This window comes from Sporosarcina sp. D27 (assembly GCF_000586555.1).
Taxonomy (GTDB): Bacteria; Bacillota; Bacilli; order Bacillales_A; family Planococcaceae; genus Sporosarcina.
Window position 1 is genome coordinate 1 of record NZ_AZUC01000043.1, and the last position, 57,356, is coordinate 57,356.

61 protein-coding genes and 1 pseudogene are annotated in these 57,356 nt (G+C 41.7%); 47 read left to right on the forward strand and 15 right to left on the reverse strand.

The annotated features are described in order from the left end of the window. Positions 1-127 precede the first annotated feature (127 nt). Positions 128-294 (forward strand): annotated as a pseudogene (locus N693_RS20560) (IS5/IS1182 family transposase); the annotation flags it as partial. Between the two features lie 574 nt (positions 295-868). On the opposite strand, the gene N693_RS0106260 reads toward N693_RS20560, so the two are convergent. Beyond that, positions 869-2,290 carry an MDR family MFS transporter gene (locus N693_RS0106260; RefSeq protein WP_037592878.1) on the reverse strand — a complete coding sequence of 474 codons (1,422 nt, stop codon included), beginning with the start codon at positions 2,288-2,290 and terminating at the stop codon, positions 869-871. 280 nt (positions 2,291-2,570) lie between these two features. On the opposite strand from N693_RS0106260, the gene N693_RS0106265 reads away from it, so the two are divergent. From N693_RS0106265 to N693_RS0106290, 6 genes are all read left to right on the forward strand, one after another. Continuing rightward, entirely contained in the window at positions 2,571-3,626 is a 1,056-nt protein-coding gene (locus N693_RS0106265; RefSeq protein ID WP_025783947.1) for a hypothetical protein, read from the forward strand. Between the two features lie 194 nt (positions 3,627-3,820). Continuing rightward, entirely contained in the window at positions 3,821-4,972 is a 1,152-nt protein-coding gene (locus N693_RS0106270; RefSeq protein ID WP_025783948.1) for a Gfo/Idh/MocA family protein, read from the forward strand. Between the two features lie 161 nt (positions 4,973-5,133). Further along, entirely contained in the window at positions 5,134-6,072 is a 939-nt protein-coding gene (locus tag N693_RS20750) for a methyl-accepting chemotaxis protein (protein ID WP_025783949.1), read from the forward strand. A 186-nt stretch (positions 6,073-6,258) separates the two neighbouring features. Next, positions 6,259-7,239, forward strand: coding sequence for an NAD-dependent epimerase/dehydratase family protein (locus tag N693_RS0106280; RefSeq protein ID WP_025783950.1), 981 nt, complete (start codon positions 6,259-6,261; stop codon positions 7,237-7,239). Between the two features lie 151 nt (positions 7,240-7,390). Then, the gene (locus N693_RS0106285; protein ID WP_025783951.1) at positions 7,391-7,804 is read left to right on the forward strand and encodes a universal stress protein; all 414 of its coding nucleotides are present in this window, start codon (positions 7,391-7,393) and stop codon (positions 7,802-7,804) included. A gap of 238 nt (positions 7,805-8,042) precedes the next feature. Beyond that, a complete protein-coding gene (locus tag N693_RS0106290; RefSeq protein WP_037592884.1) occupies positions 8,043-9,143 on the forward strand; it encodes an NAD(P)/FAD-dependent oxidoreductase in 1,101 nt (366 codons plus the stop codon). Positions 9,144-9,231: 88 nt separating this feature from the next. Here the strand turns inward: N693_RS0106290 and N693_RS0106295 are convergent, their stop codons facing one another. Both N693_RS0106295 and N693_RS18955 read right to left on the reverse strand, forming a co-directional pair. After that, positions 9,232-10,116, reverse strand: coding sequence for a fructose bisphosphate aldolase (locus N693_RS0106295; protein ID WP_025783953.1), 885 nt, complete (start codon positions 10,114-10,116; stop codon positions 9,232-9,234). Positions 10,117-10,264: 148 nt separating this feature from the next. After that, the gene (locus N693_RS18955; RefSeq protein WP_025783954.1) at positions 10,265-10,933 is read right to left on the reverse strand and encodes a YoaK family protein; all 669 of its coding nucleotides are present in this window, start codon (positions 10,931-10,933) and stop codon (positions 10,265-10,267) included. Between the two features lie 272 nt (positions 10,934-11,205). On the opposite strand from N693_RS18955, the gene N693_RS0106305 reads away from it, so the two are divergent. From N693_RS0106305 to N693_RS0106325, 5 genes are all read left to right on the forward strand, one after another. Further along, a complete protein-coding gene (locus N693_RS0106305; protein WP_025783955.1) occupies positions 11,206-12,009 on the forward strand; it encodes a gluconate 2-dehydrogenase subunit 3 family protein in 804 nt (267 codons plus the stop codon). A 26-nt stretch (positions 12,010-12,035) separates the two neighbouring features. Then, complete coding sequence (locus tag N693_RS0106310) at positions 12,036-13,790, forward strand: GMC family oxidoreductase (protein WP_025783956.1); 1,755 nt, start codon at positions 12,036-12,038, stop codon at positions 13,788-13,790. Positions 13,791-14,018: 228 nt separating this feature from the next. After that, a complete protein-coding gene (locus tag N693_RS0106315; protein WP_025783957.1) occupies positions 14,019-14,381 on the forward strand; it encodes a hypothetical protein in 363 nt (120 codons plus the stop codon). A 260-nt stretch (positions 14,382-14,641) separates the two neighbouring features. After that, on the forward strand, positions 14,642-15,010 hold the full coding sequence (locus N693_RS0106320) for a hypothetical protein (protein WP_025783958.1): 369 nt from the start codon (positions 14,642-14,644) through the stop codon (positions 15,008-15,010). A 92-nt stretch (positions 15,011-15,102) separates the two neighbouring features. Then, positions 15,103-15,720 carry a nitroreductase family protein gene (locus N693_RS0106325; RefSeq protein WP_025783959.1) on the forward strand — a complete coding sequence of 206 codons (618 nt, stop codon included), beginning with the start codon at positions 15,103-15,105 and terminating at the stop codon, positions 15,718-15,720. 155 nt (positions 15,721-15,875) lie between these two features. Here N693_RS0106325 and N693_RS0106330 read toward each other — a convergent pair whose 3' ends face one another. Together N693_RS0106330 and N693_RS19625 are read right to left on the reverse strand one after the other, a co-directional pair. Next, on the reverse strand, positions 15,876-16,169 hold the full coding sequence (locus N693_RS0106330) for a hypothetical protein (RefSeq protein WP_025783960.1): 294 nt from the start codon (positions 16,167-16,169) through the stop codon (positions 15,876-15,878). Positions 16,170-16,560: 391 nt separating this feature from the next. Further along, entirely contained in the window at positions 16,561-16,884 is a 324-nt protein-coding gene (locus N693_RS19625) for a GRAM domain-containing protein (protein ID WP_025783961.1), read from the reverse strand. Positions 16,885-17,093: 209 nt separating this feature from the next. Here N693_RS19625 and N693_RS0106340 point away from each other — a divergent pair, with 209 nt between their 5' ends. Continuing rightward, positions 17,094-18,170, forward strand: coding sequence for a hypothetical protein (locus tag N693_RS0106340; protein WP_025783962.1), 1,077 nt, complete (start codon positions 17,094-17,096; stop codon positions 18,168-18,170). A 46-nt stretch (positions 18,171-18,216) separates the two neighbouring features. On the opposite strand, the gene N693_RS0106345 is transcribed toward N693_RS0106340, so the two are convergent. Next, a complete protein-coding gene (locus N693_RS0106345) occupies positions 18,217-18,873 on the reverse strand; it encodes an SDR family oxidoreductase (protein ID WP_025783963.1) in 657 nt (218 codons plus the stop codon). Between the two features lie 209 nt (positions 18,874-19,082). Between N693_RS0106345 and N693_RS0106350 the strand changes: the two genes are divergently transcribed. The 12 genes from N693_RS0106350 to N693_RS0106405 all read left to right on the forward strand — a co-directional run bounded on the left by N693_RS0106350 (position 19,083) and on the right by N693_RS0106405 (position 26,628). Next, complete coding sequence (locus tag N693_RS0106350; RefSeq protein ID WP_025783964.1) at positions 19,083-19,808, forward strand: DsbA family oxidoreductase; 726 nt, start codon at positions 19,083-19,085, stop codon at positions 19,806-19,808. Between the two features lie 85 nt (positions 19,809-19,893). Continuing rightward, a complete protein-coding gene (locus N693_RS0106355; protein ID WP_025783965.1) occupies positions 19,894-20,529 on the forward strand; it encodes a hypothetical protein in 636 nt (211 codons plus the stop codon). A gap of 102 nt (positions 20,530-20,631) precedes the next feature. Then, complete coding sequence (locus N693_RS0106360; RefSeq protein WP_025783966.1) at positions 20,632-21,027, forward strand: SET domain-containing protein; 396 nt, start codon at positions 20,632-20,634, stop codon at positions 21,025-21,027. Between the two features lie 364 nt (positions 21,028-21,391). Beyond that, a complete protein-coding gene (locus N693_RS0106365) occupies positions 21,392-21,934 on the forward strand; it encodes a hypothetical protein (protein ID WP_156028875.1) in 543 nt (180 codons plus the stop codon). Continuing rightward, positions 21,931-22,680 carry a hypothetical protein gene (locus N693_RS0106370; protein ID WP_025783968.1) on the forward strand — a complete coding sequence of 250 codons (750 nt, stop codon included), beginning with the start codon at positions 21,931-21,933 and terminating at the stop codon, positions 22,678-22,680. The genes N693_RS0106365 and N693_RS0106370 overlap by 4 nt, the downstream gene beginning before the upstream one ends. 10 nt (positions 22,681-22,690) lie before the next feature. Further along, positions 22,691-23,680, forward strand: coding sequence for a hypothetical protein (locus N693_RS0106375; RefSeq protein WP_025783969.1), 990 nt, complete (start codon positions 22,691-22,693; stop codon positions 23,678-23,680). Next, positions 23,680-23,991, forward strand: coding sequence for a hypothetical protein (locus tag N693_RS0106380; RefSeq protein WP_025783970.1), 312 nt, complete (start codon positions 23,680-23,682; stop codon positions 23,989-23,991). Before N693_RS0106375 ends, N693_RS0106380 begins: the two co-directional genes overlap by 1 nt. Positions 23,992-23,994: 3 nt before the next feature. Beyond that, a complete protein-coding gene (locus N693_RS0106385; RefSeq protein WP_025783971.1) occupies positions 23,995-24,483 on the forward strand; it encodes a hypothetical protein in 489 nt (162 codons plus the stop codon). 48 nt (positions 24,484-24,531) lie between these two features. Next, a complete protein-coding gene (locus N693_RS0106390; RefSeq protein ID WP_025783972.1) occupies positions 24,532-25,020 on the forward strand; it encodes a hypothetical protein in 489 nt (162 codons plus the stop codon). A gap of 423 nt (positions 25,021-25,443) precedes the next feature. Next, positions 25,444-25,797, forward strand: a complete 354-nt coding sequence (locus tag N693_RS0106395; protein ID WP_025783973.1) for a hypothetical protein — start codon at positions 25,444-25,446, stop codon at positions 25,795-25,797. Between the two features lie 131 nt (positions 25,798-25,928). Then, entirely contained in the window at positions 25,929-26,144 is a 216-nt protein-coding gene (locus N693_RS0106400) for a helix-turn-helix transcriptional regulator (RefSeq protein WP_025783974.1), read from the forward strand. Beyond that, the gene (locus tag N693_RS0106405) at positions 26,134-26,628 is read left to right on the forward strand and encodes a hypothetical protein (RefSeq protein ID WP_025783975.1); all 495 of its coding nucleotides are present in this window, start codon (positions 26,134-26,136) and stop codon (positions 26,626-26,628) included. Before N693_RS0106400 ends, N693_RS0106405 begins: the two co-directional genes overlap by 11 nt. Before the next feature lie 54 nt (positions 26,629-26,682). Here N693_RS0106405 and N693_RS0106410 read toward each other — a convergent pair whose 3' ends face one another. After that, complete coding sequence (locus N693_RS0106410; RefSeq protein WP_025783976.1) at positions 26,683-27,324, reverse strand: metal-dependent hydrolase; 642 nt, start codon at positions 27,322-27,324, stop codon at positions 26,683-26,685. A gap of 281 nt (positions 27,325-27,605) precedes the next feature. Between N693_RS0106410 and N693_RS0106415 the strand changes: the two genes are divergently transcribed. The 4 genes from N693_RS0106415 (at position 27,606) to N693_RS0106430 (ending at position 30,520) form a co-directional block, all read left to right on the forward strand. Continuing rightward, positions 27,606-28,790 carry an MFS transporter gene (locus tag N693_RS0106415; protein ID WP_025783977.1) on the forward strand — a complete coding sequence of 395 codons (1,185 nt, stop codon included), beginning with the start codon at positions 27,606-27,608 and terminating at the stop codon, positions 28,788-28,790. Positions 28,791-28,964: 174 nt separating this feature from the next. Next, positions 28,965-29,447, forward strand: coding sequence for a DUF2975 domain-containing protein (locus N693_RS0106420; protein ID WP_025783978.1), 483 nt, complete (start codon positions 28,965-28,967; stop codon positions 29,445-29,447). A 10-nt stretch (positions 29,448-29,457) separates the two neighbouring features. Further along, complete coding sequence (locus N693_RS0106425) at positions 29,458-29,682, forward strand: helix-turn-helix transcriptional regulator (protein ID WP_025783979.1); 225 nt, start codon at positions 29,458-29,460, stop codon at positions 29,680-29,682. Positions 29,683-29,698: 16 nt separating this feature from the next. Continuing rightward, the gene (locus tag N693_RS0106430) at positions 29,699-30,520 is read left to right on the forward strand and encodes a DUF817 domain-containing protein (RefSeq protein WP_051508695.1); all 822 of its coding nucleotides are present in this window, start codon (positions 29,699-29,701) and stop codon (positions 30,518-30,520) included. Between the two features lie 42 nt (positions 30,521-30,562). Here N693_RS0106430 and N693_RS0106435 read toward each other — a convergent pair whose 3' ends face one another. Further along, positions 30,563-32,020, reverse strand: coding sequence for a DHA2 family efflux MFS transporter permease subunit (locus N693_RS0106435; RefSeq protein WP_051508696.1), 1,458 nt, complete (start codon positions 32,018-32,020; stop codon positions 30,563-30,565). Positions 32,021-32,287: 267 nt separating this feature from the next. On the opposite strand from N693_RS0106435, the gene N693_RS0106440 reads away from it, so the two are divergent. The 6 genes from N693_RS0106440 to N693_RS0106465 all read left to right on the forward strand — a co-directional run bounded on the left by N693_RS0106440 (position 32,288) and on the right by N693_RS0106465 (position 38,250). Continuing rightward, the gene (locus tag N693_RS0106440) at positions 32,288-33,955 is read left to right on the forward strand and encodes a ribonuclease J (protein WP_025783982.1); all 1,668 of its coding nucleotides are present in this window, start codon (positions 32,288-32,290) and stop codon (positions 33,953-33,955) included. Positions 33,956-34,131: 176 nt separating this feature from the next. Further along, positions 34,132-35,652 (forward strand): DEAD/DEAH box helicase, encoded by a 1,521-nt coding sequence (locus N693_RS0106445; RefSeq protein WP_156028876.1) that lies wholly within the window; start codon positions 34,132-34,134, stop codon positions 35,650-35,652. Positions 35,653-35,677: 25 nt separating this feature from the next. Further along, positions 35,678-36,472, forward strand: coding sequence for a YqhG family protein (locus N693_RS0106450; RefSeq protein ID WP_025783984.1), 795 nt, complete (start codon positions 35,678-35,680; stop codon positions 36,470-36,472). Positions 36,473-36,612: 140 nt separating this feature from the next. After that, positions 36,613-37,353, forward strand: coding sequence for a class I SAM-dependent methyltransferase (locus N693_RS0106455; protein WP_025783985.1), 741 nt, complete (start codon positions 36,613-36,615; stop codon positions 37,351-37,353). A gap of 137 nt (positions 37,354-37,490) precedes the next feature. Then, on the forward strand, positions 37,491-37,922 hold the full coding sequence (locus tag N693_RS20570) for a Fic family protein (RefSeq protein WP_025783986.1): 432 nt from the start codon (positions 37,491-37,493) through the stop codon (positions 37,920-37,922). Between the two features lie 88 nt (positions 37,923-38,010). After that, positions 38,011-38,250, forward strand: coding sequence for a hypothetical protein (locus N693_RS0106465; protein ID WP_025783987.1), 240 nt, complete (start codon positions 38,011-38,013; stop codon positions 38,248-38,250). Between the two features lie 191 nt (positions 38,251-38,441). On the opposite strand, the gene N693_RS0106470 is transcribed toward N693_RS0106465, so the two are convergent. Continuing rightward, the gene (locus tag N693_RS0106470) at positions 38,442-39,215 is read right to left on the reverse strand and encodes a transglutaminase-like domain-containing protein (RefSeq protein ID WP_025783988.1); all 774 of its coding nucleotides are present in this window, start codon (positions 39,213-39,215) and stop codon (positions 38,442-38,444) included. A gap of 238 nt (positions 39,216-39,453) precedes the next feature. On the opposite strand from N693_RS0106470, the gene N693_RS0106475 reads away from it, so the two are divergent. Further along, complete coding sequence (locus N693_RS0106475; RefSeq protein WP_253271160.1) at positions 39,454-40,050, forward strand: kinase; 597 nt, start codon at positions 39,454-39,456, stop codon at positions 40,048-40,050. Between the two features lie 623 nt (positions 40,051-40,673). Here N693_RS0106475 and N693_RS0106480 read toward each other — a convergent pair. After that, a complete protein-coding gene (locus tag N693_RS0106480; RefSeq protein ID WP_025783990.1) occupies positions 40,674-41,012 on the reverse strand; it encodes a helix-turn-helix domain-containing protein in 339 nt (112 codons plus the stop codon). Positions 41,013-41,207: 195 nt separating this feature from the next. Here N693_RS0106480 and N693_RS0106485 point away from each other — a divergent pair, with 195 nt between their 5' ends. From N693_RS0106485 to N693_RS0106505, 5 genes are all read left to right on the forward strand, one after another. Further along, positions 41,208-42,059 carry a VOC family protein gene (locus N693_RS0106485; RefSeq protein ID WP_025783991.1) on the forward strand — a complete coding sequence of 284 codons (852 nt, stop codon included), beginning with the start codon at positions 41,208-41,210 and terminating at the stop codon, positions 42,057-42,059. Between the two features lie 43 nt (positions 42,060-42,102). Then, entirely contained in the window at positions 42,103-42,696 is a 594-nt protein-coding gene (locus N693_RS0106490; protein ID WP_025783992.1) for an NADPH-dependent FMN reductase, read from the forward strand. A gap of 161 nt (positions 42,697-42,857) precedes the next feature. After that, positions 42,858-43,418, forward strand: a complete 561-nt coding sequence (locus N693_RS0106495) for a TetR/AcrR family transcriptional regulator (RefSeq protein WP_025783993.1) — start codon at positions 42,858-42,860, stop codon at positions 43,416-43,418. A gap of 5 nt (positions 43,419-43,423) precedes the next feature. Next, positions 43,424-44,812 (forward strand): DHA2 family efflux MFS transporter permease subunit, encoded by a 1,389-nt coding sequence (locus N693_RS0106500; RefSeq protein ID WP_025783994.1) that lies wholly within the window; start codon positions 43,424-43,426, stop codon positions 44,810-44,812. Between the two features lie 264 nt (positions 44,813-45,076). Then, the gene (locus tag N693_RS0106505; RefSeq protein WP_025783995.1) at positions 45,077-46,438 is read left to right on the forward strand and encodes an NAD(P)/FAD-dependent oxidoreductase; all 1,362 of its coding nucleotides are present in this window, start codon (positions 45,077-45,079) and stop codon (positions 46,436-46,438) included. A 68-nt stretch (positions 46,439-46,506) separates the two neighbouring features. Here the strand turns inward: N693_RS0106505 and gndA are convergent, their stop codons facing one another. The 3 genes from gndA to zwf are packed head-to-tail and all read right to left on the reverse strand — an operon-like array spanning position 46,507 to position 50,830. Then, positions 46,507-47,922 carry an NADP-dependent phosphogluconate dehydrogenase gene (gndA, locus tag N693_RS0106510; protein WP_025783996.1) on the reverse strand — a complete coding sequence of 472 codons (1,416 nt, stop codon included), beginning with the start codon at positions 47,920-47,922 and terminating at the stop codon, positions 46,507-46,509. Between the two features lie 20 nt (positions 47,923-47,942). Next, a complete protein-coding gene (locus tag N693_RS0106515) occupies positions 47,943-49,292 on the reverse strand; it encodes a glucose-6-phosphate isomerase (protein WP_025783997.1) in 1,350 nt (449 codons plus the stop codon). Between the two features lie 35 nt (positions 49,293-49,327). Continuing rightward, a complete protein-coding gene (zwf, locus tag N693_RS0106520) occupies positions 49,328-50,830 on the reverse strand; it encodes a glucose-6-phosphate dehydrogenase (RefSeq protein ID WP_025783998.1) in 1,503 nt (500 codons plus the stop codon). A 411-nt stretch (positions 50,831-51,241) separates the two neighbouring features. Between zwf and hxlA the strand changes: the two genes are divergently transcribed. The 4 genes from hxlA (at position 51,242) to N693_RS0106540 (ending at position 54,065) form a co-directional block, all read left to right on the forward strand. Further along, a complete protein-coding gene (hxlA, locus tag N693_RS0106525; RefSeq protein ID WP_025783999.1) occupies positions 51,242-51,883 on the forward strand; it encodes a 3-hexulose-6-phosphate synthase in 642 nt (213 codons plus the stop codon). 1 nt (position 51,884) lies between these two features. Continuing rightward, positions 51,885-52,439: a 6-phospho-3-hexuloisomerase gene (hxlB, locus tag N693_RS0106530; RefSeq protein ID WP_025784000.1), complete on the forward strand. Its 555-nt coding sequence runs from the start codon at positions 51,885-51,887 to the stop codon at positions 52,437-52,439. Between the two features lie 149 nt (positions 52,440-52,588). Next, on the forward strand, positions 52,589-53,206 hold the full coding sequence (locus N693_RS0106535) for a cyclase family protein (protein WP_025784001.1): 618 nt from the start codon (positions 52,589-52,591) through the stop codon (positions 53,204-53,206). Between the two features lie 46 nt (positions 53,207-53,252). Then, the gene (locus tag N693_RS0106540) at positions 53,253-54,065 is read left to right on the forward strand and encodes a Cof-type HAD-IIB family hydrolase (RefSeq protein ID WP_025784002.1); all 813 of its coding nucleotides are present in this window, start codon (positions 53,253-53,255) and stop codon (positions 54,063-54,065) included. A gap of 62 nt (positions 54,066-54,127) precedes the next feature. Here the strand turns inward: N693_RS0106540 and N693_RS0106545 are convergent, their stop codons facing one another. After that, the gene (locus tag N693_RS0106545; RefSeq protein WP_025784003.1) at positions 54,128-55,114 is read right to left on the reverse strand and encodes a Gfo/Idh/MocA family protein; all 987 of its coding nucleotides are present in this window, start codon (positions 55,112-55,114) and stop codon (positions 54,128-54,130) included. A gap of 187 nt (positions 55,115-55,301) precedes the next feature. On the opposite strand from N693_RS0106545, the gene N693_RS0106550 reads away from it, so the two are divergent. Next, a complete protein-coding gene (locus N693_RS0106550) occupies positions 55,302-55,667 on the forward strand; it encodes a helix-turn-helix domain-containing protein (protein ID WP_025784004.1) in 366 nt (121 codons plus the stop codon). Here N693_RS0106550 and N693_RS20160 read toward each other — a convergent pair. Beyond that, a complete protein-coding gene (locus tag N693_RS20160; protein WP_156028877.1) occupies positions 55,613-56,599 on the reverse strand; it encodes a hypothetical protein in 987 nt (328 codons plus the stop codon). The two genes, N693_RS0106550 and N693_RS20160, sit on opposite strands and share 55 nt — an antisense overlap. 180 nt (positions 56,600-56,779) lie before the next feature. Here N693_RS20160 and N693_RS0106560 point away from each other — a divergent pair, with 180 nt between their 5' ends. Continuing rightward, positions 56,780-57,139: a hypothetical protein gene (locus N693_RS0106560; protein ID WP_025784006.1), complete on the forward strand. Its 360-nt coding sequence runs from the start codon at positions 56,780-56,782 to the stop codon at positions 57,137-57,139. Positions 57,140-57,356: the final 217 nt, after the last annotated feature.

Genomic DNA, 57,356 nt, shown 5'->3' on the forward strand with positions numbered 1-57,356 from the left:
CCAGGGTCTTCAAGCTTCGCTGATCCCTCCGGAGTCGCCGCTCTCCGCTACAATCAACAGGATCTCACAACTATCAAATGAGGTGATGGAAATGATGACTTAGAATCAAGTTATTGAACGAGAACAGATGGAAATGCTTACGATTGAACAGTTAGTTCCGCAAGACCATCTGGTCCTTAAATTAAACGCAACAATTGATTTTCCCTTCATTTATTAATGGATTGGAGAACTATATTACCTATTTGGGAGACCCAGCATACAGTTGTACTTAATAAAATGTCATTTATTCAATACACTAAGCCCTCTTAAGGTTGCCCCATGGCATCGGCAAAAACACTTTCAACTGTCTCTTTACATTTCCTTAGACTTCCTGGATTTCATATCGGTGTCTCAAGTCTTCTGCTGCATCTAGTTATTCTTACCAGCTGGACATGGAGCGCTCTGATTGCATTCTTTGATTGAATGATGTGAAAGTCTCACGAGAAATTCAGTTGATTGAAGTGCAGGACGGCGACTCCTGGGGATCAGCGAAAGCTGTTACGAAGAACAGCTTTTGCGAGTAAAAGCGAAGCGTTAGGAGCACGTGTTTTTAAAACCCCGCAGAAAAAGCCGTAACGAAGAACGGATTTTGCGAGCATAAGTGCAACGTTGGGAGCACATCTTTGCTTTCGAAGCGACGAGGAGGCTGAGGGCAAGCCCCCGGAAAGCGCCCGTCCGGAACGGAGATCAACGGCCTGTCATCCTTCATTTCTAGAGTCAACTATGCAAAAAGACAAAAAGGGATGGAAATCAAATCGATTTCCATCCCTTTTGTCTACAGTCTGAAATCTCCAACTTTCAACTGAAGTGGGAGATTTTTTTAATATAATTACGCATCCATCGATTGCTCTTTCGCTTTCGGATCACGGATAGCAAACGACAGCAACAGACCGAACGCTGCGATACAGCCCGCTACCAAGAATGCGACATTGACGCCATGGATAGCACCTGCAATCGAACTTCCGCTAGCTGCGGTGATGGTAATCGTCACGAGCACCGCAGTTCCGACAGCACCTGAAATCTGACGGAATGTGTTATTCATAGCCGTACCATGGGAAATCAGGTGATTCGGTAACTGATTCAAACCGAGCGTTGTGGATGGCATCATGACCATGGCGATACCGACCATTCGGATTGCGTTCAAGACCGCCAAATACGTAAACGTCGTATCTTGCGACAAATTCGCAAACAGGAACGTTGTGACTGTCAGAATGGCAAATCCTGTTCGGAGCAGCCACTTCGCTCCGTATTTATCGAACAGCGTGCCTGTTACTGGGTTCATGACACCCATGACGAGTGCGCCGGGCAATAGCATGAGGCCAGAATGCAAGGCATTGAAGCCAAGTAAGTTTTGCATGAACAGCGGCAGAATGATAGTGGTTGCAATCATTGAGGCGAACACAATCATTCCAAGTCCTGTCGCTAACGAGAAGACACCGTATTTAAACACCCGGAACTCGAGGATCGGTTCTTCCAGTTTTAACTGGCGGGTAATGAACAAGAAGAGTGTAACTGCCCCGACTGCAAGTGAAATAATAACGTTTGGACTCAGCCAACCTAAGTTACCGGCTACACTGAAGCCGTACAGGATACCTCCAAATCCCAATGTTGAGAGTACAATCGACATGTAGTCCATTCTTGGATTCGTTTGTTCCGTAATATTCTTAAGTAAGAAATACGCGGCAATAATAATGACGACAGCAATTGGGATCACGACGTAAAAGACACTGCGCCATGGGAAGTTATCGACGAGATAGCCGGACAAACTTGGTCCAATGGCAGGTGCAAATGCAATGACGAGACCAAACATCCCCATCGCCTTCCCGCGTTGCGAAATCGGGAAGATGAGAAACATGATCGTCTGCAAGAGCGGCATCATGATTCCGGCTCCAGCCCCTTGTAAAACGCGTCCTATCATCAAGAAGGAAAAGTTAGGAGAAAATGCAGCGATAAGTGTACCGGTGGCGAAGGTTCCCATAGCAGTTAGGAACAACTTTCGTGTAGTAAATTTCCCAATGAGGAACGCGGTGATTGGAATCATGATCCCGTTGACGAGCATGAAGATCGACTGCAGCCATTGAACGGTACTTTGGTTAATATTGAAATCTTTCATAATGTGGGGGAGTGCTGTCGCTAGAAGCGTCTGGTTTAGAATCGTAATGAACGCTCCGGATAATAATACAGCGAGTAGTGGAATATTCTTTTTAAAATCGAACGTCTGGGTATCACCCAGTGCTTGTGAATTGACCATTAGCTTTTCATCACCTCATTTTGGAGTAGCAAATCCTAACATACATTATTATATGAAATCCGGACCTGACATTCCTTATATGATAGAGGTTATTGGTGCAGACCTCAATTTTGCTGTTTGATAAATCGTATTGTATTAGTAAGGATTGCCGCATTGAGTGAAAGCCATACCAAACCACACCTTGTTGCGGCTAAGTCAAACTTCATTTGCCTGGAAAGTACCATCACTGGATGATACGATATGAAAGAATAGTTAAATAATTGGATGAATGAGGAGAAAAATGAAAAAGAAACTATTAATCACGGGTATATCTATAAGTTTGCTGCTGTTTATTGCTGCAGTAGTTTTCGTAGGATTTTCCGTTTATATCTTTCTTGTCTATTCTAATATGGCACGCGGAGCTATCTATATGGAAGACGAGTTACCCGAATATGCACAAGATAAGCTTGGACGAACAATTGAAATTGTAGATTGGAAATCAGAAGAAGATGATCGCCATAAGGCTATAGTGCATGTGAAAACGCTGGATCGGCAAGGATTGAACTTTCTTATTCGTGTTAACAAAGAGGGTGAGGTCGAGAATGATAATTATCGAGAACTCGTAACTCGTGAAGACGTAAACAATCGATATAAGGAGAGCGAGGAAATAAAAGCGCTTAAAGCAAATGGATTTTCAACAATCACAATCGGAAATGAGGCGTACGAAGAGGACTTGACCATGAATCTTCCTGAAGATGTTCAATTGTTTGAGCCAGCTGCATTTGAACTACTGCATGACTCTTTACCCGTTATTCATCGTCTGAACGAAAAAATAACGGCCGATACGGGATATCCATTGGAGGTTCTCTCTGTAAATGGCGGGTGGCTTGACCTCACTAAGAGTTATGAGAATGCAAACTCCATAGGTCAGGCGTTTGCCGAGGAGAGTCCTGAGATCTTCTATCCAAATTTCTATGATGATGACATGCTTGTTTTACATGATGGACTTGATAACTTAGAAGAGACAATTCTAAGATTAAGACTTGCAGACGCGGAACTGTCCTGCTACGAATTAAAAAACTTTGAATCGTGTAAACACTATGAAGTTGTTATCGATACAACGGAACAGGAAGACGGCACGGTTTTTCATATGAATGAAAAAAAGGACTTAGATGAGCTTTTATTGGTTATTCAGCTTCTTCAGAAAATCGACTTGCCTATTGAACGGGTAAGTTTGTATCCTGTACTTGTTATTGCCAAAGCGGACGAGGAGCAGGATTATAGAGCGTCTGAGGTATTCATTTCACCAATTGACGATATTAAGACCGTTCGTGATATACGTTATCAAGTAAAATGAGTAGATAGATAACTAGGGAATGTCTATCCCTTACACCCTATCTTGTGGTTTGAAATTCAACATCCTCATATCGTGGCATTGGCAACAAAGGAGCATCTCAAAGGTACAATTATAGTATGCTATAGTTGTTGTAGAGGCTTGATAGATAACGGACTTTTGTCAATGTACAAAGGACACGTAAATGAGGTGCGCATATGAAAAAAGTAAGAATTGGAGTCATTGGAGCAGGATTAAGAAGGAATTTAGCACTATATTGGCATAAGCCTGAGGGTGAATCTGAAATCGTTGCTTTGGCGGATTTATCGGAAGACCGTCAGCAGAAATTTCAAGAAGAGATAGGCGCACAACTTTTTCTAACGAAAGACTATAAAGAGTTATTGGTGCGAGATGATATCGATGCTATCGCTGTGCTATCACCAGATTATCTCCACGAGGAGCATGTGATTGCGTGCTTAGAAGCGGGCAAGCATGTGTATTCTGAAAAGCCACTGGCAATTACAGTGGAAGGATGTGACCGGATCATTGAGGCATGGGAGAAATCGGATAAGCACTTGATGGTTGGCTTCAACATGAGATATATGAGTATGTATCAGACGATGAAGGGATTAATAGACTCAGGAGCGATAGGGGAGTTGAAAACAGTTTGGGTTCGCCATTTTGTTGGATTGGGTGGATATTATTACTACCATGACTGGCACGCAAGAAGTGATAAGACGACTTCACTCCTACTTCAGAAAGGATCTCATGACTTGGATGTCATCCATTGGATTTCAGGTAAATATACAACGAAAGTTTCTGCATTCGGAGGGCTGGATTATTACGGCGGCGACATGCCGAATGATCTGACTTGTCCAGAGTGTTCGATGAAAGATACGTGCCCAGAGTATGTGCCTCATACATTTACGGAATGCGCATTCCGCAAAGAAGTAGATGTCGAAGATAACAATATGTTGATCATGGAGTTAGAAGGAGGCATAAAAGCATCATACTTACAATGTCACTTTACACCGGACTATGAACGGAATTATACATTCATCGGAACAAAGGGACGAATCGAAAACGATGAAGTGAATGGTAAAGTGTATTTGAAGACACGCAAGACGAACACGTGGAATGAGTTTAGTAATGTGACGTATGATATGAAGCCTGAAGTAGGCAGTCATGGTGGAGCAGATCCGAAGATTGCACAAGATTTTATCGAACTTGTGCTTCGAAACAAACAGCCACTGACGTCTCCATTTGCGGGAAGAATGAGCGTTGCGGTAGGATGTGCGGCAACAGAATCGATTCGGTCCGGTGGCGGAGTTATCCACGTATCTCAGGAATCGAGTATTACCGATTGTTAATGACTCGGATTCAATTCATCCTATGCATGCATGAGAATATTCTCTCGAATCAGCGTTCACACAAAAGTCGAAAAACATGACTTATGACTCTGAAACACTCCAAGGATATAGGACGTTCTATGCTATAATTATGGATATAAAGATAACTTGGGGGTATTCATATGTTCAAAAGTAAAAGTAAACTAGTAGAAATAGATAATTTCCAAGAAGAGTTAACGGCTTTAAAAGAAAGTCATGCATTAAAAGAGGAGCAAGATAAGATTCGTGTGCTTGAGTTAAGAGACGAGTTAGCTGCTGCTGTGATGCAACATGAGAAAGTGAATGGGCAACATGGAGTCCTCGGTGACGCGGTTGGTCAAATTGAAAAACGATTTGAGAACATTGACCAGCTTAGTGAACAAACTACCCAAAAGTCAGAAGAACTGTATGAGAAGGGGCGCTCTTTGGAAGACCAATCACATCTGATGGTTACCGAAGCCACTGAAGGCACACAAGAAGTGAACGCAACAGCAGAAGTGATTAAAACGCTTGGCGAGCAAATCCAGGCATCCGAGAAGAATATGACAAATTTAAGTGCACGTTCCGATGAAATTCATTCGATTGTTGGCGTGATTGATGGTATTGCAACTCAAACGAATTTACTTGCGTTAAATGCTTCAATTGAAGCGGCAAGAGCGGGTGAGTCTGGAAAAGGATTCGCAGTTGTTGCACAGGAGGTCCGAAATTTAGCAGAGAGTACGGCAAAGAGTACAGCGAGTATTCAAACTCTGACTTCGTCATTACGAGACGAGATTAAAGAAGCGTTGGATTCTACAAGAACGAGTGCTGAACTTGTGGATAAAGGCGTGCAAGTTAGTCTTGCTACAGCTGAGAAAATCGAACGTATTTTAACTACCATCGAAACGAGCCAAGGAGATATTGGTTCCATCCAGAAGATGATTGAAGAACAAAAACAATTATCCGCGGAAGTGAAGGATGAACTGCTCGATGCAAAAAATCTTTTCTCACAAGCACACGGGCTCATTATTGAGCATATTGAAGATGCCAAGGAAGTCGACAAACGACTTGAAAATGGTATTCGTCAATTGACTGTTGAGTAATCATATAAACGATGACACGAACCTATTAAACGGATCGTGTCTTTTTTATTGTAAAAGTTATTCAAGGTGCAACACAAAATATGTCTCCTATCACTCCAATACTTGCCACACTATTCCGCAAAGGGATTACTCCGACTGACAGAAGGGTAGAAGACTAACACACTTTGAAAAAGGGAGTTATGCCGAATGGAAAAAGTATTTGTTTTAGGTGGAACCGGATTGCTTGGACTCGAGACGATTCACGAATTACTCGACAAGGGTTATGAAGTTTCTACAATTGCACGCAATGCAGAAGTAATGGAGGACGTGTTACCTGATCCAGTAAAAGAACGGATGATTGGTGACATGAATGAGATGACAGATGAGCAAGTGTTGGCGATGCTGAAAGATAAAGACGCATTTGTCTATGCAGCTGGATTGGATGAGCGAACCCTTCCTGAAGCGCCAGCTATGAAATTTTATTATGAAAAGAACGTATTACCTACACAAAGATTTGCAAGATTGGCTCGTGTAGCGGGCGTACAGAAGTTTGTCATATTCGGTTCGTATCACACTGAAACTGCAGGTATGTGGACCGATTTAAACTTGCAGGAACAACCTTATGTCAAAACAAGATTACTACAGGAGGAAATTGCATTCATGGAAGGAGAGGGATCCATGGAGGTCATGTCGCTTCGTCTACCATACATATTCGGAACAATGCCACATCGTACACCGTTATGGAAAAGCTTTTTCCCTCGGGTTCAAGGTCTGGATGTAGTAAAAGTCCCCGCTGGCGGGACGGCAATGGTGACAACGAAGCAAGTGGCGGAAGCGGCTGTCGGTGCATTGGAACATGGTGAGCACCGAGGGACTTACGCTATCTCTGGCATTAATATGAAGTATGACGAGTTCTACAGGATGATTGCGGAAAGTCTTGGGCAAACTGACACAATCGTTGAAACAGTTCCCGTGGAGCACTTAAAGCCTTCTGCTGAGAAAATGGATGAAACTGTTGCAGCAAAAGGGAAAGAGCACGCGATTCATATGGGGAAACAAATCGAAATGCAGAATCGGGATGCCTTCATTGATCCGGATGAGACGATGCGGATATTAAACTATCAGGAAGACGATGTCCGTGCTGAAATTAGAAGAACGTTGGCTGCTTGTGCAGAAGAAGTACAGTGAGATTCCCTTACTTTCATCCAGCTGAGGAAAAAAACGAGTGCAACTCAAAAATCTATTTACGCTTTCATTGAATTCTGATTGAGGTCTGGTAAAATCGTTGGTATTACTTCCATGACGCTTTGACTGGCGAGCAAATCTAAGGAGGGCGATTATGAATATAGCGGTGGCTGTGGATGGTTCAGAGAGTGCATTACGTGCGGCACAACATGCGCTAATGCTTGTTCAGTTTTTACCGGAGACGCACTTGGAAATCATTTTTGTGACCGATTTTAATAAGGTGGAAGACGAACGACTTCTGACAGAAAGCCCTAAAAATCTCGCTGCGTATCAGAAGAAAAATGTCCAACCTGTTGTGGAATTGGCACGTGAGGCTGGGGTAGAACCGAAAGTCACGTTGCTGAAGGGGCAGACGGGTCCTACAATCATTAAGTATGTGAATGCTAGTGAAGTCGATCAGTTAATACTCGGTAGTCGAGGATTGAATGCTTTTAAAGGACTTGTATTTGGAAGTGTCAGTGGAAAAGTAGTAAAGCGTATGAGGTGTCCTGTGACGCTTGTAAAATAGAAGTAGTATAGTTAGGTTACCCAATCTATTCACTTTAAAGATTCGTAGTTTGCTGAACTCAGCAGATGCGGGTCTTTTTGCTGTTCTGAACGAGTCCAATGAGCATTCTTCTAGTTTTTACCTATCTGTTTGATAAACTATTATAAGGTTTAACTAATTCCTAAATAAATGCTTGAAGTGAAAAACACGAAAGTCACATTTGTGAACGTTAAAAACAGGGGGGATTGCGGTGAATTTAATGAATTCAAAAAACGGAGCTACCTATGGTTCTGCAATCGTTGTCGGGGCGTCACTTTCAGGGCTAATGACTGGAATTGCGCTTGCTAGAGAAGGGGTACAAGTGACTCTTCTCGAGAAAGTTGGGTCAGGACATCGTTCCGGGGCTGGTCTTCAAGTTGATGCCGCGGGATTTAATGCGACAGGGACGGAGCGATTGTTACGGAATCTAGCTTCCGGTGGGAAACGATCCATTCAGCTATGGTCCTCCATAGAGTCTCGTTTGCGGAAAGAAGCTGAAGAGGATTCAAGGATTGAATTACGCTATGATACGCGTGTTGAATTTGTGGATCAAGATGATACTTCCGCTTTTGTCATGACAGATGCAGGTGAGACAATTCACGGCGACATTTTGATTGGCGCGGATGGACATCATAGTTTAGTGCGGCGACACGTAGCTCCGGATAATCCTGAGGCAACTTTTGCAGGATATATGGTGTGGATTGCTTCTACGAAGGAAGCGGAGTTGCCTCCACATATGCGTCCTGGATACAATCATCCGGAAGTGACTATGCTCGAAAGTTTGAATGGCTTTTTGTTTGGCTCAATCATTGAATCTGGGGAAGGCTCAAGTAATCGCCGAATTGGGTGCACGTGGTACGATAACTCCAGAAATGAGTTGTTGCGTCGTCTAGGATGTGTCGAAGGGAAAGTCGTGAACCATTCACTGAAAGGACCTGATATACCTCAAGAGACAATCGATGAGCTCTCTACTCTAGTATCTGCAAGATGGGACGAGCCATGGAAATCTGCTATGTTGCACGCACTTCGGCATAGAAACCTTACAGGTACACCGATTAAAGAATACGTTCCCACTCAGCTAGTCCGTGGTCGTATTGCATTGATAGGAGATGCTGCACACGTTCCAGCACCTATTACGGCTAGCGGATTTAACGCATCCTTGCAAGACGCAGTGGAATTGGGAAAGTGTGTGGCTAAGGGAATGGAAGGAATCGCATCTATGAAAGCTCTGAAAAACTATGAATCGCTCCGTTTACAAAAGGTCCGAAAAATGGTGCAATCAGGGCAAACCTATAATCGCTCATTTGGACTGGGACGCTAATACGCTCGGAAATTACATCTTCAAGAGTAAACAGTAAAAAAAGCCTGTGTCAAAACCAACTAAATTGGTTTAGGCACAGGCTTTTCGCTTAAATGGACGCTTCGTAAATTGAGTTCACCGCTTTTTCAAGAGCGCTGTTGAACTCATCATCTGTTTGGTTGGCATTCAAGTCTTGGCTAAGAGCTCTTGAGAAACTGGCGATCAAACCTTCATTTTCCTTCAGTTTTTCATTCGCTACAGTTGTGGAGTATCCACCCGACAGCGCGACAACTCGTACTACTCTAGGGTGTTGAATTAGCTCCCTGTACAAGTTTGCCTCGGTAGGGATCGTCACCTTTAACATGACATTTTCATCTTCAGTCAACTGATCCAAGTGGTTAAGAAGTTCAGTTTTCAACAATGTCTCACAAGCCGGTTTGTTTGCGCTGTTAATATCCACTTCAGGTTCAATAATTGGAACGAGACCCGCAGCGATAATTTGTTTCCCAACTTCAAATTGCTGATCGACAACCGCTTTGATGCCTTCTTCATTTGCTTCTTTAATGACAGACCGCATTTTTGTCCCGAAAATATGACGTTTGTTTGCACGTTTCAAGGTTTCATCCAAATCTGTGATGGGCTTCATGAGTTGGACGCCATTTGCTTCGTCTGCAAGGCCCTTGTCGATTTTAAGGAATGGAGCAATCCCTTTCTTTTCAGCTAAGTAATCAGCAGTGTACATACCGTCAATTTCACGATCCATCGTTTGTTCGAAAAGAATCGCACCAAGAATGTGCTCCGCATTAAACGCAGGAGACGTGATGATTCGCGTTCTCATATCGTGCACTAGATTGAACATCTCATCTTCGTTTGTATACGCGTCTTCGTTCACTCCGTATGCTGCGAGTGCCTTAGGGGTACTGCCACCACTTTGGTCAAGCGCGGCGATGAACCCTTTTCCGTTTTTCACCTTGTCCAATTGTTTTTCATTCATTCCACTCACTCCTCATTCATAGTGTGTAACTTCCTGAAAAAATCATAAAGATGGAGACTGACAGGGGTCAGTCTGAATGTATATCACTCTAACATGAATAGAGCCTATCACGCCATCAAACCAGATTAGGGAAAGCTCTAGCTACCTCTTACGTCCACTTATAGAAGAATAGTGCAAAGATTGAAAAGCAGACAATCCCGAATGCAATCCATAATATAGCCATCGGGTCCCATCCACTGACAGATGCACTAGCACCAACCCCAGCAACGAATGTGATGATACCAGTGAAAAGATGAAGCATATCCTTTTTTGCCTGTTCATCCTTTTCGAAGAGAATCAGATACAAGCTGTTCATCATATTCCGTGCATTCCCAGTCATAATTCCATTATTGACAGGAGTCGATCCGATTTTTCTGAACGTCGTCAATGCATAACCTGAGAGTAATCCTAGTACAAAAACCATTACAGACAATTCGAGACTTGTTTGAAACAGTGCCAACACCAGTAAAAGGAGTGCCTGGACATACAGGAACAGGCGATATCTCCGCAAACCAGGAAGCCTCAACCGAGCCAAAAGAACCTCACCTAAAAATGCACCACACATGAAACCGAAGAAAGCAACCATGTTCGCCAAAGCATCATAGGGATGACCTGTGAATAATTTGACACCAAACGTTACCATGTTTCCAGTCTGGGCACTCACGAAAACATGGTCCAACTGCATAAACGTATAGGCATCGATAAACCCCATCAAAAAAGCAGCACAGATTGTTAGTAAACTTGTAATCCGTTTGGTATGCAACTGATCTCTATCCATTTAGCTCCCCCCCACCTGCAAAACGAATCTTTAAGAACTATGTATAACTCTGAAATACCCTTAATCAGCGAGAGATATCCATGAAGTTCAAAGAATATGACGAACGCCTGAAAATGGGCGACTAGTTTTGTACCGAATCGTCAATACTCAATTTGAAAACATAATTCACTATATTTTATGGATTAATACTTGTGATGTGAAGGTTCTGGGAATTATATTACAGTTTAACTTTACACAAATACGGAAAAATATAAGGTTGGGGAGGTTTTAACATGTCAGATAATAATCCAAAAGAAAGCGCGAGTGGAGAGCAACAAAAACAGCAAGATATGAGTCGCCGGAAATTCCTGAAGAATTCAGGCTTAGTAGCAGGTGGACTGGTAGGTGGTTCATTATTCGGTGGCTTGCTAACGAATAGTTTCGATTCAAAGAAAGAACAAAAGGTTGAAGAGCATAAGGATGCTTTGATAGATGTACAAGAAGCCATGCAATTTTTCACCCGTCATCAAGACTTCTTAGTATTGATGGCTGCAACGGAACAAATCTATCCCGAGGACGAGCACGGTCCAGGAGCGATTAAATTAGGCGTACCTTACTATATTGATAAACAATTGGCTGGCCGTTGGGGCATCAATGGAAGGGACTACAGACATGGTCCGTATACGGCAAGTTTAGATGAGAGTGACCAATCTGCGGGTCCAGCAGGCGAACAATCCATTTTAGATCGTGGCGACATATTCATTCAGGGAATAAGGAAGTTGGACGAAGAAAGTCAAAAACGATTTAGCACTACGTTTGATAAGGCAGAAGAAGACCAGCAAATTCAGATTTTGCAGGACTTCGACGATGACAAAGTGAAAATGAACGGACTTGCCGCTTCTGAATTCTTCGCTCTGCTAATCCAATCTACATTAGAAGGCGCATACTCCGATCCACTATATGGAGGAAATCGTAATATGGAAGGCTGGAAGATGAAGGAGTTTCCTGGGGCGCAAACCTCATACGCTGGCTACATAGACCAAGACGAATTTATAAAACTGGAACCAGTTAGTTTACGGGACTATCAAGGACACTAAATCATAATTTGAGAAGAGGAATCAAAATGGTCAAAAAGTTACCTAAAGTAGATGCTGTAATTGTAGGATCCGGTTGGGCAGGCGGGATTGCTGCAGCTGAACTTACTAAAGCGGGACATAAGGTAGTAATTCTCGAGCGAGGTCGGGATAAAAAGCACGAAGACTTTATGGGGACAAAAGATGAGCTACGTTATTCAAAACGATATGATTTGATGCAAGATCTTAATAAAGAAACGATTACATCGCGGAATTCTATAGATAAGACAGCACTTCCAGTTAGAGATAATTCAAAAGCAAGATTAGGAAATAATACGGGAGGAGCTGGAGTCCACTGGAATGGGATGTCATTTCGTTGGTTACCGTATGATTTTGAGATTTATAGTAAAACGGTGGAACGATACGGTAAAGAAAAAATACCTAAAGAGTCCACGATGCAAGACTGGGGCATTACTTATGATGAGTTAGAACCTTACTACGATAAATATGAAAAGACAGCGGGTATTTCAGGGGAAGAAAATCCGATTGGTCCCCCTCGTTCCGATAAGTACCCCAATCCCCCATTGAAAGAAACACCAACGATTCGGTTGTTTAAGAAAGCGACTACTGATTTGGGCTATCATCCATACCATATGCCTTCCGCAAATCTCTCCCAAGCCTATGTGAACCCGGATGGAGAAAAGTTAAATGGATGTGTGTATTGCGCGTTTTGTGAAGAGTATGGATGTGACTTTGGAGCGAAAGCTGATCCGATTGGTACCGTTCTTGCGACTGCAAGGAAAACAGGTAACTTGGAACTGCGAAATGGCTCCAACGTAACACGGGTAAGTCATGACGGAAAGCGTGCGACAGGATTAGTCTATACCGATACGATGACAGGAGAGGAATTTGAACAGCCAGCTGATATTGTCGTCCTTGCAGGATTTGTATTTACAAATACGAAACTATTGCTCATCTCTAAAATTGGAACTCCTTATGATCCAAAAACAGGACAAGGAATCATCGGTAAAAACTTCACTGGCCACTTCAATAATTTGTCCACGTATATTGGGGCGCGTGGTTTCTTTGAGGATAAAAAATTCAACAATTTCATGGGGACAGGTGCATTAGGTGCCACGATTGACGACTTTAGTGGAGATAACGAAGATCATTCCAATCTTAAATTTCTACATGGATATGAAGTTCACTATGGCCAGTTAGGAACACGCCCCATTGCGAATAACCAAGTACCAGAAGGAACTCCAGCTTGGGGAAAAGAATTTAAAAAGCAATCATTGAAATATGCGAACCGTAATTTATTCATCACAGCTCAGAGTGGATTTTTGCCAAACAAAGAAACGTATATGGACTTAGATCCGACGTACAAAGATTCGTTAGGGAATCCTCTCTTACGGGTTACTGTAAAGTATGCAGAGCAAGATCGCGAACGTGCAAAGGCAGGAGTCGCTCGTTGCGCAGAAATCATGAAAGAGATGGGCGCAGATACGATGAATGTCGATGTCGTGGAAGATGACGTGGAATTTGACCATAAATTTTACACAGACCACTTCTTCGGTGGAGCAATTATGGGGGAAAGTCCCGAAAACTCTGCGGTGAATACGTATTCCCAAATGTGGGAGATGGAAAATCTCTTCGTAGTTGGCGGTTCGTCTTTCCCTCATAACAGTAATTACAACCCGACTGGAACAATTGGGGCATTTGCCTATCGTGCTGCTGAAGGGATGAATAAGTATCTCAAACAAGGTGGTCTACTTACACAAGCAGAACTCAAGGAAAATGCGTAATATTCCTACTAACTTATCGATTTATCTCATACAAAGGGAGAAGCCTGAATGTATAGGCTTCTCCCTTCGTTTTCGAGAATCCCCTTCAACACATTCCCTTTCTCAAAAGCAAAAATAGACCTGTACGGGCCAGTTAATGCAAACTCTCATCATTTTCTAATTGTTCTCTAATAGAACTTTAGACCTTTAAGTGGTACAGTGTTAATTAGTATAAAAGGAGTGGTTAGAATGAGCGAAAGGGAACTGTTTACGGCCATTAACAAGTGCGTCAACGAATTGGATTTTGTTTCTGCAAGGAAATACATGGAAGAGAATATTGAATTGCTTAACAGATATAAGCATCGGTTGCAGCACAATGCGCAAGAACTGTTCGAATTTGTTGCAAACCGAGATCTGAACAGCGAGATGCTAAACAGAAAAGAACTGAATATTATTCAGGCGATCAACGAATATGCCGCCAATTTTAACATTAGGGGTTTTAAGCTATTAGTAAAAGAAAGAGGCGCGTTACTTAGTAAAAAAGACACCCTCACTTACTTGAATGAAGATGCGAAAGCATTGTTGGAAAGCATGAACGCTCTCATCGTTTAAGTGCATGTGAGTTGTAAAAAGTAGACTACCTCATAGGTGAGAAAAACTTAACATGAAATCTAAAAACACTTTCGAAGTGATACACTTAAAGTATCTACAATTGAAAGGGTTTTTCTTTTTGCGGAGTTTTACGCAAAGGAGATGTGACGCTATATAGCGAATTTAGTATTCTCCTTATGACTAAAAAATATGTTCTAAAGTGGAAGTACAATTATGAAATGGTATATTGGTAAGGGCTGGTAAAGTAAAGGGGTGGTCATATGAATTCTCATGAATTGTTTAAAATGATCAATCAATGTGTGGATGAATTGGATTTTATAACTGCAAGAAAGTATATGGAGGATAATGTAGACCTTGTGAAAACACATAAGCATCATCTCCAAAGGAATGCGCAAGATTTATTTGAGTTTGTTTTGAATTCGGATGGAAGACGTTTGACCCAATCGGAGGTTAAAGTAATTCATGCTATTAATGATTATGCTGCTCATTTTAACATTCGATCTTTTAAATTGATGGTGAAGGATCATGCGGGTCTAGTTAGCAGGGAAGATACACTTACTTATTTGAATCAGGACGCGCGGGCATTGTTAGAAAGTATGCATATTATTACTAGCACCGAAGAGACTTAACACCATTTATCAATACTTGACGAATTGACTTACTAAAAGTATGCTACTGTTGTAAGAATTAATGGTTCTTTTAACCAACAGGAGGAGTTAACTTGTCTAAAACAATCTCTACCGTAATTAAAGAACGCCGTTCGGTGAGAAAATACGATCCGGACTTCACCATCGAGAGAAAAGAGATTTTGGAGATGCTAGAGCAAGCAACACTCGCACCTTCAACTAGCAATCTACAACCATGGGAGTTCATTGTCTTCCTAGATGCTGAAGAACGCAAAGATTTGAGAAAAATTGCATTTAACCAAGAACAGATAGAAACTGCTTCTGCAGTCATCGCTGTACTGGGAGATAAGGAGTTTTACAAAAACATCGATCCAGTTTATGACAGCATGTCCGAAGCTGGTTTTGTGGACGAGGCAAGTAAAGCTGTGCTCGTTGGAAATGCCCACAAGGCTTATCCATATGCGCCTGAAGAATCGCGTAAGAATTTGGCCACGTTCGATTCTGGTCTCGCTGCAATGCAGTTCATGCTCATTGCGAAAGAGCGTGGCTATGCAACTGGGCCAATGGGTGGATTTGACAAAGTGAAATTTGCACAGCGTTTCAATATATCTGATCGTTATTTTCCGATTGTTTTAATTACTCTTGGAAAAGAAAATTCTCCTGCGTATTCAACAACTCGATTTCCAATTGAAGACAAAGTAAAGTTCATATAAACAATTAAATAAGTATCGGTTATTCACGAAATTGGTGAGTACTATGCATATTGTACGTCTTAATGAATAGCAATCTAATGAAAAATACCAGTATACGATTGAATGTGAAATTCAAAAGTATACTGGCATTTTTATATATTGTTCGAAGGAAAGCTTTACTTCTTTTCCGGTACGAGTACAGTGCGCTCCAAAGGAACTCCGCCCATAGCAACATTTCTTTTGAGAACCACATAAGACAGTCCATCAACCACATAATGACCATCTCCGTTGTACTCAGCACTTTTACCTTGTTTTCTTAGCTCTTCGATAACTGCATTGGCTTGATCGGTAAGACTTGCGTACCTGCCATCCAACTCCAATGTAATATTGCCTTTCCTATACCCCATAAGCCTATTAAAACCAAACAACATAACAACAAAGATACTGATAGTAATGAACCAGTTAGCCATTGCTTCTCCTCCTACTCGTTAGTTGTGTACTTGTAAAGAAGTTTTTAAAGATTAGTGGATGTGGCGGATTCTATAAGAGCAACTACTTAAAAATCGGTGCTTATATAAACACTCAACAAGTATTGAAACTAATTCAGTTGTGTTAACGTATAGTAATTGTCAACCTATAAATAGTATATCAATGATTTAAGGCGAATAAAACCTTTTTTGACTAAATTTTCAAGTAACTATAAAGAGACCATTGGATTATGATGGCGTGCATGAAAATCTAAATACGTGGTTTGAAATAATGGCTACTGTTATGAAGACGTCGATTCCCGGGCATCCAGCTAGATATAAGGAGATGAAAAAATATACCCCAAACATTTAGAAGTGTTTGAGGTACAGTGTGTTACGCACTTAATTTCTCTTGAACAAATTCCACGATATCCTCACGCTTAGACATGTCTCCTGGAGCAACGACGAACGTGTGAGAAGATCCGTCTGTTAGTTCTACAGTAAGACCATTCGAAAGGATTCCGAGGGCGTTCGATTCACGCACCTTCTCCATATCGCTGATAGGAATTGCCACTTCGCCTTTTTGAATGTTGATGGCGTGTGATGAAAAAAGGAATCGCTGGTCTGTAATGGTTAAGACTCCGCCTACAAATTCAATCCCATTTCTCAAGTTAGCGGACAGCTTATACTTAACTGTTTCTCCGTCATGAAGTTCCATAATGTAAACTCCTCCTTAAAAAAGTTCAGTGGGTAGATTGCTAGTCAACAAATACTTCTTTCAATTGATTTCCCCTGTCAAACCTCAACTAAACAAAGGGGCTTTTCAGTAAAAAGAATTTGGATCCTATATACTATAGTCTCGGATAGATCGAGCAATTATGTGCTTTTTAGGGGTTTTCTTTTATATCATTATCACATCAAAGGAGGATGGAACCTATCTCTACCAAAAATTCCAATGTATTCGGGTGCCTAGGTTGTCTATCTCCACTTGTTGGATGTATTTTTTTAGCCCTTGCGATTATTAATGGGGCTAGCTGGCTGGGATGGAGTGTCGTTGCTATACTTTTGTTTTTAACGATTCCTTTGTTTGCCAAAGCGAATTCATTAGAGGTGGATCAATTGGCCAAGCAACGAGAAAGTTTGAGTTCCATACAACCTCCAGCAGGTAATCTAGAGAATACGTTAACCTATGTTTCAAGTGATGCATTGACAAGAGTTACAATTCATGAAGAATCACGTCAGATTTTTTGTTGGCGTGCAGTGGATGGCCTTGGAAAACCATTGACTACACCGAAGGCCAACATGTCTTACACGCTAGATAATTATGGATTCCCTGAATTGGAAGCCGTTGCGATTGTAGAGAATTCAGAAGTGATCGATATGTCGTTTACATCTACGAATATCCCGATGCTAGAGTATATAAAAAAAGAGATATATAGTAAACTTCCTAAAAATATTCAGCCGAAAAAAATCCACACATTAGCGCTGGTCATTGAAATTCGTAACTGGACTCAACCTTTTTATCAAGTCAATTTCGTAAAAGGGAATTACACGCAAGTTGAAACAGACACACCTGAATATGAAAAGCTTTTAGAGGAGTTAAAATCGGGATTCTCTAAACTGAACAATGTAATAAATAATCAGCTACTGCAAAAAACTCCAGAAACGGCTGTTTTTCAGAAAGCGGATACTACGCCATCGATTGAAGTTGAGACACCTGTATCCACTAGTCGGTCAGACATTCGAGAAATTGAAGTAACGATACCTAGTGAGCCAGCAACATCCTATCGATATTACGAACAAGAGGAGCTTGAGCCCACTAATTCTTCACTTTCAGATGGACCTGTTAAACAAGTGGTTACACCTGAAAAAACAGAAGATGTGGTTCCTTTCGCTGAAGGAACAACTAAAGAATCTAAAGAGCTATCCTATTTCGAAAAACTCGTGGCAGAAAACAAAAGACAATTAAACAGCAAAGGGCCGTCAGAAAAAGAGCGAAACTAAAATAACCGTCCCAAAAATTGACCATAGGGACGGTTATTCAATGTAATTATTGAAGCGAAGCGATTGCCTCTTTCACCGGCGTATCGCCTGCAATTACTTGGAATTCTTTGCCGATTGTCGAGCTGTCTTCTAAACATGCAAGTAGGACCTGAGCGATGTCATCTCGTGGAACTTTGTTTGCCTCAACTTTCTTAGCAGCTTCAATTTTACCAGTTCCATCGTCGTTCGTTAACATACCAGGGTGAACAATCGTATAGTCTAAATCTGTGTTGCGAAGCCATTCATCTGCATAATGTTTCGCTGCAACATAAGGGGCAAATGATGAATCTGCTTCCTGGATTGCCTCGCGGGTCGTATCATAAGAACTGATGAGGATGAAACGCTTTACGTTCGCTTGTTTTGCAGCTTCGATTGACTTCACTGCGCCATCCAAGTCAATTAGCATCGTTTTGTCTGCACCCGTTTTCGGTCCGGAACCTGCAGCAAACACAATCGCATCTGCGCCTTCAGCGGCTTCTGCAATTTTCTTCGTGTCGTCTTCTAAATCCACTAAGACCGTTTCAGCTCCTAAGTCTTCGAAATAAGAAGCCTGTTCTTGCTTCCGTATCATCGCCTTGGCTGTCAACGCATCACTCTTCTGAATTAAAGAAACAAGTTCTTTACCGATTTGGCCGTTTGCTCCAATTACTAGTACTTTCACAATATCCAACCTTTCTTAAGTTCGCATTTTAAGATTTTACATAGGTGGTGTAAACGATGAGTGAAAAATGTCTCTATCTATTTATACCCCACTCAGAGTACTGCCTAACATTGGGGAGAAATTACAAACATAAGCTAACTAATTCGTTTCCTGATTCTCCAATGGTATAGTGGTCACAACAAACAAGACTACTAGTTAAGGAGAGGTTATTTATGAAAATTGAAATTTGGTCGGATTTTGTATGCCCGTTTTGCTATATCGGAAAGCGTAAGTTGGAACTAGCGTTGGATGAAATTCGTGGGAAAGATCGTATTGAAATAGAGTATAAAAGTTTCCAATTAAGTCCGGAATCCGCGAAGTATAGCGGACAAGACTTCTATGAGAGTATGGCAGCTAAGTTCGGTAGTGCTGAACAAGCGAAACAAATAATGGGCTCTATCGCGGAACAAGCGAAAGAAGTGGGACTTGAATTCAAATTTGATACGATGAAACCGACGAACACATTCGACGCACACCGGATGACAAAGTTTGCGAAAGTTCACGGCAAAGATGCTGTACTTGCAGAGAAATTACTGTATGCAAACTTTACACAATCGAAAGACGTGGGGAATGAAGTAATCCTTGTTGAACTCGCGGTCGAAGCAGGTTTATCTAAAGAAGAGGCACTTGCCGTTGCGAGTGATCCGAATGCTTATGCTGATGAAGTACGCGCGGATATCGAAGAAGCAAAACAACTTGGTGTTACAGGCGTTCCATTCTTTGTTTTTAATCGAAAATATGCGATCTCAGGTGCACAGCCACCTGAAGCATTTTTACAAGCTATAGAGAAAATCTTGGAAGAAGAACAGCCAGTATCCGTGTTTGAAAACCTGTCACCGGATAATGGGGCAGATGCCACATGTACAGATGGCAGCTGCGCGATTCCTGAAGAAAAATAAGTAATCGAAGGATACCGTCATCTTTACTGTTAGATGACGGTATATTTTTAATGAGGGATGTAAAAAGGAATGGGGGAATGTGTAAATGAATTTTGAACAGGAGCGCCGACACGCGGTTGGATTACATGATTTACGGATAAAAGAACTTCGAAGTAAACTGTCTCTTTCAGAACAAATGGAACTTGAAGAACTCTTAACTGTTCAAAACGAAAAACTGCCTGGATATGGTCAGATGCAAGATCACAGTGAGGTCATCCTTTACGCGATTCGGAATTATACATGGGAGGATCGTACCCCGGAGCCTACATTTTTTCAAAAGTTAGTAAAAGCAAAACCCGCTCCAAAGTCGTATAAACTATCCTTTGCAGAATTACCAGATGCTGATGAAGAAGGTTGGACGTTTTCACTCATGCTGGACTTCCGTCAAATCATGGAAGACGTTGGACTGGGCGCGGAATGGCCGAAGATGCTGCCGGCAGAGTGGGAAGTGTATTATGGGGATACAATGGATGATGGCGAGAAGCAATGGTTTGAAACTCTTCCAGACCCAGCCTGGTGTCATGCGAAGCTAATAGAAGCAAAAGGATTGGAAGAAAAAGTGGCTCAGCATGGAGAACAGATGATTGAGCTGTTCGCATGGGTAAAAGAATACTGGGGCAACGGGTATCAGATTTACGCCGACTTGGCCGACGTTTTCGATTACTATGGGGAAGGTGTCTAATCGCAAACGACAAAACCATTAAGAATAGAATTCTAGACAAAGCATTGGATGGTTCATTCATGCTATAGTGGGCAGTAAATACAAAAGCGAGAAGGCGAATAAATGATAGAAGTAAAAACTTCAGAAATAAGTGATGGCGAGTTCAACAGAGGCGTTTTTGCCACATGTGATATTGAAAAAGGTCAGTTGCTGCATGCGGCGCCGGTCATTTCCTATCCGAACGAACAGCACCAGTATATTGAGAAAACAATTCTCGGAGATTACGCGTTCGAATATGGCGTAAACCACTCCGCGATTCTTTTAGGATATGGCATGCTTTTCAACCATTCTTATGAGCCGAATGCCTGGTATGACATCAATTTTGATAACCAAACATTTGATTTCTTTGCCCATAAATCAATAACAGCAGGCGAAGAAATCTTCATCAACTACAATGGTGAAGTGGATGATCAGGAGCAACTTTGGTTCAACCAAGATTATGCCCCCACAGAAGATTAAGTACTGAAAGAATAGTCGAAGAAAAGCCATTTACACACTGCGTGTAAGTGGCTTTTTGCGTATCTTCAATTTCAAAAATTGTTCCCTAATGATTTCCATATAGTGTATGATATTCATATGGCGAATTAACTGAATTGAATTATATTTCCGGGCGTTAATGATTATACGATTCATAAGAGGAGTGAACGAGATAAACGAGTATGGTCCTTTTGATTTTTTATCTAACCTTTTAACTGTTTTAGCTTGGGGAGCGATTTTTTACCTCTCGTATAGAATATATAGAAAAAATCCCGAGCAACAGGTAGGTTGGAAAGCTTTTCTGGTTTTATTAATCGGTATATCTTCCTTTTCAATTACATGGGTGATGGCTAATACAGTTATTCAAATTGCTGTATTACCGCTAGGTGTATGGATTTTATATTTCATTCTCAAACGAAAAGAGGGGCGTTGGGAGCGGTATCGTAAATTCGCATGGTTAGGGTTCGGGGCGAATTATATTTTCTTACTCAGCATACTAGTGGCAAGTTCGATTGGGCATTTTGTTTATCCGACAGATCATGCGGAGACGTTTGTATCGGATGTGAAAGAAGCATCGATTCTATCCATTCATCCAACTGGAAATGCGAAGGCTGTCCTCAATATGAGGGTATTGAATTCAGAAATTCAATCGCTGAAGCAATCACAAATTTTCGATGAGTCTTGGTATGAGGATACGTTATACCAAGAAAAAGCGAAATATGAACGTTTTCCATACTTGTTAAAGGATGCGAAACCAAAATGGGGAAGTGGCCACCGTTCGACGATTTTTGTAGAAAAAGACGGGAAAGGTTTGCTCATACAAACTCCGACTGAACATCTGTACTTCCGTTCAACTCAATCATTTGTTGAGGGAGGTGACGAAAAATGAGAAGACCTCACATAACGTGGATATGGACTTCTGTAGCGAGTGTCCTCCTTTTAGTCTTTATGTGGTGGAATTATTCTCCCCCGTCCCAATTTCCGGATGAGCGCCAACTTCTACAGGAAATGAACGACATGTTGAACCAATATAGGTCTGGAGACAAAGTTGCTGACATTCAACAGGCGATTCAAGCAGATCGTCGTCACGTTGCAGTTCCTTATATTTCAGATGACGGTAATTATGGAATGAGCTTTTGGATTTGGGGCAAATGGAAATGGGAGTTAATCAGTTTGGAATCGAATGGAGAACCCAGGCTCTGGATGATTGACAGAAACGACCCGACTTCTTATTTCTTAACGTGGAATGTTGCACCTGAAATCGCTGCAGAGAAATTGAATGCGTATATCATCCGTCGGAGGGATTATGGAGTGATGGATGGAAAGACCTATTATAGCCCTCGAGTTCAAATGTCCAAAGAAATAGTATTAGCTGAAGAATCGTTCGGTGCAATACCGCTTCCTCCAACTTGGCAAGAAGTGTTGCAATCTTCTATTCACTTAGATGAGACAGAAACATTTCCGTTGTTCACTAGTTACTCAACAGCTGCTATGCAATTCGAATTCAAGTGGGATGCAGTGGGCGGCAATGGAAAATCGGTCTCACAAGAAATCTTGTTCAAGAGTCCCCAATATTCATATGGCTCAAGTGATTTTCAGTACATGATGATGATTGACGAACGTGAATTGGAGTAGGTGTAAAGGAATGACTACTCAAGAGGAAATTATGGATGCTGAAAGGGTTTCAGCGATTTGTAAAAACTATAATTTACAGCCGGAAAGAATAGAGATTTTACGTACAGGCAAAAAAATATTGGTGAAAGTGACAGCTGAGTCGACTTATTTGTTGAAAGGTGAACGTGCGGACGTTTTATATTGGGAAGCTTGCTGTCAATATGCTCAACGACTTGTTGAAAGCAATATGAATGTTGCGAAGTATGTTAAGACAACTAGCGGTTTACATGTACATGCAGAAGATGGATTCGTTTTCACTTTAGAAAAAGAATTGTCAGGGCATGAACTAACCTTTATGACAGATGAGTTGCTGTCTAAAATAGGTCGTTTATTAGGTGAACAACATACTATTTCATTCAAAATCCAGTCACCCTTCACTTCAGGGACATCGTGGAGCATGTTTGGCGGCAACGTGACGGAAAACCTTGGGGACTATGATGAAAATGAATTAAGTTTCTTAGAGTTTAAGAAATATTATCAAGGTTATCCCTTATTTGCAGCAATTGAATCTTTGTATCTTGACTATCGGAAAGAGTTGCAGAGAGCTTGGGCGCAACTGCCTCAAGGTGCTGTTCAAGGGGACTTTTGCTATTACAATATGGTGTGTGAAGAGAGTGGAAAGCTCGGCATTTACGATTTTAATCTAGCTGGAAACGAAGTGTATTTGAACGAAGCCATTGCAGTCGCTGTTTACCATGCATGGCACGCGCCTTATAACGGAGACCTGACGGAAGTAGAGCGATTTCAATTATTGTTGGAATCGTATACTTTTGAACGCCCCTATACAGAAAAGGAGCAGGTACTTGTTCTGATTCTGGAATCAGTGATCCGGGCTTTTCGTTATGATCGGGTGGAAGCAGGGTTATCTTTAAAGGATGAACAAAAGAGAGATGAGTTCTTGCAAGAAACGCTTAATATTTTGATGGAAGTAAAGCTTGAAAATGGATGGGAGGCAAGGTGATGGACAGACGAATTCGCAATGGTGCAATATATGGTCTAATTATTTCCTTATCCCTAGGACTTTTCTTGGCTAATTATAAACATCTTACTTTAGAAGATGGAGTTGAGATGAAAGAGTATTTGCCAGTTTATGAGTATGTGATTTCGGTATTACGCTATGGTGCGATGGGGACGTTGATTGGGATGTTCATTGGTTGGAGAATGAGTAAAGCAAAGTATGAAGGTCCTAAAACGTATTATGGGGAAGTGTTTCTCGGAGTAATCTTCCTTACATTAGGAATGACGGAGCTGGCTTATTTGTTGGGGGGATGAAGGATGAGTAAAAAACTATGGATACCGATAGTGAGTGTATTCGTCCTAATTGCCGGAATCTGTACCTTTCTAAAGATGTATCCGCCATTAGAGACTGGAACAATCGCTTCAAACTTGGATCAGACATTGTACCTTGTAGGAGTCGGGAACCGCGGGCTGAGTACGATTCAACTTGTAAATGTAACCGTGAATGTGGAGGAAGTGCCAACTGAAATGAAAGTTCAAACCTGTGATGCATTAACAGGATTCACACTTACTGAAGACTATAGAACCGAAGAGTTAAATGGATGTGGAGTCCGCGATTTAAAAAATGTTTCTATTAAAAAGGGAACGTCTCCTGCTAAAACATTAACAAAACACAATGAGGGAACAGTTACTAAAGAGGATTTGATTTACGGTGTGACCGTGAAGAACGATTTACCGATTCACACTGTGAATATTGAGTACAGATACTTTGGAATTCCGTTACGTCTAGTTGTTGAGTTGGACTGATTTGTGAGAAATTGTTTTCTTGAATTACAAACAGAGGAGAATACTAGGGTGAAGGAAACAAACGTGAAATCAGTTATTGGAATGGATTTGAAAACGCTTCTAGTTGAGCAGCTCGCAGTTTATCAAAAAGGAGAAGGATGGGAATATCTCTGTCCAGAACCAGTTCTGCGTTTTCAATCCCCAACAGATTTCGAGCGACCGTTATACTGGGTTCTGTCATGGAAAGAAACGGAGTATGGCGATGATCAATTGCTGATTGACGAGACGCATGACGCTGATACACTCTCCCAATTTCAACGAGTTGAAGGATTTCGAGAGCCGTTAATCGTAAGTTCTTCGATTCAACTGGAAAATACACTTGTTCAACGTGTGCTTGTGTATGGTTACAAAGATGAAGAAAAAGAATTTTTGACATCAATAGTAATTAAATTAGAAAACATATATGTGACGTTTACCAGTGGACCAGTCTTCACTGTTACCATTACGAAAACGTTTCCGGAAAACATGGATAGGGAACTGTTTAGGGTAGGGGAATAAGAGTATTGGGGGATTTGTTAGAGTAATTGAATTAAATCTTGTTTGATTAGCTTGCTACCGCTTTGATCGTGGGAGGTTTATGAGCGGAATCCAAGATTTATGATCACAAATCTAAGTTTATGAGCGAAATCCGTGACTTATGATCACAAATCCAGGTTTATGAGCGGAATTCGAGATTTATGATCACAAATCTAAGTTTATGAGCGGAATCCGTGACTTATGATCACAAATCCAGGTTTATGAGCGGAATCCGAGATTTATGAGCACAAATCTAAGTCTATGAGCGGAATTCGAGATTTATGATCACAATCTCAAAGTTATGAGCATAATTCCAAGTTTATGAGCACAATCTATCTCCCGGGCCGCGCATACCAGGGGAAATCAGCTAATAAACTTACTCACCCCTAGTGAGGAGTCTTTTCTATGAAAAAAATTGCATTATATGCTTTTTGTCTCTTTTTTGCCGCTGCAGGAGTTGGCCACTTCTTATTGGATTCATTTTTCATCATGGCTATGCCCGAATGGGTGCCGTTGCGACCGGCGATTGTATACATTTCAGGTATTATGGAAATCTTGCTGGCACTTGGTTTGTTCCTAAAGCAAACTCGTGAACGAGTGGGCGTGTTAATTGCTATCTTTTTAGTGCTTGTGTTTCCAGTGAACATCTATATGGCACTGACACCGGAGAATTTTGATTTGTCTCCAGCAGCATTATGGATTCGTCTGCCATTGCAACTTGTGCTCATTTGGTGGGTGCTAAAGGTTCGTAAATATTAAAATAGAATTCAACATAAAAACACTCAGTTGCTCTGTCAATTTGAGTGTTTTTGCATGTAATAGAAATAAGATGTTAAGAATACTATGCATTATGTTAAGAATAGTGTACATTAAAGTGAAGAGGTGTCGTGATGCTGAAAAATCGGTTAAAGGAGCTGCGTGCGCGTTACAGCTTCACGCAAATAGAATTGGCAAAGCAAGTCGGTGTTACCAGACAGACGATCGGGTTCATCGAAAAAGGTGAGTTTTCACCTTCTGTCACACTGTCATTAAAACTGGCAAAGGCGCTTGATTGTGATATTAATGAAATTTTTTGGTTAGAGGGGGAGGAAGAACATGAAGAATGATATGCGCATCACCTATCCGCTTTGGCAGATGGCTGGAATTTTTATTATTATGGGATTTGTTTTGTTGGTTGGCTATGCTGCCACAGTAAATACTTTTTCAGATGGTGGATTTGGATTTGAAATTAGCATGAGTGGGAATTCAGGCATCTTGCTGAACGCAATGATGGTGATAGTCGTCTTTTACTTACTCCTGTTTTGTCTGCGGATTGCAAAACACAATAAAAGAATGCCCAAACACAAAATTTCAATGACAACCTATAAGCCACAGGAGTATTTAGAAGATGATGAGCTGTTTCAAGATGTCACCAAACAGGCGACCAAAAAAGTGTACACGTATTTTGCTTGGGCGTTACCAGTAATGGCAGGTGTCTATTTAATGCTGCCAATCAGTAAAACGTGGATGATTGTAGGGGTTTTACTTCTTGCAGCGGGGCAATATTGGATTTACTATCGAACAATCCGAAAATTTATGTCGTCAGTGTGATGAAAATGAGAAACGAGTATCCCGATTCACGGATACTCGTTTTTTCATGACCAATTAAAACTCCTGCTTCCACAAGGGGGCAAACCATTTCACACCTCTGCGATTCACGGGCAACACTTTCATGTCCGCCACTAAATGACTGATATAGCCTGCCAATCCTGCTAAGACTAACCCATCAAATGGCCATTCCATATAGAGATACTTTAAAATGAACGCATAAAACACAACGCCGATAAGTGAATGCGTATAAGACCGATGTGGCAAAAATGAAGCAAAAATAATAAAACTTCCCGCAAGCAAAATGCCGATGGATTGATCCCATACAAATCCAAGCAACATAACCAGAATCCCTGTGATCGTCAGCATCCGTCTTTGTGTAATCACCCGTGAGACAATTAGAAGGATAAGGCCGATCCCTGCGTATATGTAAATTTCACGGCTCATTCCTTGAGTCATCACTTGATAAATGAGCATAAGTAAAATCCCGATACCGGCAACTTCCATGAGTACCTTACTCACTTTTTTCGACAATGTAATGCGATTACTTGCGAGTCCATTTGTGTCTAAATCTGGTGCAACACCAGACGCACCCCCGATCCCCGCACATATCGCGACGGTCATGAAGTCTGGTTGTGTGATGTACCCGGCAATTGCGCCAACTGCAATGCCAATTCCTAAATGTGAACTGCCTTTCATCTGAAACCCTCTTTAGCTGTAAGTTTTGAGAACGAACTGTTCCAATACGAACGATTGGAACGTACATTCTATAATCGCCGCTTTCCTAGTATAAACGAGAGAAGGAGAAAATGGGGAATACGTTAACTAAAAGTTTATATTCATTGTTGGAGAGACGCCTATGAGCGTAGGAATACAAGCTGTATTCTCCCTCAAGCAATATTTTTACCATGCTGTTTTTTAAGGTTTATACTTAAAATAGTAAGAGCTTATTAGCATTTTAGGAGTTGAGGAGATAATAAATGGATTATATCCAAAGAGGATCTCGAGAGTATAAACATACGAATTGGGCTTTATTCGCTGCAGGGTTTATTACATTCGCGAACCTCTATATTACACAACCGCTTCTGCCGGAATTCTCGAAGGAGTTTAATATATCCCCAGCACTTGCAAGTTTGTCCTTATCCGTCACGACGTTTGCATTGGCAATCAGTCTGGTGATTGTCAGTTCGTTATCGGAAGCATGGGGACGAAAACGATTAATGACGATTTCAATTTTTGCTTCGTCTATGTTAACGCTCGCCTTAGCGTTTTCACCAACGTTTGAAGTGCTACTAGGACTGCGAATTGTTCAAGGAATCACTTTCGCGGGACTACCTGCCATTGCGATGGCCTACTTAGGTGAAGAAATGCATCCGAAAGACCTTGGTGTCGCAATGGGACTCTATATTAGCGGAAACTCAGTGGGTGGCTTAGCAGGGCGCATCATGATGGGGACATTGACAGACCTGTATAGCTGGCAAATTGGTATGATCGTCATCGGAGTGTTAAGTTTGCTGATCAGCGCATACTTTGTTGTCGCATTGCCAAGTTCTAATCACTTCGTTGCACGTGAGCTTCAGCTTAATAACCTACGGAAATCATTGGTCTCCCATTTGAAAGATCCTGCCATGTTGAAGTTATATGGGATCGGATTCTTTCTCATGGCCAGTTTTGTCATGCTTTACAATTACATCGGTTTTAAATTGCTAGCACCGCCCTATTCGTTAAGTACAACGATTGTTGGATGGATTTTCATCGTTTACTTGGTGGGGACTGTTAGCTCGACGTGGTTTGGGAAGTTGGCGAATGAGTATGGACGCCGAAATATCTTGTTAATTGGTACAATCCTTATGTTGGCTGGGGCAATCATTACACTGAACGCCAGTCTCATTTTAAAGATTGTTGGGATTGTAGTCTTTACATTCGGCTTCTTTGGAAGTCATTCGATTGCGAGCGGATGGGTGAGCCATCGTGCGAAACATGACAAAGCCCAAGCTTCTTCATTGTATTTATTTTTCTATTATTTTGGTTCAAGCGTTGGCGGGACTACTGGTGGTTTTTTCTGGTCTCACTTCGGTTGGCAAGGAGTAATCGGGCTCATCACATTCTTCCTTCTGATCGCTATTGTACTGATCCGAATGCTTAGTTTGAGAGTAAAGAACTGAACGTAGCTGCTTGAAAACTGAATAGATAAAGACATCCTCAATTCCAAAGATTGAGGATTTTTTTGTGAAAAAATATATAAAACGATAATAACATTCTAGAATTCGATAATAATTTATTGAATATCGATAAATAATGATGTAAGATTAGATTTAATCTAACCAAACGAGGTGTTATTGATGAAACGCGAAACACTATTTTTAAAGGTGACGCTTGTGATTATGGCGCTTCCGATTTTAGCTCTTTGTATCTTTGTAGTTCCCCTAGTTGCAGAATTCTTAGCTGAACTTGTGCCCAACTTGGCATTTTTGCAATATCCGTTTCAAATCGGACTGTATGCGGCTGCACTTATTTACTTCGTGGCCCTATATCAGACCATGAAACTTTTAACGTATATTGACAGGGACACAGCGTTTTCAGATGCTTCCGTTACCGTGTTGAAGAACATCAAACTATGTGCCCTCATAATAGGAACGCTTTTTGTGGTGTTCATGCCACTGCTTTTCATGATGGGAGATGCCGATGATGCACCAGGGCTTATTGTAATCGGATTGGGAATTATTTTTGGCTGCATGGTCATCGCTGTTTTTGCCGCTGTTTTACAGAAATTATTACAAAACGCAATCGATATAAAATCTGAAAATGACTTGACGGTCTGAGGTGAATCTTATGTCAATTATTATTAATATCGATGTCATGCTCGCTAAAAGGAAAATGAGTGTTACGGAGTTGTCTGAGAAAGTGGGAATCACAATGGCGAATCTATCCATTTTAAAAAATGGAAAGGCGAAAGCGGTTCGGTTTTCAACGTTAGAAGGGATTTGTAAGGCGCTGGATTGTCAGCCAGGCGACATTCTAGAGTATCAAGGTGAACAGGGGCAGCAAGATGGCTAAGGGATGGGAAGAGGTCATGTCTCCTGATGCGAGTTATTTAGGTCGGCTAAAAAGATACCTGACGCAACTGATTTACTTTGGGAGGGAGCAAGCATTGTCTTGCGTCTTTCCGGTTGTCATTTTTGGTTCATTGGCATTGACGCAAGTCATCCCTCTTCCATTACTGCCTAGGTATGATTGGTTGCTCCTCATTTTCTTACTCATGCAATGGTGGATGGTTCACTCTGGACTTGAAACGAAAGATGAACTGAAAGTAATTACATTGTTTCACCTTATTGGACTGGCTTTGGAGGTTTTTAAAGTGAATATGGGATCCTGGTCTTATCCTGAAGAAGGGTATATGAAAATTCTCGGAGTGCCTCTTTATAGTGGATTCATGTATGCCAGTGTTGCTAGTTATTTGTGCCAGGCATGGAGACGGCTGAATGTTCAGCTAGTAAAGTGGCCGCCGTTCCTATTGGTAGTTCCTCTTGCAGCTGCAATTTACTTGAATTTCTTTATACATCATTTCTGGATCGACATTCGTTGGTGGCTATCTGGACTCGTACTAGTTGTCTTCTGGCGTTCGTGGGTGACCTATGAAGTGAATGGAAGTCGATATAAAATGCCCATTGCCCTCTCCTTTACACTCATTGGATTTTTCATATGGGTTGCAGAGAATATTGCTACTTTTTTTGGTGCTTGGCAATACCCAAATCAGACGGATACGTGGAGTCTGGTACATCTAGGAAAAGTGAGTTCTTGGTTACTGCTCGTGATTGTTAGTTTTCTAATAGTCGCAACGCTGAAACAAGTAAAACGAAAACTTCCAGTTTCAAAGAATGAGGAGACTAATTGAAAAGAGGCATCGACGTTAACTTTGTCGTTGCCTCTTTACTACTTATTTTTCTGATTCCTTTTTAGGGATTAAACGCTCAGGTCCCATATAGAACACGGCGATGATCGAAATCGCTACAGGAATGAGTGCCCATAAAAATGTCGTCGAGATTGAAGTGGACATGGCGTTTGTAATTACCTCTAGAATATTAGGTGGAATCGTTTTGCGTGTTTCAGGTAGGAAGACGTTTTGGATATTTCCAATCGATTCGATGCTACCTGCACTGTTACCTGGCATTTTTTCAAAACCTGAAGTGAGCCCGCTTGCTAACAGCTTTGTTTGAATCGCACCGAAAATCGTAATTCCGAGTGCCAGTCCGAACGAACGGAAAAATGAGTTTGTTGAGTTGGCAGAACCGCGATATTTGAAATCCATTTTGTGAACTGAAGCCGCTGGCAGCAAAGAAAAGGAAAAACCTACACCGAATCCGACAAATACCATGTAAACGGATAGGAGAGTCCTTGCCGTGTCCGGCGTAATCGTGGTCATTAGAATCATTCCGATTGAATAGGCAATCACTGAAATGACCATGATTCTACGATAAGATGTCTTCGTTTGAAGAATTCCACCAAGTGCACTACCTACAACAGTCCCAATTAGCATTGGCATTAATACAATACCTGCATTCGTTGCAGACCCTCCATATACCGCTTGGACGAATATCGGGATGAAAATCGTCAGGCATATGAATGTTGCACCGTAAAGAAACGCAAGTACTTGCGATGAAGCAAATAGTCGATTTTTAAACATCCAGAACGAAATGATCGGTTCTTTTGCTCGTGTTTCTGCCCAGATGAACACAATGAAAAAAATCACGAAAATGCTAAACAGTGAAATGCTTTGCCAAGAGGACCAAGCAAATTCTTTACCACCGAATTCGAGGCCAAACATGAGGCTAACCACTGCAACGACAAGTGATATTGCCCCGATCCAGTCAATTGTCTGCTTGACGGGTTTCGAAGCTTCTTTATAAAAACGAGCGATGAGTAATAAGGACACTAACCCGATTGGAATATTGACATAGAAGACCCAGTGCCAGCTAATGGATTCCGTGATCCAAGCACCGAGCAAAGGTCCAATCACACTAGATGCACCGAAAACAGCGCCTAATAGACCAGTCATTTTCCCGCGTTTTTCAGGTGGGAACACATCAAATACAATGGTGAATGCGATTGGTAAAAGTGCACCGCCACCGATTCCTTGAATTGCACGGAAGACTGCTAACTGTGGAACGGATTGTGCCAGGCCACAGAGGGCAGATCCAATCATAAAAACGATAATACCAAAAATGAAAAAACGTTTCCTTCCAAACATATCGGAGAGCTTACCGAAAATCGGCATCCCTGCAAGAACAGCGACTGCGTATGCCGAAGTGATCCATACATAGCTGTCGACGCCACCCAAATCTCCTAAAATCGAACCTAATGCTGTCGCGACAATCGTGTTATCCATTGCCGACATTAAAATACCGAGAAGGATTCCAGCGAGTACAAGCCGTAACGTACTTTTTTCTTCCAAACTAAATTCCTCCTATATGTCATGTACTCGTAAGCATTCCTGCTTTTGAACTTTCCTATAATATCATGATTATTAATTCTTGGCATCTGGCATGTTGGACACAAAGTTTTGCATTTTTCAGCTCCAAAATAGTCGAATTTAAGAATTCATAAATTTGGACATACAAGTGCATACTAGCCATATTCAATTGGTATAGGGAGCGGATCGAAGATGACTACATTTGAAAAGGGATTATCTATCTTTGCGTTAGGTGGGATAAATGAAATCGGAAAAAACATGTATGTGGTGCAATATGAAGAGGACATCTTCGTTATTGATTGTGGATCAAAGTTTCCTGACGAGAGCTTACTTGGTATCGATTTGATCATCCAAGATATTTCTTACTTAAAGGATAACAAAGACCATGTTAGAGCATTAATTATTACCCATGGTCATGAAGATCATATTGGAGGCATTCCTTACTTCTTGAAACAGCTGAATCTTCCTGTGTATGCAACTGATCTGACGCTAGGGTTGATAGAAATCAAATTGAAAGAACATGGACTGCTACGATCTACGGAAATGCATTTGATTGACGATACATCCGATTTGTCGTTTGGCAGTGTGAACATCACGTTTTTCAGAACAAATCATAGTATTCCTGATTGTGTAGGCGTGGTATTCCATACACCAATAGGAGTTGTCGTCCATACGGGTGACTTCAAATTCGACCTGACTCCAGTGAACAACGAGCCACCCGACATCCATAAGATGGCGAGAATCGGGGACAAGGGTGTATTAGTGTTGCTTTCAGAGAGTACCAATGCAGAGCGCCCAGGTTTTAATCCTTCTGAAATGGCGGTCGGATCCCATATTGAAGAAGCGTTTCGAAATGCACACAGAAAAGTCTTCATCTCAACATTTGCATCGAATGTCCACCGCGTTCAGCAAGTGATCGATGCAGCACAGAAAACGAATCGTAAATTGGTGTTATTAGGTAGGAGTATGTTGAATGTCGTGAAAGTCGCTTCGGAGCTTGGCTATTTAACGATTCCTGATGGCATGATTGTCGAGCCTTATGAAATCAAGAAAATGGACCCTCAAAATGTTGCTGTTCTTTGTACGGGGAGCCAAGGGGAACCGCTCGCTGCGTTATCCCGTTTAGCCAGTTCGAACTCAAGGCATACAGAAGTGCTCCCTGACGACACGGTCATCTTAGCGTCGTCTCCAATTCCAGGTAACGAAAAGAACGTTTCACGGATCATTGATCAGTTATTCCTTTTGAAAGCTAACGTGATCTATGGGTCTGAAGAAGGGATGCATGTATCCGGTCATGCTCGTCAGGAAGAACTGAAGCTCATGCTGACACTCATGAAACCTAAATACTTCATCCCCATTCATGGGGAGTACAGAATGCTTCACAAACACAGACAATTGGCCGAATCGGTGGGAGTGGAACGAGAAAACATCTTCATCGTCAACAATGGAGAGGTAGTGGATTTTGACGGTCAAACCGCACATCAAACAAGAAAAGTCCGAGCTGGTAGGGTATTTGTCGATGGTTTAGGAGTTGGGGATGTAGGAAATATCGTGTTACGCGATCGAAGACTACTTTCAGAAGAAGGAATGCTCGTGATTCTGATTACTGTAAGTAAAGAGACGGGCAGGCTCCTAGCTGAACCCGATACAATTTCGAGAGGTTTTGTTTACAAACCAGATGCACAAGAATTGATAGAAGAAGTGAATGAATCGATCAAAACGACTGTTGACAGATTCAAGACAATCAATGGCAGCGATGGGGCCGTTATGAGACAACAAATCAAGAAATCTGTAGAAACACTACTGTTTGAAAGAACAAAAAGAAGACCGATGATCTTGGTATTTGTGATCGAAATCTAGAGTTGGCCATTAAATACCGTATTGAAAAACAGCTAGTATGAATAAAAAGTGATGAGTCAGATGAGCAATCATCGGGCTCTTCTTTTTTATACTAGGATAGACAACTGCTCTATACATAAAAATACTATTCTTTGGGCATGCTAATTTAAAAGACATTATTGAATGAGGGGATACGTATGCGAATTGAGCGGTCATCGGAATGGAAAGAAGGATTTTTAGAACGTCTCGAGAATCGCAAAGAATGGGATAATTGGACGCTCTATCAAATGTGTTATGACATGGAACGAGCGAAAGTGATTCCGGAGTTTCACGGTCTCCAATCGCCAAAACATTTACCAAATCTCACGCCGTATGCACACCAATTGGAGGCTGCTGAAACAGTTATTGAGCGGATGAATGGGAAAGCCATTTTAGCAGATGAAGTGGGACTTGGAAAAACGATTGAAGCAGGACTTGTATTAAAAGAGTATCTCATCCGAGGTCTTGTGAAAAAAGCGCTCATACTAGCTCCAGCATCCTTAACCAATCAATGGATTGCTGAGCTGAATCAGAAGTTCCATATTCCTGCGATTGCTTACAATAAAAAATACAATCTAGATCACTGCCCAATTGTTGTGACGAGTATCGACATGGCGAAAAGAAGTCCTCACAAAGAGATGATTTATCAGCAAGAGTTCGATTTGGTCATTATCGATGAAGCTCATAAACTCAAGAATCCTAAAACTAAAAACTATGAGTTTGTTCAGCAATTGAAGAAAAAGTTTTGCTTATTGTTAACGGCGACCCCGATTCAGAATGATGTGTTCGAATTGTTTAACTTGATCTCTCTGCTGAAGCCCGGTCATTTAGGAAACTTAGAAACGTTCCAAAGTGTGTTTTCTGCGAGTAAGCATCATGTCGAAGAAGATGAGTTTTTGAAGGAATTGATCCAACAAGTGATGGTACGGAACATTAGACACGAGACTGGAATTGAATGGACGAATCGTCTTGTACAAATTATGCCGCTAGACTTTACGGAACAAGAACGAGCTGTCTATTCAATGATTTCGAAGTTACCAGTTTCAGATTCGTTTACGTTGCTTACCCTTCAGCGGGAAATGTGCAGTAGTCAGCTGGCTGCGGTGTTGACATTAGAGAAATTACATCAGGCAACAATCCAACCGGAAGTTCGATTCCAGATTGAAGAGATATTGTTGAAGCTGACAGAGCTGGACATCCATTCTAAAGCAAAAAAAGCGTTGGAGCTCATCCAAAAAGTTAATGATAAAGTGATCATTTTTACAGAATATCGTGCAACGCAAGCCTATTTGCAAGCAGTTTTACATGCGAAAGGTATCACGAGTGTCCTGTTCAATGGGAAGTTCAGTAAAAACAAACGAGAGTGGATGAAGCAGTTATTCCAAGGCAATGCACAAGTGCTAATCGCAACTGAATCAGGAAGTGAAGGGATAAACCTGCAGTTTTGTCACCATGTTATTAACTATGACTTGCCATGGAATCCAATGAAGCTAGAGCAACGGATTGGACGTGTTCATAGACTTGGACAAACGGAAGACGTGCATATATACAATTTAGCGGTTCAACAATCAGTAGAAGACAAAATGGTGGAATTACTTGAACGGAAGATTGGTGTGTTTGAAAAAGTGGTCGGGGAATTGGATCATATCTTAACAGATGGCAAAAGGTCTATTTCTTGAGTAGTTTTGTGAATGGAGGTTATCTATGCGCCAGCAAGAAATTCATCAGTACATCCAGCGGTTTTTCCATGAAAACAAATGTAGGGTACTTGACGAAAGCTATGATCATATGACGGTTCAGTTAACAATCGACATGGATAAGCGCATTATGAATCGTCCGTATTACTGGAGTTATGTAGAAAGTGGAGGTGTAGAACCAAATCCGGCTAAGCTTACATTGATCACAAACCCGAGTCAGTTCTCAGCCTCGTTGGCAGGAGAGCGAATCCACTTTGGCTCACCGAGACTTCATCAGCTGTTTCAAGTGACGAAAGAACAAGGAGCCTTCGTTCAAATGTATGAGAAACCTGGTCAAAATCAGGCGACCCAAGTCACGTTAACGCCATGGCTAGGAGTGAATTATAAAATTACGTATTCCAGTGATCGGACTAAAGAAATGCTCTATTCGTTAGGGATGAATTTAATGAATGGTGCAGTCATTGATGGGTTTCAAGAGTCTGTCCGCAAACTAGATCTAGCGCCATCGGTTTCTGCGAATACGTACTACCTACCATATAATATACCTCCAATGCGCGCCTTAAATCGCCTTGAAGAGGTGATGGAAAACGTTGTGAATCAGGATGATCACACATGGGTGGATGAAGCGAAGCAACGACAAGTCAGAGATTTGCGGGTACTGGATTACTTCTACACGGGAGTGGAGGATGTGCCTGAGAGTTATGCAATGGAGAAAAAAGCGATTGAGGAACAGTATGAAACGACAATCCGAATTGAAATTATTAATGGCGGATTGTTTTATTTGAAGACGGCGTTACTATAATTTTTATAGATTTCAATAGAATGTAGAATTTATTCTGAAAACACTGTATAATCATCCTTAACTAGTAAAGGGAGGGTTGACCATGACGCTATTGTACTTGAATTCTTCTCTGTAAACGAAAAAATACAGGAGGAATCTAAATGACACAATCATGGGTTGAACCCTTTTATCGAAAGCAATTTGAGTGGATGAATCAGGATATGGATATGAAAGATGCTTATAACGAGTTAGCTCAGGAAGTGAAAGAGCAAGTTGGGAACGCTTTTAGCGAGATGCTGGATATTGGTGCAGGTAGAGGAGATATGGCAAAAGCTTTGGCAGAACAAGACATTGAGATGACGACACTGGAGCTTGTCCCCGAGCTGGTCGAATTTGCTAGAGAACGGTCCAATGGAATGGTGACAAGTTATTGCGGAGATTTCTATAAGTTTGAACTGCCTGAAGTTTTTGACGTTGTAAGCTACTTTGACGGGTTTGGAATTGGATCAGACGAGGATCAGCTTCGACTCTTGAATCGGATTCGAAAGTGGATGAAGGAGGATGGCTGTGCATTGATTGACATCTATCAGCCTAGGTACTGGCAGCAGGTGGATGGTCAGGAAATGACGGTACACGCAGCACGTCGTGTCTATCAGTATGATGAAGAAGAACATCGCATGCTCGACAGTTGGTGGCATGCCGATCATCCCGAGGAAAAAGTAACGCAGTCCCTACGCTGTTATTCTCTAGAGGAAATTAGTGAACTGTGTGAACAGGCTGGTTTGAGAATCGTCGGCATTTTTCCGGGCGGGGCGATGGATTTTGAAGAATGGCGGTATCATGATAAGGTGCCGTTACATGAGTGTTTGTCGTATCGGGTGAAGGTGAAAAAAATAGTATAATCGGATGTCAAAAAGGGTGCCATGAAGGCACTCTTTTTTGTTGGATGAAGAACTGATACCCATGAGGAATTTGAAACTTTCGAAAGAGACAATTCGTAAATGAAGTAAGAAACGTAAGAAAAGGGGTGAGAACGCTGTTGAAAAAAGGGATAGGGATTTTGCTCATAGCTTCCGGAATAATATTTGGAATTACTTGTACAGGTCTCCTTTTCACGGATGGGGTTTTCTACTTATTTCTTTTCATATTGCTCGCGTTTCCACTGTTCATGGCTGGACAATGGCTTCGAATCGATCATTCCTTAACTAAACAGATTATGGTGAAATTCACTGCGATTTTTGTTGGCATCCATCCTTTTATAGATGGAGATGGACGAACTTCTAGACTTTTGCTGAATTCAGAAGTAATGAAAGATGGATTTCCTCCTGTCATTATTAAGGTGGAAAATCGATTGGCCTATTATGAAGCGCTTGACAAAGCACATACGACAGAAGATTATAGCGATTTTATAGCATTAGTAGAACGTGAAGTAGAAGACTCTCTTGACTTATATCTAAGTACAATTAGTTAAAACGCATCTCTATGAGGTGCTTTTTTGCAACCAACAGTTGTGCTTCAATCCGGCCAAATCTTTCAATTTTTAGATAGGAGGTTAAAAGATGACACTTCAATGGAAAAGAGAAAATATTATATTTGATAGCTTGTGTGAAGCAGATGTTTGGGCAGATTCACTAGGAAATGAAATGTATGCAAGATTATATGATGGTTATGACACACCGGATTATAAAATAGCTTATTCCTTGGCTTTTAGACTTGCCGAGATGAAGGAATTCAGAGTCTTCACAAAAAGGACAATAGGTAATGATTATAGATATAAAGTTTGGTTGGTTCCTTCTTAGTACAGAACTAACTTTAAATTCAAACTAACGGGGGCAATTCTTGAAAAAGGATTTGCCCCGTTAAGCAAACGGGCCATTTAGAGGATTAAGTCTCTTTTAAAATAAAGAACTCTTCTTGAAAAAAAGGAGAAATCCTTATACTACTGTCTTCGACAATGGTTTCTCCTTTAGTCCGCTTAGAAAAATTAATATTAAATATAGGAGTTTTTTAAAACTTCTTGTCTTAACCTGCAATAAAGGTTTGTAAACTGTTTTATAGTATCTTGGTGTCTGTGGAGGTTATTTTGACTGTTGTAAGTGGATATACCTAAATTGGTAAGGTGTTTAACCAAAACCTTCCACTCTTCCCACTCTGTTGATTGACTTAGTAACCCATTATAATACTTATCGAATTGTTCAACGAGATAAAAATCTGTTAACACCTTCGAAATAGTACTACTTGAATCTATATCTAATGCAACGATACAAAAAGGTATTATCTGTTGAGAAGTTGGTATAGATTCTGAAGAAAAACTTAATCTCGTTTCTAACCAATGATTCATACCAAGTACACCAAATGAGGTATCTATGGGAATCCATTCTTTAAGATTTTGGTTGTAATACTCAATCCATCTATGGTCATTATGGTTCCATCCAAAAATGGAATAGAAATCCCCATGCTTTTCAATAAGATTTTTAGAAAAGTTTTGTCTTTCTGTACTTTCCGGATGGGAGTTTATTTCCAAAATCCAACGGGTTTTTATTCCTATATGGTTTAAAACCTTTTCAACTACCTTTGCCTGTTCTGCACAGTTCCCAGCCTTACGTATTAAAATTTCTTCCACTGTTCTTTCCATATAGTCAGTTTCGACCCATTCAAATTCATCATTTATCCAGGAAAATATTCGTTTTATTTTTTCATCTTCCTCTTTTGCACCAATTATTCTGGAATTTATTAGATTTGATATTGCTATGTTAAAATTCATATAAAGCCCCCCTTCTTTTATTATATAGATATTAACATAATTCATTATTTTCTGGATATATTTGCGGTTAGAGCAAGATACTAGGCTGTGTTGAAGTCCTATTCGTAAATAATTGTAATACCAATCTCATTGTGCAATCGGGTGCGATTCTTGTATAAGAAATCTGCACCCTTTTCAGTAATCGTGCCATTTTCGAATAAAAGGAATGAATTAAATGTGTATAAAAGAGACAGTAGAAATGTTGAATTATCAATTTCTTAATCGTTCTAATAAAAATCGAGCTTTAGTAGTGGGGGTGGATGGATTAGGAGGGGCAGGTAAAACTACCTTTTCACAGAACGTTGAGCAAGAATTAAGAGGGTCTAATTATAAGGTTACTACGTTTCATCTTGATGACCACATTGTTGAGAAGAACAAACGTTATCAAACTGGGCACGAAGAATGGTACGAATACTATTACTTGCAATGGGATATTGACGGAATAGTAACCAACTTACTAGAGCCCCTGAATAATTCACATCATATACTTTTACCGTTTTATGATAAATCTACTGATTCAATTTCCACGAAACGGATTGATGTATTAGCAAACAGCATTGTTCTTATTGAAGGTATATTTCTACAAAGGAAAGAATGGAAGAATTTCTTTGATTTTATTGCTTTTATAGATTGTCCTTTTGAACTAAGACAGAAAAGGGTATTAAATCGAGATTCTTACATTGGAGATTTCCAAGTAAGATTAAAAAAGTATACTGAAAGATACTGGCTAGGCGAAAAACATTACATTAACACAGTTAATCCCGCGAGTATTGCAGATTTAGTAATAAACGTCTAATAAACTTTACAATCGACCGTTTGCCATAGATTTAAATTACAAACATATTTTATACTCTGCTGAAATCGGGGGCTTTTCTTGGTGCGAAACCTTCCTCATTTAAATGAAATGTGGTCACACAATTTCGCTAAAGATAGGAGTTAACGCAAAGGCTACCCCCCATTGTCGAGTAGCACGCTGCTTATTCAGGATAAGCGTGGTAGAAAGGTTCGGCTAATAGGAGTGAGAGCTTACCGTAACAGTTTGACTGACGAAAGCCCATGCGATGGGGTGGGGTAAATCATGATGCTTGGGTTAAAAGTCTTAATTTAATGCGACGCTAGTGGCAGCACCTGAATAGAAGAATTTTAAAGGAACGAATTAAGAAGGAACACGACTTTAAAGATAATATATTTTATAAAACCTAGGAGAACTGGGATTGCAACTACCGAATGCAATCTTAGTTCTCTTTTTTTGCCACAAGCTGTATAGGGCAGAATACTATATGATGTCTTCTTGGACAGAAGGACATATGGGGGGGAAGTGGAGTAGAGGTAAATGAATAAATTGAGCAATAAAGTGTAAAGTGATCTTTTCATAAAAAAGAGAACCGGCCATGTAGTAGCAAGTTCTCTTTGTCAGTTTTAATCAAGATCGCAGGACCCGTCATCTTCTGACGATACCCAGACGTGTGACCAGTTTTCGATTTCTTTTAGTACAGGTTCCAAGGAGTGTCCTTTTTCGGTTAAGGAGTATTCAATGATCACTGGAGTTTCAGGGAATACTTCTCGTTTAACAACACCTTGGACTTCGAGATCCTTCAAACGATCCGACAAGACTTTTCCGCTAATTCCAACAGCTGACTGAATTTCACTAAACCGTTGTGTTCCTGATAATAGTTGATAAATTACCAACCCCGTCCATCTTTGACTAAGAAGTGAGATTGCTTTTTCGAATTTTGGACAAATCGTTGATTGTTTCATGGGATATACACCTCTTTCCATATAGTATACCATAGGAAACAGCATATTTACAAAATGAAATGAAAGTACTTGACGATATAAGATTTATTATATATAGTAAGTTACATAAGGTAAGTAACTTATAAAATGAACAGTGATGCATTGCTTGCAGTGACATTCAAATAGTTCTAAAACAACAAGGAGAGGAGGATTGTGATGAGTTTCCATAAGAAACCTACGACATTTGTTGGTCATGTCCAAATTAAAGTAGAAAACCTGAAGCGGTCGGTATCCTTCTACCAAGACATCCTTGGTTTTGATATTCTAGAGCAAACGACTTCGTCGGTGAAGCTGACAACAGACGGGAAGACTAGCATATTGTCATTGGAGCAACCGGAAAATGTTGTACCCAAGCAAGGTAAAACTACGGGGTTGTATCATTTTGCTATTTTATTACCGGAGAGAACCGATCTAGCAAATCTAGTGATTCATTTATCCAAACAAGGTATTCCACTAGCATCTTCCGATCACCTTGTCAGTGAAGCGCTGTATCTCAATGACCTAGATGGAAACGGGATTGAAATCTATATCGACCGGTCTCCTGCAGAATGGATTTGGCAAGAGGAAGAAGTAGCTATGACCGTAGACCCTCTTGATTTTGAAAATCTGCTGGCAATTTCAAGCTCTGACTCGGCATGGAGAGGAATGCCAAAGGGAACGGTGATGGGGCACATCCATTTACATGTTTCTGAATTGGTGAAGACCGAAGAGTTCTATGTGAAGGGTTTGGGACTTGATGTCGTCAACCGTTTCGGTAAGCAGGCATTGTTCCTCTCTTCAGGAAAGTACCATCACCATATAGGAGTCAACATTTGGAATGGGCAAGGAGCACCGCGACCGTCTCAAAATAGTGTAGGTCTTCAATCATTTACACTCGTTTTGCCTGATGAAGATACGCGTATACAAGTCATTGAAAATATTAATCTGATTGGCGGAAATGTTATAGAAGAAGACCATCACTATGTCACATCCGATCCATCAGGAAATCGAATCCTTTTAGATGTATAAGTAGGTCGTCTTACAAAAGAACGAATAGGTTGGTGTCAGTTAAATGAGTTTTTTTACAAAAATTTTTACTAAACAATCCAAGGAGGAAGTCAAAATGAATACAATGAATATCGGAATTATTTTAGGAAGTACACGTGAAGGACGGGTTAGCCCACAAGTAGGGGAATGGTTAAAAGGAATTGCAGACAAACGTGGAGACGCTAATTATGAAATTATCGATATCGCAGAATTCCAGTTGCCGTTCATGGGAACAACTGACGGAACTGAGCCCGGAATTGCGGCTTGGAATGAGAAACTTGCAAGCTTAGATGGTTTTGTATTCGTTGTAGCAGAATACAATCATAGTATTTCAGGAGCGCTGAAAAATGCATTGGATCTTGCGCGCGAAGCTTGGAATAACAAAGCTGCTGGGATTGTGAGTTATGGTTCAACAGGTGGCGCTCGAGCAGCAGAACATTTACGAGGTATTATGGGAGAACTAATGATTGCAGATGTTCGTACTCACCCAACACTTTCACTCTTTACTGATTTTGAAAACGGATCGGTATTGAAGCCACAAGATTTACATTTGGATAATGTGAATTTGATGCTTGACCAAGTCAATGCTTGGAGCGGAGCATTAAAAACACTTAGATAACAGCGTTAAGTCCAAAAAAATGAAAATAGTTTAGTAAAGCTCTGAGCATTTTGCTTAGAGCTTTTTTGTGTGTTCTTCTTAAAAAAAACACTTACACCCTTCGTGTAAGTTCTGCTATAGTAAAACAGACCGGTTGGTATGCCGAAGGAAGGAAGAGGAACGTGGATACGAAAACACGGATGATTGAAACGGCGACAAAGCTTTTTCAGCAGAGAGGCTACAAAGCTGTGGGACTGAACGAGCTGCTGCAAGCATGTGGGATTACGAAGGGAGCACTCTATCACCATTTTCCTGGAGGGAAGGAAGAGTTACTCATCGCGTGTTTGCAATCGCTGAACGAGACGCTAACGAGAGATATTGAACTGCTATTTAACAGTGCTCCATCTACAGAAATTGCAGCCCGCGCTGTCATTGGTGAGATGATAAAGGATTTGGATCGGGACGGTACGATCGCTGGCTATACGTTTAGTAGCATTGTTAGTGAAATGTCTCTTCTAAGTGAATCCGCTCGTGATGCTTGCAGAGCACTATATGAAAAAATTGAGTCTATTTTCTATGCAAAATTAATTGAAGATGGCTTTTCATGTGATCGGGCGTCCTCAGTGTCTTTGTTCTTGACCGCATCCATAGAAGGTGGATTGCTCTTGTGTCGTGCGCAAAACTCTTCTATCCCTTTACAAACGATATCGAACGTCATACCTGAATTGATGAAGGAGTTTTAATAAGTATGGTGAAGGAACGAGAAATTAAAAGAGGATTTATCATGTTGGCATTGTTCACGGCGGGTTTTGTTGGGTTGTTCAGTGAAACTGCTTTAAACATCGCGTTAGGTGAACTTAGCCACATTTTTCAAGTTAGTACGACCGCAATTCAATGGCTTGCTACAGGTTATTTCTTAACGCTCGGAATTCTTGTTCCGATAACAGGGAATCTGATGCAAAAGTTTACGACACGTCAGTTGTTCATCGCATCTCTGACTTTGTCGATTATCGGAACCATTACTGCGGCAATGGCGCCTGTCTTCAGTGTGCTGATCATCGCACGTGTCATTCAGGCGGCGGGCCTTGCAATCGTATTACCGCTAACGCAAAATGTGATTTTTACAATTTATCCACCGAACGAACGCGGGGGCGCCATGGGGATTATGGGTCTTGTAATTCTTGCTGGACCAACACTCGGGCCGACCGTTGCTGGACTAATTCTAGACACTCTCTCGTGGCATTGGATTTTTGGGGTTACGTTGCCATTCTTAGTGTTCTCTTTACTATTCGGATACATTTTCATCCCGAATTTAAATGAAGTACGAAACACCCGAATCGACAGTCTATCCGTCATACTGTCTACACTTGGTTTCGGGGGGCTAGTGTACGGATTTAGTAGTAGCGGTGACTATGGATGGGGAAGTATACAGGTAATCGGAACAATCGTCCTTGGACTCGTTGCGCTCTTCTTATTCGTTGTCCGACAGACGAAGCTCGAGTCACCTATGCTTAACTTACACGTTTTCAAACACCCGCAATTTGTATTGGGATTCACAATGAATAGCATTACATTCTTCAGTATGCTTTCTATGCTCGTTGTTTTGCCCATATACATGCAAGTTGCGCTCATCGTTTCAGCCTTTGCAACTGGACTGGTTTTGCTTCCAGGCAGTCTGCTGAATTGTATTCTTGCTCCTCCAATTGGACGGTTATTTGATCGGTTTGGTCCACGCGCAATCATTACACCAGGAACCCTGCTTGTTGTGGTGGGATATGCCCTCTATACACAGTATGGAACAGAAACCGCTTTGTGGATGATGGTTGTTACACATATAGTGATGATGCTTGGCGTAGGAATGACCATAGGAGCCGTTCAGACGAATACACTGAATGCATTGCCGAAACGGCTCTATCCAGATGGCATTGCTGTTACCCAGACATCGCAGCAAGTATCGGGAGCTGTCGGTATTGCTATTATGATTTCAATCCTAACTGCTAAACAAGGAGTAGCTTTAGCGGAGGGAGCTACAATGATGGCAGCTACAGCGGCAGGTACTTCTATGGTATTCACGTTCAGTTTAGTACTGGCTTTCATTAATGTTGTACTGTCTCTCTTCTTGAAGAAAACACAATAATCCTTGTACAGTGAACGAATTGGATGGTTTATAAAAGCTGGCTCTGCTAAATAGGCGGAATCAGCTTTTATTGCGTCAATCATCTTTCATAGACTGATAATCAAATAAGATTAGAACACTTAAACCTGGGTAAATTAAGTAGTATCACTCACTTGTGTAACGTTAACTTTTTGGTCGAAGGTGGATACCAGCCCTCAATATATGCTGGCTAAGTAGCCTGGACAGCCATTGTTTACGAATGCAAGGAAAAGGAGGAAACCCAGTTTGAAGAAAAACTATGATTTGATTGTAATCGGTACAGGAACAGCAGGTTCTAGTACTGCTCAAGCTTGTAAAAAAGCGGGTTGGACTGTGGCCATTATTGATAGACGTACATATGGTGGTACATGTCCTCAACGGGGGTGTGACCCGAAAAAAGTGTTGGTAGCCGCAGCGGAATGGATCGATTGGAAGGAGAGAATGGAAGGAAAAGGACTCTCGGGAGATGCACGTATCGATTGGAAAGACTTGATGGCTTTTAAGAAAACGTTCACGGAGCCGATTCCTGAAAACACCGAAAATAAATTTAAGGAGCTCGGGATTGATAGTTTTCATGGAGAGGCGAAGTTCGAATCCAATACGCAAATCCGAGTAGGCGATGATGTGATTACTGGGAAGAAAATCGTCATTGCAACAGGTGCACAGCCAGTAAAATTAGGACTAGATGGTGAGGACTTGATGATTCACAGCGATGACTTTCTCGACATTGAAGAATTGCCGAAGAAGATCATCTTTGCAGGAGGAGGCTACATTTCAATGGAATTTGCGCATCTCGCTGCACGTGTCGGTGCGGAAGTTGAAGTCATCCATGGTGGAGAACGGCCACTGGAACAATTCGATTCGGATTTAGTCGATCTTCTTGTAAAACGCTCTGGACAGGTCGGCATTAAAATCCATCTGAATACGCGTGTCGAATCTATAGAAAAGAACGGAAAAACGTATACGGTAACGGCTGAAAAAGACGGTGCAAAGCAAACCTTTACAGGCGATTTAGTTGTCCATGGATTGGGGCGCGCGCCTGCACTCGATGTTGATCCTGAAAAAGGACATGTGGACCTTGGTGAAAAAGGTGGCGTTCAGGTCAATGAATACCTGCAAAGTGTCAGCAACCCCAATGTTTATGCAGCAGGGGACTCAGCCGAAACTTCAGCGCCCCCATTGACTCCCATTTCTTCAAGGGATTCAGCTGCAGTCATCCAAAACTTACTTCATGGCAACCATACGCCAATTGTCTATCCAGTTGTGCCGTCTGTTGCGTTCACGGTCCCAAAAATCGGTTCCGTCGGTATGACAGAAGAGGAAGCTAAAAAGTCTAATCAAAAAACTAAAGTGACGTATCAGGAAATGACAGATTGGTTTACGTTTAAACGGACGAACGAGCAAGCAGCTGCATTCAAGCTCATAACGGACGCTGAGAAAGGAACCGTTCTGGGTGCGCATTTTTTAGGCGACAATGCTGATGATCTCATCAATCATTTCTCCACAGCGATTCGTCTAGAGTTAACTTTTGAAGAAATGAAGAAGACGATTTTTGCTTACCCTACAGGAGCATCCGATATTGGTTCCATGTTGAATGAAGTTAAATAAGCGAGTTATCCTTGCAAATGAAAACCCCGCCATCCAGTGGATGAGCGGGGTTTTACCTATAGTTCACGTTATTTCTTCGACCAATCCGTATGGAATGATCCATCCTTGTCGATACGTTCATACGTATGTGCTCCAAAATAATCGCGCTGTGCCTGGATTAGATTAGCTGGTAGTGTCGCTGTACGATAACTATCATAATAAGCAAGAGCGCTAGAGAATGCGGGAGTTGGAATTCCTTGTTGAATCGCAAGGACGAGTACTTCACGAAGTGCTGACTGATAGTCGCCAACAATTTTCGTGAAATAAGGGTCTACCAATAGGTTCGGCAACTCTGGATTCTGATCGAATGCGTCTTTAATGTTTTGGAGGAACTGCGCACGGATGATGCAGCCCCCACGGAAGATCATCGCGACCTCTCCATATGGAATGTCCCACCCATATTGTTCAGACGCAGCACGCATTTGAGCGAAACCTTGAGCATACGAACAGATTTTACTCATATACAATGCTTTACGAATTGCTTCGATCATCGCATTACGATCTCCTGTAAACGATTCTACTTCAGGCCCTGTTAGTAATTGACTCGCAGCGACACGCTCTTCTTTTATAGAAGAGATGAACCGTGCAAAGACGGACTCCGTTACGATTGGAAGTGAGATTCCTAGATCCAATGCGTTTTGACTTGTCCACTTCCCCGTACCTTTTTGACCAGCTTTATCCAAAATTTGATCGAGTAGGGGATTACCCGTCTCTTCGTCTATTTTTCCGAAAATTTCAGAAGTGATCTCAATTAGGTAACTATTCAGTTCACCTGTGTTCCACTCTGCAAATGTGTCATGTAGCTCTTTAGGCGTCATATCCAGAGCATGTTTCATGATGAAGTACGCTTCAGAAATCAATTGCATATCGCCATATTCGATGCCGTTATGGACCATTTTTACATAATGCCCAGCCCCTTCAGGACCCATATGGGCACTACATGGCGTGCCATCCACTTTCGCAGAAATGGCATCAAGAATCGGTTTTACTTGGTCATATGCTTCCTTCGGTCCTCCTGGCATGAGTGAAGGACCGAACCGCGCGCCTTCTTCGCCACCGGAGACACCTGTTCCAATGAAATGGATACCGGATGCTTTTAACTCGGCTGTACGCCGATTCGTATCTTCAAAGAATGTGTTGCCTCCATCGATTAAAATATCGCCTGACTCGAGGTGAGGAAGGAGTGATTGGATGACGGAATCCGTAGTCTCTCCGGCTTTAACCATCATCAAGATCTTACGTGGTGTTGCAATGGACCTAACAAACTCATCAAGAGTGGACGCCCCTATGATGTTTTTTCCTTGAGCTTCATTTGCGATGAATTCATCTGTGCGGTCTGTCCAGTAGTCATAGACCGCAACAGGGAATCCCTTACTCTCCATGTTCAAGGCCAAGTTCAACCCCATGACCCCAAGTCCGATAACACCGATTTGCTGATTGCTCATAGCCATCCTCCGTCCTAGTTTTAGTAGTTTGTAATCTCTGCTAAGCGTTCTTCCAATTGTTTTCGTTCTTCGTCGTATCCTTCTTTACCAAGGAGCGCAAACATATTCTTTTTGTATGCCTCAACACCTGGTTGGTCAAATGGATTCACACCAAGTAGCGTTCCGCTGATTGCACAAGCTTTTTCAAAGAAATAGACAAGCTCACCAAACGTATATTCATTTAACTCGTCTAGCTCGATTAGCAAATTCGGTACATCTCCATCGATATGTGCGAGTGTCGTACCGAGTGCAGCCTTTTTGTTCACTTCATCCATCGTTTTGCCTGTTAAGAAGTTCAATCCATCAATATTATTGAGGTCATTTTGAATCGTTCGCTCAACGGGGGATTTCTTTATTTGCAACGCTGTTTCGATGAACAACCGCCGTCCTTCTTGAACGTATTGACCCATAGAATGTAAGTCCGTCGTGAAGTTAACCGAGGCAGGGAAGAGACCTTTTACGTCTTTACCTTCACTTTCCCCGAAAAGTTGTTTCCACCATTCTGCTACAAAATGTAGACCAGGTTCGTAGGTCACTAATAGCTCAATGGATTTTCCTTTGCTATTGAATATATTTCGAACTGCAGCATATTGATAACTCCCGTTTGATGCGAGGTTCGGATCATTGTATTTGTGATAAGCCGCTTCAGCACCCGCCATCATTTGGTCAATATCAAGACCTGCAACAGCGATTGGCAATAGTCCTACAGGTGTTAAAACCGAATAACGACCTCCAATGTCTGCTGGGATGACGAATGTTTCGTATCCTTCCTCAGATGCAAGTTTGCGAAGGGCACCTTCTGTTTTGTCCGTCGTCACGTAAATTCTCTTTCGTGCTTCTTCCTCACCGTACTTTTTCTCCATGAACTCACGGAAAATACGGAACGCCAAGGCAGGCTCAGTAGTTGTCCCTGACTTGGAAATCACATTGATGGAAATATCCTTCCCATCCAACACTTGAAGAAGGTGTTCGATGTAAATGGAACTAATATTTTGTCCTGCGAAGTACACTTCCGTATTTCCGTCTATCTGGTTATGGAATGTATGGGAGAGTGCTTCAATCGCAGCTTTCGATCCTAGATACGAACCGCCGATTCCGATAACGATCAGTGCATCCGATTGCTGTTGAATTCGTGAAGCGGCCGTTTTCACCCGTTCAAACTCTTCTTTGTCGTAACTGACGGGCCAATTCACCCATCCGAGATAATCCGATCCAGGACCACGTTGACCGTGGATTTGGTTATGTGCTTGCTTTACAAATGCACTGAAGTTATCCATTTCCGTACTTTTCATGAAGGACATTGCGTTTGTATATTCAAATGTAACTGACATGTATTGTATCTCCTTTTATGTGAAAGGCGGTCTGATTACCACCACGTAACATGATCATTGGCAAGTAACTGTTTTGCTTCCTTAGGTCCCGTTGAGCCAGCTGCATATGAAACTAATGGTAATCGATTTTCTTCAAATGCTTCCAATAAAGGCTGAATCCATTGCCAAGATAACTCGACTTCCTTCCAATTGGCAAAAAACGTTGCGTTGCCAAGCATGGCGTCATGTAAAAGAAGTTCATAAGCTTCTGGCTGATTACTTGAATTCGTGGTGAACGTAATCGTAGAAGGTTTGAATCGATTTGTAGAAGGGTCCTTCATGTTCACTTGTAACGAAATACTTTCATTTGGACTGATTTCAAGAATCAACAGATTTGGAGCAAGACCTTCAGGATGATAATTTTCTATATCTGACGGACGCTCCTTGAATTCAAACACAATACGAGTCGATTTTTTGTCCAACCGTTTACCTGTTCGAATATAAAAAGGAATACCCTTCCAGAACTCGTTGTCGATAAACAAGCGTGCAGCAATATACGTATCATTCATGGAAGAATGAGGGACACCGGATTCTTCTCGGTAGGCAGGGACGTCGATTCCGGAAATATCCCCTTTACCATATTGAGCACGAATGAGATTGTCTTGCAAGTCTTCTTGTTGGATCGGTCGAAGTGCTTGCATGATTTCCATCTTTTTCGTACGAATTTCTTCGGGTTGGGCTTTTGTCGGAAGATGGAGCGCCGTCATCATTACGAGCTGTAACATATGATTTTGAACCATATCGCGAATCGCGCCAGCCTTGTCGTAATAAGGAGCCCGTGTCTCTACACCTACGGTTTCACTCGCTGTTATTTGAACGTTTGAAATCAGCTGGTGATTGAATAACGAATCCAAAACAGGATTGACGAGGATCAGTGTTTCCAAACTTTGAACCATCGGTTTGCCAAGGTAATGGTCTATTCTATAGATCTCGTCTTCACTAAACGCTGTTGACAACTTTTCATTCAGTTGGCGAGCAGTTGCCAAATCGCTGCCGAATGGTTTCTCCACTATGAGACGCTTCCAACCTGATGTTTGACAGAGCCCACTTGTCGTGAGATTGGCAGTAATTATTTCGATTAGACTTGGAGCAACGGACAAATAGAAGAGACGGTTTTCCGGAAGGTTCAATTCAAGTTCACGTTGTTCAATGAGTCCGTTCAACTTTTCATAAGACGCTGTTTCTGTTGCGTCGAATGCACAGTATCGAAAGGAGGATAAGAATTGTTGTAAACCTTCTTCTTCAACGGTTCCTCTTGAGTATGTCCATAGCGATTGCTCCACCTTTGTCTGAAAAACATCATCGGTGTAAGGGGTACGACCGAGTCCAATAACCGAAAAAGCTTTTGGCATTTTGTTTTCGACATACAAATTATATAATGCAGGGAATAGCTTGCGCTTGGCCAAATCACCTGTTGCGCCAAACAAAACAACTGTCATTCCTTGCGTGTTTCGATCACTGTGCTCCTCTGTTTGTGAAGAGAAATTATTGAATTGCATAGGTTTCCCCTCCAATGGGTGAAATAGTAATTCCGTTAATTATAAGTGCAACAGTACCTAGTATAAGAGTACCGCGTGAGAAATGTAAGTACGCAGTTTAAAAACAAATAGTATAAAAAAGTATACTGTGAACAATGCTGGATACTCTGAACAGAAACAACGCTATAATTTGCAGGTTTTTGCGTGAACTTGTCATATATCTTTGTTGAAAAAATAACGATAATCTTAGTTATAAAATGCAAATCCAAAGTTTTTTCACTATATGAAGGTGAAAGGAATCCATCTACATAAATACGGACTGACAGTATACTCCTTGTCAGTATGTGATTTTAAAGTGCGTACTTCTCAAAAGATATCTCTGGATTTACACTGAGTGAGCACTGAAAAAACACATAAAAGGAGAATGAATATATGAAATTACAATTAGCATTAGACCTTGTGGATATCCCAGGAGCAATTGAAGTAGTGAAAGAAGTTGGGGAATTTATCGATATCGTCGAAATTGGAACTCCCGTCATCAACAAGGAAGGACTCGCTGCAGTGAAAGAAGTAAAAGCGGCATTTCCTAACTTGGACGTTCTTGCAGATGTGAAAATCATGGACGCAGCAGGATATGAAGTAGGGAACGCATCTGCAGCAGGAGCGGATATTGTTACCATTCTTGCTCAAGCAGAAGACTCGTCCATTCGCGGCGCTGTCGAAGAAGCTAAAAAACTTGGCAAGCAGATCCTGGTCGATATGATCGCAGTAAAAGATATTAAAACACGTGCTGTTGAGCTCGATCAGTTGGGTGCAGATTACATTTGTGTTCACACCGGATATGATCTCCAAGCAGAAGGAAAAGATTCATTTGCAGACCTCCGTACCATTAAAAGTGTTGTTAAAAATGCGAAAACAGCAATCGCTGGTGGTATTAAGCTAGAAACACTTCCAGAAGTGATTAAAGCTCAACCGGATCTCGTTATTGTAGGTGGTGGAATTACTGGCAAGGAAGATAAGAAAGCAGCAGCGCAACAAATCAAACAGATGATCCAACAAGGCGCGTTCGTGTAATATGATCGTAACTGCCTATACACAGGAAATATTGGATGAACTGAAACACACTTTGTCACTTATGAAAGACGCTGACGCTGAAAACTTAGTTGACGCCATTCTTAATGCGAAAAAGATTTTTGTGGCTGGTGGAGGACGTTCTGGTTTTATGGCCAAAGCTTTTGTGATGCGTATGATGCACATCGGCCTTGAAGCGTATGTGGTAGGCGAAACCGTGACGCCTAACTTGGAAGCGGATGACCTTTTCATTGTAGGCTCTGGTTCAGGCGAAACAGGAAGTTTAGTCTCCATGACAGCGAAAGCAAAAAACATTGGTGCGACAATTGCATCCATCACAACGAACCCGACTTCCACTATTGGAAAGTTGGCGGATCTTACAATCGAAATCCCTGCACAAGCGAAGGCACATAGCGGAAGTGGAAAATCTATTCAACCGATGGGCTCCTTGTTCGAACAGTCTCTACTCTTGTTTTACGATGCCCTCATTTTAAGTGTGATGGAGAAAAGTGACTCACACTCAGACATCATGTACGGTCGTCATGCGAATTTAGAATAGAAGTATTGAATAACCTGAGTCCAGTTATTATGGTGACTCAGGCTTTTTTTATCCGAAAAGGTGCTACCTCTAGACAGGGCGATATCGAATGTGCAAGGATGACGGTAGAGATTGAATAGAACCTACTACAGAATGGGTGGTTGATAATTATGAAAATGTACGACGTGACAAGTTCAATTTACGAAGGAATGACGGTCTATAAAAACAAGCCAGAAAAGCAGCCTGAATTGAAACGGGTGACAAATGGTTATGTGACAGAAACGCGCTTGGAACTGGATGTGCATACCGGTACCCACATTGACGCACCTCTTCATATGGTGGTAGAAGGGGATACTTTTGAAACACTTCCGTTAACGAATCTTGTTGGACAATGTAAAGTCATCGATGTAACAACTGTCGAGTCCGGAGTTTCTAAAACAGACTTAGAAGGATTCAACCTTCAGAAGAACGATTTTGTTTTATTGAAAACCAAAAACTCCTTTGTAGAAGAATTTGACTTTGACTTTGTTTTTCTTGCTGCAGACGGTGCAGAGTATCTAGCACAAATCGGTATTCGTGGTATCGGCATCGATGCACTTGGTGTGGAAAGAAGTCAGGAAGGACATCCCACACACAAAACATTATTTGCAAATGACATCATTATCATCGAAGGACTTCGTTTGAAAGAAGTGGAACAGGGCGAATACTTCATGGTTGCAGCTCCTCTTAAATTAGTCGGAACGGACGCGTCACCAGCAAGGGTGTTGTTGTTTGAAGGACTTCAATAAAAACCTGCCACCCGAGCGATTCGTTAAGCAGTAAAGGAGAAGCTTTATGTATAAATTAATAGCAATTGACCTCGATGGAACATTATTGACCGATCAATTGGAGATTACGCCAAACACAGTTGCTGCGATTCAACAAGCAATTGAAAATGGCGTAGTCGTAACACTCGCAACGGGTCGTATGTTTCCATCAGCAAAAAAGTTTGCCCAACAGTTGAACTTGAATGTCCCGCTTATTACGTATCAGGGGGCAATTATCAAAGATGTTGAAGAGACAAAGGTTTGGTTCGAACGGCCAGTACGACCGGAAATCTCAGAAAGGCTCATTGAGTTTGCGCAGGAGCATCAGGTGCACGTACAAGTGTACCAAGACGATATCGTTTACGTAGCTGAAGATAATGAAGAGATCCAGTACTATGCTAGAGAAAGCAACGTGCCCTATACCGTCGTGGATGAATTGAGCAGTCTTGCAAAAAGGGGATTCTCGAAAGTTTTGTTTATTGGAGAACCGATGTATTTGGATCGCTTGCAAATTGAACTGCACGGGGAGTTCGGTTCAGACGCACATATTGCAAAATCGAAACCTCATTATTTGGAGGTCACAAACCCTGAAGCGAATAAAGGAAAAGCGTTGCTTTACTTAGCCGAGCAACTTGGAATCCAACAGTCTGAAATAATCGGAATCGGCGATAACCATAATGATTTTGAGCTCATTACGACAGCCGGTTTAGGTGTGGTCATGGGAAATGGGGTTGAGGCATTGAAAAATGTCGCTGATTACATTACCAAGACAAACAATGACGAGGGAGTGCTCCATGCACTTGAAAAATTTGTGTTGGAACCTGCAACGAAAACTAAATAAATGTCAGTATTCATACGACAAGGCTTGGACTATACGAACAGATAGTCCAAGCCTTGTTTGTGTTAATTTAGATCACTTGGGAATTCCAAACCGATATCTTTCCGAATGGCATCTGCCACTTTCATGGTCGTATACGAATTGAAATAAGTGTTCACGTTCGACTCGATTTTACCTTGTTCGATCAAATCCACAAACTCTCGCAATTCGTAGTACATCGATGGGTAAACCATCTGTGCAGTGAGCACTTCGATACTGCCATCGTTATATTGGATTTCAACGTGTTCTGGAGAAGACACTTTCGTAATCAACATCGTACCTTTTTCCCCTTGGATCTCCCATGGTAATGTGGAATTTGAAACTTTGGAGTACATCAACACCGCGTCTTTGTCCTCGTATTTCAACGTAACACTCCCTGAACTATCTACACCGGATTCCAGGAGCGTGCCCGTCGCTTTTACCTCAAGGGGTTCACCGAACAGAGCGATCAAAGGATATAAACAGTAGACTCCTAGGTCCATCAATGCACCATTCGCAAATTTCGGATTGAACGCATTTAACACGATGCCTTGTTTATATTGATCATATCGAGATGAATATTGACAGAAGCTTGCAAAGTATTTTCGAATCGGTCCAAGCTTATGAAGGTTATCTTGGATCACTTTGAAATTTGGAAGGAGTGTAGACTTCATAGCCTCCATTAAGAGGACGTTATGCTTCTTCGCAGTTTCAAACATCCGTTGAACTTCATTAGAATTGGCTGCGAGAGGTTTCTCGCATAATACATGTTTGCCATTTTGTAAGAAGAGAATGGCTTGTTCTGCGTGAAAAGAGTTCGGGGTAGCGATGTATACCGCATCAATTTTGTCACTACTAGCCATTTCCTCAAGATTCGTAAACTGATGGGGAATTCCATGATTACTTGCAAACTCTTCTGCGCGTTCACTTGTTCTAGAGTAAACAGCTGAGATGTTGAGTTTATCCACATGTGCTGCGCCATCCAACAATCTTTCTGTAATCCAGTTCGTGCCGACTAAGCCGATTCTAACCATCGTTTCACCTCTGTTTTAATTCATGATATCCCGTCGTTTCCAAGAATTCCTTATGCGAACAATAGAATTTACGAACGGGGATAGTTCCATTATAATGTGTACCAGATACAATTCAAACTACGACATTAAAGTATACATAGTGTCGATAAGTATACTATAGGTGATGATAAGGTTCAGGAGGGATAACGTGCCAAAATTAGGTGAGAAAGATTTTAATTGTGAAAAGGAATTAACGCTATCGATTATCGGGGGCAAGTGGAAAATGTTAGTTCTCTGGCATTTGGGAAGAGAAGGAACAAAGCGTTTTGGTGAATTGAAGAATTTGATGCCTGGAATTACGCAACGGATGCTCGTTAACCAATTGCGCGAACTTGAAGACCATTTAATCGTCCATCGCGAAGTCTATCCAGTCGTTCCTCCAAAAGTGGAGTACTCGCTAACTGAACAAGGAAGAACACTCATGCCAATTTTGGATGCGATGTATGAATGGGGTAAAACCTATATCGCAACTAATTTACAAAACCATGACGAAGAAGAACAGACCGGAAATTGAGGGGGCATATGAAGCGCAACGCGCGTAAACGAGATGCTTCCGCGCGGAAGTGAGGTTGGTTCACACGCAATCAGTTCTATTCCGCGCACAAACAGAGGTGTCCCGCGCGTAAAAATCATCCAGCGCGCGAACGAGATGCCACCGCGCGGAAATGACGTCCGTTCGCGCGCAATCGTTTCAGTTGCGCGCACAAACAGAGGTGTTCCGCGCGTAAAAATCATCCCGCGCGTAAATGGGGTGAATCCGCGCGGAAATGACGTCCGTCCGCGCGTAAAAATCATCCAGCGCGCGAACAAGATGCCACCGCGCGGAAATGGCGCCGGTTCGTGCGCAATCGTTTCAGTTGCGCGCACAAACAGAGGTGTTCCGCGCGTAAAAATCATCCAGCGCGCGAACAAGATGCCACCGCGCGGAAATGGTGCCGGTTCGCGCGGAAACAGTTCTATTCCGCGCACAAACAGAGGTGTTCCGCACCTGAAAATCAGCCCGTGCGTAAACGAGATGCTTCCGCGCGGAAGTGAGGTTGGTTCGCACGCAATCAGTTCTATTCCGCGCACAAACAGAGGTGTCCCGCGCGTAAAAATCATCCAGCGCGCGAACGAGATGCCACCGCGCGGAAATGAGGTCTGTTCGCGCGTAATCGTTTCAGTTGCGCGCACAAACAGAGGTGTCCCGCGCGTAAAAATCATCCAGCGCGCGAACAAGATGCCACCGCGCGGAAATGAGGTCGGTTCGCGCGTAATCGTTTCAGTTGCGCGCACAAACAGAGGTGTCCCGCGCGTAAAAATCATCCAGCGCGCGAACAAGATGCCACCGCGCGGAAGTGAGGTTGGTTCGCACGCAATCAGTTCTATTCCGCGCATAATCATTGCTGTCCCGCGCGTAAAAATCAGCCCACGCGCAAACGGAATGTCTCCGCGCAGAAATGACATCCGTCCCCGCACAATCGCTCCAAATCCGTGCCCATTTCACCTCCCCCTTGCATAAAAATCAAGTAGTCAAAGAATGATTAATAAAACGACGTTATAGTGAAACTAATGATCATTTTCATTCGTAACAGACAGTATACTGAAATGTACTAAAACTCTGTTTAGACATGAGGGGGAGAATAGATGACTAATCACGAAATGGACAGCCATGCTGTATTGGACATGGGCGATGAAGAAACGCCGATAAAAGCGGTCTTTAAAAAGTTCGGAGTTCAAAAGGATGTATCGCTCATTTTTGGGGAACCAGTTGAAGTCGGTTTGAACAAAGTAATTCCTGTCGCTAAGCTGAAGTATGCCATTGGTGGTGGAGGTGGCGGTGGGGGAGAAGGGGCTGGTGGTAGTTTTTCCGTCAAACCTGTTGGTGTATATGAAATCACGCCGGATCACGTCACCTTCAAATCTACAAACGGTTATCGGAAGGCAGCTACAATTGGTTTAATCGTTACTGGAATAATAGGCATTCTTATCTCGCGTAAGAAATAATAGAAAGTGTCCCTTGCAATGACTCCATGTTGAGTCGTTGCTTTTTTGTTTTGGCCAGGAACAAGCGCTCTGAAAATCACACTTGATCATAATGACAGATAAATAATCATTAATTATGAATATTTGACAGTTAACTTTCATAAATGATATAGTGCCAATAGATTGAAAACGCTTACTAGTTATTTTTCGTTCAACGTCAAACAGCAAGGAGACTATC

Coding starts and splice junctions, on each gene's coding strand:
- N693_RS0106260 (WP_037592878.1), bottom strand. CDS start 2,290: ATGGTCAATTCACAAGCACTGGGTGATACCCAGACGTTCGATTTTAAA.
- N693_RS0106265 (WP_025783947.1), top strand. CDS start 2,571: ATGAAAAAGAAACTATTAATCACGGGTATATCTATAAGTTTGCTGCTG.
- N693_RS0106270 (WP_025783948.1), top strand. CDS start 3,821: ATGAAAAAAGTAAGAATTGGAGTCATTGGAGCAGGATTAAGAAGGAAT.
- N693_RS20750 (WP_025783949.1), top strand. CDS start 5,134: ATGTTCAAAAGTAAAAGTAAACTAGTAGAAATAGATAATTTCCAAGAA.
- N693_RS0106280 (WP_025783950.1), top strand. CDS start 6,259: ATGGAAAAAGTATTTGTTTTAGGTGGAACCGGATTGCTTGGACTCGAG.
- N693_RS0106285 (WP_025783951.1), top strand. CDS start 7,391: ATGAATATAGCGGTGGCTGTGGATGGTTCAGAGAGTGCATTACGTGCG.
- N693_RS0106290 (WP_037592884.1), top strand. CDS start 8,043: ATGAATTCAAAAAACGGAGCTACCTATGGTTCTGCAATCGTTGTCGGG.
- N693_RS0106295 (WP_025783953.1), bottom strand. CDS start 10,116: ATGAATGAAAAACAATTGGACAAGGTGAAAAACGGAAAAGGGTTCATC.
- N693_RS18955 (WP_025783954.1), bottom strand. CDS start 10,933: ATGGATAGAGATCAGTTGCATACCAAACGGATTACAAGTTTACTAACA.
- N693_RS0106305 (WP_025783955.1), top strand. CDS start 11,206: ATGTCAGATAATAATCCAAAAGAAAGCGCGAGTGGAGAGCAACAAAAA.
- N693_RS0106310 (WP_025783956.1), top strand. CDS start 12,036: ATGGTCAAAAAGTTACCTAAAGTAGATGCTGTAATTGTAGGATCCGGT.
- N693_RS0106315 (WP_025783957.1), top strand. CDS start 14,019: ATGAGCGAAAGGGAACTGTTTACGGCCATTAACAAGTGCGTCAACGAA.
- N693_RS0106320 (WP_025783958.1), top strand. CDS start 14,642: ATGAATTCTCATGAATTGTTTAAAATGATCAATCAATGTGTGGATGAA.
- N693_RS0106330 (WP_025783960.1), bottom strand. CDS start 16,169: ATGGCTAACTGGTTCATTACTATCAGTATCTTTGTTGTTATGTTGTTT.
- N693_RS19625 (WP_025783961.1), bottom strand. CDS start 16,884: ATGGAACTTCATGACGGAGAAACAGTTAAGTATAAGCTGTCCGCTAAC.
- N693_RS0106340 (WP_025783962.1), top strand. CDS start 17,094: ATGGAACCTATCTCTACCAAAAATTCCAATGTATTCGGGTGCCTAGGT.
- N693_RS0106350 (WP_025783964.1), top strand. CDS start 19,083: ATGAAAATTGAAATTTGGTCGGATTTTGTATGCCCGTTTTGCTATATC.
- N693_RS0106355 (WP_025783965.1), top strand. CDS start 19,894: ATGAATTTTGAACAGGAGCGCCGACACGCGGTTGGATTACATGATTTA.
- N693_RS0106360 (WP_025783966.1), top strand. CDS start 20,632: ATGATAGAAGTAAAAACTTCAGAAATAAGTGATGGCGAGTTCAACAGA.
- N693_RS0106365 (WP_156028875.1), top strand. CDS start 21,392: ATGGCTAATACAGTTATTCAAATTGCTGTATTACCGCTAGGTGTATGG.
- N693_RS0106370 (WP_025783968.1), top strand. CDS start 21,931: ATGAGAAGACCTCACATAACGTGGATATGGACTTCTGTAGCGAGTGTC.
- N693_RS0106375 (WP_025783969.1), top strand. CDS start 22,691: ATGACTACTCAAGAGGAAATTATGGATGCTGAAAGGGTTTCAGCGATT.
- N693_RS0106380 (WP_025783970.1), top strand. CDS start 23,680: ATGGACAGACGAATTCGCAATGGTGCAATATATGGTCTAATTATTTCC.
- N693_RS0106385 (WP_025783971.1), top strand. CDS start 23,995: ATGAGTAAAAAACTATGGATACCGATAGTGAGTGTATTCGTCCTAATT.
- N693_RS0106395 (WP_025783973.1), top strand. CDS start 25,444: ATGAAAAAAATTGCATTATATGCTTTTTGTCTCTTTTTTGCCGCTGCA.
- N693_RS0106400 (WP_025783974.1), top strand. CDS start 25,929: ATGCTGAAAAATCGGTTAAAGGAGCTGCGTGCGCGTTACAGCTTCACG.
- N693_RS0106405 (WP_025783975.1), top strand. CDS start 26,134: ATGAAGAATGATATGCGCATCACCTATCCGCTTTGGCAGATGGCTGGA.
- N693_RS0106410 (WP_025783976.1), bottom strand. CDS start 27,324: ATGAAAGGCAGTTCACATTTAGGAATTGGCATTGCAGTTGGCGCAATT.
- N693_RS0106415 (WP_025783977.1), top strand. CDS start 27,606: ATGGATTATATCCAAAGAGGATCTCGAGAGTATAAACATACGAATTGG.
- N693_RS0106425 (WP_025783979.1), top strand. CDS start 29,458: ATGTCAATTATTATTAATATCGATGTCATGCTCGCTAAAAGGAAAATG.
- N693_RS0106430 (WP_051508695.1), top strand. CDS start 29,699: ATGTCTCCTGATGCGAGTTATTTAGGTCGGCTAAAAAGATACCTGACG.
- N693_RS0106435 (WP_051508696.1), bottom strand. CDS start 32,020: ATGTCGGCAATGGATAACACGATTGTCGCGACAGCATTAGGTTCGATT.
- N693_RS0106440 (WP_025783982.1), top strand. CDS start 32,288: ATGACTACATTTGAAAAGGGATTATCTATCTTTGCGTTAGGTGGGATA.
- N693_RS0106445 (WP_156028876.1), top strand. CDS start 34,132: ATGCGAATTGAGCGGTCATCGGAATGGAAAGAAGGATTTTTAGAACGT.
- N693_RS0106450 (WP_025783984.1), top strand. CDS start 35,678: ATGCGCCAGCAAGAAATTCATCAGTACATCCAGCGGTTTTTCCATGAA.
- N693_RS0106455 (WP_025783985.1), top strand. CDS start 36,613: ATGACACAATCATGGGTTGAACCCTTTTATCGAAAGCAATTTGAGTGG.
- N693_RS0106465 (WP_025783987.1), top strand. CDS start 38,011: ATGACACTTCAATGGAAAAGAGAAAATATTATATTTGATAGCTTGTGT.
- N693_RS0106470 (WP_025783988.1), bottom strand. CDS start 39,215: ATGAATTTTAACATAGCAATATCAAATCTAATAAATTCCAGAATAATT.
- N693_RS0106475 (WP_253271160.1), top strand. CDS start 39,454: ATGTTGAATTATCAATTTCTTAATCGTTCTAATAAAAATCGAGCTTTA.
- N693_RS0106480 (WP_025783990.1), bottom strand. CDS start 41,012: ATGAAACAATCAACGATTTGTCCAAAATTCGAAAAAGCAATCTCACTT.
- N693_RS0106485 (WP_025783991.1), top strand. CDS start 41,208: ATGAGTTTCCATAAGAAACCTACGACATTTGTTGGTCATGTCCAAATT.
- N693_RS0106490 (WP_025783992.1), top strand. CDS start 42,103: ATGAGTTTTTTTACAAAAATTTTTACTAAACAATCCAAGGAGGAAGTC.
- N693_RS0106500 (WP_025783994.1), top strand. CDS start 43,424: ATGGTGAAGGAACGAGAAATTAAAAGAGGATTTATCATGTTGGCATTG.
- gndA (WP_025783996.1), bottom strand. CDS start 47,922: ATGAGCAATCAGCAAATCGGTGTTATCGGACTTGGGGTCATGGGGTTG.
- N693_RS0106515 (WP_025783997.1), bottom strand. CDS start 49,292: ATGTCAGTTACATTTGAATATACAAACGCAATGTCCTTCATGAAAAGT.
- zwf (WP_025783998.1), bottom strand. CDS start 50,830: ATGCAATTCAATAATTTCTCTTCACAAACAGAGGAGCACAGTGATCGA.
- hxlA (WP_025783999.1), top strand. CDS start 51,242: ATGAAATTACAATTAGCATTAGACCTTGTGGATATCCCAGGAGCAATT.
- hxlB (WP_025784000.1), top strand. CDS start 51,885: ATGATCGTAACTGCCTATACACAGGAAATATTGGATGAACTGAAACAC.
- N693_RS0106535 (WP_025784001.1), top strand. CDS start 52,589: ATGAAAATGTACGACGTGACAAGTTCAATTTACGAAGGAATGACGGTC.
- N693_RS0106540 (WP_025784002.1), top strand. CDS start 53,253: ATGTATAAATTAATAGCAATTGACCTCGATGGAACATTATTGACCGAT.
- N693_RS0106545 (WP_025784003.1), bottom strand. CDS start 55,114: ATGGTTAGAATCGGCTTAGTCGGCACGAACTGGATTACAGAAAGATTG.
- N693_RS20160 (WP_156028877.1), bottom strand. CDS start 56,599: ATGTCATTTCTGCGCGGAGACATTCCGTTTGCGCGTGGGCTGATTTTT.
- N693_RS0106560 (WP_025784006.1), top strand. CDS start 56,780: ATGACTAATCACGAAATGGACAGCCATGCTGTATTGGACATGGGCGAT.